The sequence below is a fragment of the Microcoleus sp. MON1_C5 genome, assembly GCF_036701875.1.
GTDB lineage: Bacteria > Cyanobacteriota > Cyanobacteriia > Cyanobacteriales > Microcoleaceae > Microcoleus.
Genome location: NZ_JAUBRN010000039.1, coordinates 1 through 57,671, shown reverse-complemented (window position 1 = coordinate 57,671; position 57,671 = coordinate 1). Strand labels below are relative to the sequence as shown.

Sequence of the window (57,671 nt, the reverse complement as noted above, 5' to 3'; positions counted from 1 at the left end):
ATTAGCTCCTTGAAAATTAGTGTGTAGAATTTTTGCGCCACCTAACTCCGCACGACTTAATTCTGCCTTAGTGAAACTTGCCCCAGTCAAATTTGCATCAGTCAGATTTGCGAGGCTCAGGTTTGTCTCAATCAAAGAAGCTAAAGTTAGATTAGCAGAAGCTAGATTTGCTCCCCTCAAGTTTGCTTTATTTAGATTGGCATTAGTTAAATTGGCATTAATTAAGTATGCTCCACTTAAATCAGCACCACTGAGGTCGGCCCAAGATAGATTTTGTGAACTAGATGTGGCATTGGTCAAATTCGCACTTTTTAATGATGCCCTGCTAAGGTTTGTCTTGTGAAGGTTAGCCTTAATCAGGATTGCTTCACTCAATTCTGCCCTAGACAAATTGGCATCCTCTAAATCAATCCCGCTTAAGTCTGCACCTTGAAGGTCTACCCCACTTAGCTGTGCAGTCCGAAATTTTCGTTCGCCTTTAGCGTATCTTTCTAAAAGTTCTTCAGCTTTCATAAATAACCTCGATCGCCCTTCCGCTAAACCCCACTTTCCCAGCCTACCACCAAAACCGAAAGCGCGATCTAACATCTGCGTCAATCCGCGTCAATCCATTTTCATCTGCGGTTAAGAAATTCCCTTTTTCAACCGCAGATATAGGCAGATAAACACAGATTAACGCAGATGAATTAGAAATTATCTGCGTTAATCCGCGTTAATCCATTTTCATCTGCGGTTAAGAAATTACCTTTTTCAACAGCAGATAAATGCAGATTTACACATTACACAGCAACCGGAGCACCAACAACCTCACCTTTCAACATCCGAGAAGCAGCATCAAGCAATTGCTCCTCCAAATAAGGCTTAGTGAAATAGCCTTTGGCGCCCAAACTGTAAGCCATTTGGCGGTGTCTGTCAGCACCGCGAGAAGTTAGCATCGCGATCGGCAATTCACACAAAACGGCATCCTTCTGCATCCGAGAAAGTAGTTCCAAACCGTCCATTCTCGGCATTTCAATATCGCAGAAAACGATATCGCAAGGCAGACCAGATTTCATCTTTTCCCAAGCTTCCTTACCGTCGCGAGCTTCTTCCACACGATAGCCAGACTTCTCGAAAGTAATCGACAAGAGCGATCGCACCGTAATCGAGTCATCCACAATCAGCACAGTCGGCTCAGTCTTCTCGATTTCCGCCTCCTTAGTAGCCTTCTCGCTCTCATCCCAAAGCGTACCGCCAGTGTCCTTACGCAGCCTTCCGGTAGCCAAATCGATCAGTTCCAGAACGTCCGCAATTGCCACGATCCGACCGTCCCCGAGCACCGTGGCCCCAGCAATCCCGATCGGCTTCGGCACCGGCCCTTCCAACGGCTTGATCACAATTTCCTGTTCCGTCGAAACCTGATCCACCTGCACCGCCAAGAAATTGCCAGCAGACCGCAGCACGATCACCGAAATCATGTCATCGTCAGTATTAAACCCGTAAACACTGCCCCGGCCCAAATGGCGGTTGTAAGCCAGCAAATCCCGCAGCGGCCGGAACGGCAAGCTTTGACCCCGCCACTCAATGCAAGGCAAACCGTCGGCCCCCGTCGTCACCTGATCGCGAGGCACATCGATCATATCCTCCACCCCATCCATCGGGAAAGCAATGCGAGCTCGATCGCTAATGCAAGTCAGAGCCTTAGAAATGCTCAACACCAGAGGTAAACGGATGGTAAACACAGTCCCCTTGCCGATGGTTGAATCGATCGACACAGTACCCCGAATCTCCTGCAACGAAGTCTGCACCACATTCATACCGACTCCCCGGCCGGCATACTCTGTAGCCTGTTCCTGAGTGCTGAAACCCGGCATAAACAGCAAATCGTAAACTTCCGAGCGAGACATCCTCTGAGCCTGAGCCGCCGTCAGCATACCCTGCTTAATCGCCTTCGCCTTCACCCTTTGCGGGTCAATTCCCGCCCCGTCGTCAGAAACCGAAACCACGGTTTGGTTCCCTTGGTGGAAAGCGCGAATGGTAATCCTGCCGACTGCTGGCTTCCCAGCCGCCAGACGCACTTCGGGCGGTTCGATCCCGTGAGTAATCGCATTGTTCACCAAATGAGTCATCGGGTCATATAGCTGATCCACAATCATCTTGTCGATCTGAATATCCTTACCCTCAACCTGCAACTGAGCCTGCTTCCCGCACTTAATCGCAATTTCCCGCACCGCCCGGAACAGCCTGTCCGTCGTCTCCGCAAACGGCTTCATCCGGGCGCGAGTCAAACCTTCTTGCAGTTGAGTAGTAACTTGCCGCAGTTGGCGAGTCACCTGATCGGCCTCATCCACCAAAAACTCAATGTCCGCCGCCGACTCCCGCACCCGCACGATCAGCTCAATAATCTCCTGAGCCAAACTGTGGAAAGGAGTAAACCTGTCCATTTCCTCCGGTCTCCAGGCACTTTCCCGAGTGTGGGCCGAATCCTCAGAGCGCCAGGCCGATCGGTGTCCCTGGCGGTTTGCCAGCAAAGCAATCTCCAAAAGACTCCGCTCGTAGAAATCCTGAGTCCGCTGGCTCACATCGCTCAGCAGCGCTACCTGGTGCAGCAAATTGTCCAAAAACTGCCGCATCCGTTCTTGGTCTTGCTCCAAACTGTTGCGGTTCACCACCAGTTCCCCCATCAAATTGCTGAGGTTATCCAGTTGCTTGATCGGCACCCGCATCGTCTGGTCGCCGAACCCGCCCGCGCGGGCATTCCGCCTGGGTCTGTTGATCGCCGACGGCCCCATATTGGCTTCCCCTTGGCGGCCGCTTTCCTTGGGATCTTCCAACAGTTTTTCCAAATCGCCAAATTCGTCGTCGCTCTCCTCGGCGGCAGCGCGCGAAGCTTTACTAGCAGTTGTCGTCGGTGCAGGAATTTCCGGCATAGTTGCGCTCTCGCTGAGGAGCTCTTCGAGATCCGAGAAAACTTCTGTATTTACCGGACTCTGATTTGTACTCCCAGAAGCTGCTATGACAGCTCCAGCACCCCCTGCAATTAACAGTGCTTCTAAATCGTCAAAATTGCCTTCGTCATCCTCAGCGCCTGATTCGTCCTCGCCAAAAAAGTCTGCCAGCGACCCCTCTTCCAACTCTGAGGAATCGGCCTGGGCCGACTCGTCCTCAGCGTCCCAAAAGCCCGTCGTCAGTTCCGAAGTCACCAGAACCTCAGCATCGATGGAATCCAACAAATCGTCAAAACCCTCCAACTCTTCGTTGTTGAGAGTAGCCCCGGTTTCCATCGCCGAGAGCAAGTCAGCATCGCCCTCAAACATACCATCAAGAGATTCTGTCGGCAGCGCCTCTAAATCCGCACTCGAAAAATCTGTTTCCAGGGCATCAAACAAATCATCTTCGCCCTCAGACTCCCCGGCGCCATCTGTTTCGGCTCGATCGAACAAATCCGCACCCACCTCGTCGGACAAACCATCGGGAAGTTGGGCAGACAATTCCTCAACATCAAGAGCCGCGTCCTCATCTGGCGCCGATCCAGCATCGCCGTCCTGCACCATGCCTTCCCCAAACATATCCTCCAACAAATCGAAAACTGCGCCCTCATCAGATTCGACATTTGAAATTTCCGACTCAGGACGATCGTCGGACAAAGCCCCAAGTTTAACCGCTGCCGAATTTGCCAAGCCTTTGTCGGAAACAGTCGCACCATTGTGGTCGAACAAACTCCCGAAGTCGCCCTCATCAACTCCGACACCGGCACTGAGCAATTGTGAATCCCCATCATTCAGCCAACCCCCACGGGCTTGCCCCGAAGCTTCTCCGTCATACTCAGTACCCGTAGGTACAGAACCGAACAGCTCAGCCAAATCTGCCGCTTCTCGGGATGTAGTCGCTCCTTGCCGATCCCGCACAGTCTGTTCATCCTCAGAAATCGAACCCGAGGTCATATCCCCAAACAGCGCATCTAAATCCGTATCGTCCAGCTCCAGGTTGAGCGATTGCACAGACTCGTCTTCCAGGCCGAAAGCATCTTCTAGCCAGTTTTCATCCGCAGAGATATCTAAATCAGAATTTGATGTCATGTTAAGAACGTTGCCCATTTCCTCATTTTGTGGGATGCCAGCAGCTCGATCTCGATCGCCCCCGTTCTCCGTACCTTCGTCTTCTGAAGAAAGGAAATTAGAAGTAATCCCTAACAGCTCGCTCAAATCCGAGTCCTCGCCAACCTCAGAGAACAACTCGAAATCATCCATTTCAGGGAGACCAAGCGCTTCGGCATCCGCTGAATCATTATTGCCCCCTGCTGCAGGCTCCTTCGATTCTCCGTCTAAAGCCTCCGACTTCAGGGAATACTCCGAAGAAACTGCCGGCACATCCGTTGCCTCAGATAAGCCTAAATCGCCGAACAAGTTATCGAAATCAGTATTGTCTGTAACACCAGCAGAAGTTTGGGCGGCCACTTCGTCCAAAAGCGTACCGAGAGCATCTTCGTCCGCTTGTCCCCTGGCTGGGGCTACCGTCTCCTCTCGCCGCTCCAAACCGCCCTTACCGTTACCCGTTTTAAGCTGTTTGCGAGTTAACCGCTGGCTCGAACCCCCATTTTTCTGACCGGCAGCTACTGCCGACCCCTCTGCCTCCTCTCCAAACAGCAAATCCTCCCCAAACAAACTCGTCAGGTCATCAATCGGAGGCTTCGTGTTCGTTTCGGAACTTTCCGAATCGTATTCGTCAAACAACAAATCAGTAAAATCGCCGGAATTGTCATCGTCTGACCCCAGCATTCCCGCCGCCGATATCCCAGAAGACTGTGCATAGTCGAGGTCTTCTTCTTCTTCCCAAGTGCCGTCGAGATCCGGCGACTCGCCGTCAAACAAGTCAGCTAAAGTGTTGAGTTCTGCCGCGCCCACTTCCGGGCCCGTGCGGGTCGAGCCTCTAAAAGCACCCGTCTCCATATCCGATTCTGCGAAGGCGGAATCGTCGAACTGGGCGGATCGAAGGCCACTGTCATCGTTGCTGTCGCCGCTGTCGAGTTGGTCGAACAGCTCGTCTATGCTCAGCCCAGAAATAGTTGGCAGCAACTTGTTCAATCCATCCGGGGCATCGCCAGAGCCCACCATATCCCAGGCCTCATCCTCAACAGAAACCCCATTTGTCCCCGATTTACTCGGTTGAGCGAATGCCAGCAAATCTTCAAAATCCGTTTCTGGAACCAGAACAGCCGGCTGCAGCGCCAGAAGTTTTGCGCTTGGTGCGATCGACGATTCTAGACCAGAAATTACAAGTTCTTGCGCTTGTTTGATGTCTTTGATCACCGTTGGGGCTAAGGTGCGGTAGGTATTTTCTGGGTTGGCGATCGCCTTGGATACAGCTTGAATCAATTCAATCCAGCAAGGCAGTCCAAATTCTTCCCCCGCCCTGAGCAAATTCCGACAAATGTTCTTGAGTTGCCGCCTGCTTTCTGGCCCCTCGGGCTGTTTGAACTCTTGCAGGAGTTCCCGCATCCTCGCCGGCACGTCTGAGTCAAATACTAGCTGCAGCGCGCTGTCTTCTGTTGCTCTGGCATCAGGTGCATAAACTGACCGCGAATCCGGAATACTCCTTGATGAGGCTAACGCCCCGACTCCCATCCCCGCCATAACTGGTTCGGGTACTGGCATCGCGTAGGTCTCGTCTGCATGGTGTTCTCCGTGTCCGACGAGTCCCCCCAAGTGCCCGTTGAGCTCTTCAAATACTGGTTCTAATTCTCGAACCATCTGTTCTCCCAATTCCTCTGTCAGTCCAAAAGGCCCCGACAGTTGCTCTAAGAGCCCTTGCAATGTGTCAAAAATTCGCAGAAAAAGGGACTCTAGCTGTTGGTCTACTTTAACGCTGCACTCTTTTAAAACTTTAAAACTATCTTCTAGTCGGTGAGCTGTTTGTTGAATGCTGGTCAGCCCCAGCATTGCTGCTCCTCCTTTGACAGAGTGAGCGGCCCTAAATACTTCGTTGACCAGTTCTGGGTCTTCGATCGTGGTTTGCAGATTCAGCAAGCCTTGTTCGATCGTATTGAGGTGGTCTTTTGCCTCCTCAATAAAGTAGCCCATTATCCTCTGTTGTTGCTCCGGCAGCATAGTTTTATTCCTGATTTTAAGCGTTATTGTATTGGGTCTATGTTAGTAGTTCTAGAGAAGCTCTCTGTATATCTCGCCCCTTGCCAAGAGAATAATCTGACTGCGAGATATCGCAAATGTCCTGGCTATTTTTGTTTTCGATATCCCCTCACTTAAAAGATAGCGAATCTCCCGCACTTGTTCGGGTTGGAGTTGGCGGTTAGGGCATATCTAGCCGGGAACGCAAGGAAAGCGGTTTTTTTCGCTCGGCATCGCGGGAGTTATCGGCGGGGGTTCCTTTCCACAAATGGTCGGGATTGATACAATCGCGATCGTAGCAATTGTGACCCGCAAAATAACCGGGTTTGACAGGCATTCCCAGTTTGTGTTCCCGTACAAGTCTGTGAGCGTAGAAACTTTTTGTTTTGCCCTTAATTTTAGTACCTTTAATGGCGTAACCATCACTTCTTTTAGCCCAGGTACAAATCATGCAGCCGTTCGGCTGTATTTGGACTCGAATAGCGGGAATTATTTCTTGGCCTCGCAGTTGTTTTTGACGTTTCCACGCAGATGTACTTCGGGCCTCTTTAATACGTTCTTTTTTCCACCGATATTGAGAATTTTTCCGCCGATAAACTTCCCACAAATGGTTAGGATTAATGTACGTGCGAACCTCGCAAGTATGGCAAGCAAAGTATTCTGGTCTGAGCGGCAGCTCTAATGAATGTTCTAATAGTAAACGATGGACAGTAAACGTTTTCCCTTCACCGTTAATGCGAAGTCTTTTATTGGCATAGCCCCTGCTATTTTTTGCGAGGCTAGAGATAATACAGCTACTCGGCTGAATCTCGCCAAATATGCCGTAAATTACCTCTGCTATGTTATCCTCCATCTGTGCAACTCCTACTTTATTTAGGTGTTGAATTAGCACCCTCGCAGCGGTTTCAAGACTGCGAGGTTGCTTTTTGTCTGCCATCCTTGCCCGCTCAACGTGCTTGTAAACCCGCCCGGAAAACAAGCATTAGACACTTAGTTATTGTCTTTCTGCTGTTTCTACTCGGAATCGTTCCACCGATGTCAAAAGGTCACGAGCAACGCCTACCAAGTTTTGCAAAGCACCGGAAACTCGCTGCGCTTCTTGTGACGTTTCCTGAGCTGTCAACTCGACAGCCTGCATGACAGAAGCTACCGCGCGAGCTGTTTCGTTTTGCTCTACAGTGTCGGCAGTAATCGATCGCACTAGCACGTCAATTCGGTTAGTGACTTGAATGATATCTTCAAGCGATCTCTTCGCCTGTTCTGCCAATCTTGTCCCCTCAATAACCTGCTGCGTCCCTTCTTCCATCGCCGTCATTACCGCGCCGGTTTCGCTTTGAATTTGCATCACGATCTGTTCGATTTCTTTCAAAGACTTAGCCGATCGGTCTGCCAATTGTCGCACCTCGTCTGCCACGATCGCGAAACCCCTGCCCGCTTCCCCAGCTCTCGCCGCCTCAATACTGGCGTTGAGGGCCAACAAATTCGTCCGGGAGGCGATCGTCGCAATTAAAGCCACAATCTTAGAAATTTCTTGAGAAGCTTCCGCCAAACGCTTGACTTTTCTCGTGGTTTCTGCTACTGTTTCTCGAATTTCTAAAATCCCGGCCACCGTCCGCTCCACAGCCTCGCCCCCTTTCAGAGCCGTTGCCGCCGCGCCCCGTGCCACTTCTTCCGCCTCTCTAGCGCTCTCTGCGACCCGCTGAATCGCGTCGGTGAGGACTTGCACGGAATTCAGCGTTGCTGCCAGTTCCTCAGCTTGCCGCAGCGCGTCGGAAGACAAATCGCCCGCAAACTTAGCACTATCCGTAGCGCCTTTGCTGACCTCCCGAGCCGCCTGCTTCACCTGATGGACAATTTCGCGCAGATTTTGAATTGTCAAGTTAAACGAGTCAGCAACAGCACCCAAAACGTCTGCGGTCACTTCCGCAGTCACCGTCAAGTCACCCCGGGCCGCTCCTTCCACGTCGTCTAGCAAGCGAATCACTTGGCGCTGCAAGTCTTCTTTTGCCTGTTCCTGCTCGTCAGACTTGCGCCTGGTATCGCTAATCGTCGTTTGGATGACCTTCGCCATGTGGTTGAATTTAGCAGCCATTTTGCCAAATTCATCTTCCGAGTAAACCGTAGCTCGAGCATCCAAAGTTCCTTGAGATACGGCATCGAACTGAGCTTGCAAATTATCCGACGACTTGCGTACCTGCTTGGCGATCAACTGGCCGATGCCCCAAGAAGTTAAAAAGCTCGTAAAGCCGGCGGCTGCGGTCATTACCCAGCCTGTTTGGCGCAAGTAAACGATCGCCTCGGGTTTGTCTTGCCGCAGAGCTTGATAGGAGGCAATGTTGGTGACGAAAGCCACAGCTACCAGAGAAACCAGTCCCGCCCCAATTGCCGTGTACAACTGTTTTGTAAACAAAGGGGCATTTTCCAAGAAAGCCAGTCCCCCCTGTTCTACCGTAACCGAAGTATCGACCGCTTCTGTTTCTGTGGAAGCAAAACTCGGCACAGACGCATCAGCCGGGCCGTTTATGCTAAATATCTCGTCATCCCGAATTGCTGAGCCATCGCTGTTGTCAAAGTCCAGGCTGCTGCCAGTCGTTCCCATCATGCCGCTGGTCGAGTTGCCGAAATTGGTGTTACCTCTAGTCAAGATCGAACTGCTGGCATCTTCTGAGATATCAAAGTCCGGCAAATTGCCCAAATCGTCAAATTCGTCAAATTCGTCTAAAAAGTCGCTGTGTTCTTGAACGTTCCCAGCTTTTGACGACCAGCCGCTGTTGTTCTTGTCGGACGCTCCAAAAGCTGTCGCTTGTTCGTTTTCGTCGAAAGAGAAAGAATCGCTAAAAGCATCATCATCAAAAGCATCTAACTCGAAGTTGTCTCTAGAGCCAAATGCCGGGGGCTCCGAGTCGCTGTAACCGTTGCTGTTGGCGGAAGATCGATCGACTGAATTAAATTGTCCCCGGCTCGACCTTTGACTTTGAGAGTTAGGGACAGCACCTCCCATCAACAGCGTTTCGTCTTCCGCCAGCGAATAGTTTGATGAGTAGTCCGACCCGTTATTCGGCTGCTTGTTTTGAGGTCGAGAAGACCCGAAACCCGACGAGGGCATCGCCTCGGCAAAGGGGTCTTCCTCTTCGGCCAGAGGTGCGTTATGACCGTAATTTTGGCCGCTCTGGGGCGGGGATTGGTAGTCGTAGTCGGAGTTATCGTCGAATTCGTCTGGCAAATCGAGCCCAGCAAAAGGTTCGCCAAAATTGTCCGAGGGCCCGATGGGGGAGTCTACTTGGTTTGAGTCGAAGGAATTCCCGGTTTCTGAAGAGGCAAAACTTTGACCGTTGAGCATCTGAGTCGGAGCTTCTGAAAACGAATCTCCTGAGTAAGGTGCGCTTTTCCCAGACACTTTGCTGCTAGACACGTCAGCAGCATCAAACCCTCCATCATCTAAGGCAAAAGGGTCTCCAAAGTCCGAGTCGGCAAACTCGTCTATGTCTAGCGAGTCGGAGGTCTCAGCATAAGCTGCCATTCCGCCGCTGTCGCCAGCAAACGGGTTAGAATGTGAGGTTAAATCTGAGACAGGGCCGGCGCGATCGTCGTCTTCTGCTTCCCACCCCAAGCCACTCATGCCCAAGTCGGCCAAGTCCTCGTTTTCCATGTCGTCTGAGGATTGACTTCTATAGGAAAGGGATGGGGAATTTCCTTGGAAAAGTCCTAAATCCGGGTCTTCTAACCCTTCATCAAGAGATAAGTCTGGGTAGAATTCTAATTCAGTTTCAGCAGACAAAGCCTCGAAATTTTCCGTTTGCAGCTCTCCAGATAAAAATTGGTCTGTGTAGGTAATTCCGTTGTGAGCGTGTTCCACCAAACTCGGGTCGTCACTCAGGCCTAGCACAACCGTGTACTGTTCCCGCGCCACCTCATACTGTTGCAGCCCGTAGCAGTAAATGTGTCCGCACAGCAGGCGAGCGCTGGGGTCTTCGGGAAAATCTTCTACTAATTGATAAACTAGGGCTGCGGCTTCTGAATAATTGCCATCCATGTAGGCCGCTTCTGCCCGTTGGTAGTCCTGCTGAAAGTTGGTACTTGTTGCCATTTGCCGCCCTCTTTGGATTTTAGATTTTAGATTTGAGATTTTTGATTTTTATTATCTTGAATTGAATGTTTAGATGCGCGCCTCAAGTCGTGTGACTGTTGATGGTTAGACCCCAATCGAAAATCGCAAATCGCAAATCTAAAATCGATTTCACGCTGCCCACCGCGCCGAGCGCAGAATTTTCACTTGATCTAGCAGTCGGAGCACTTTCTGAGCTTGTGCACCTAACATCCATTCTCCCCTCAGAAATGGAATCATGCCGTCTGGTGCATTGTTCTGAGAGTGCAGTTGCTCTACGTCGAGCCAGTCCATCCCCACAATTCGATCGACTGCCAGCCCCAAAATCGTGTCTTGGTCTTCCACAGCCACGATCGGGATTTCGGGTCTATCTGTATTCAGAGGTGTTTGGTCTCCCAGAAATTGGCCGAGGTCTGCCACCCAAATCACTCGTCCTCTCATATTTAGCGTACCTAAAAGCAAAGAGGAAACGTTGGGGATCGGTGTCATGCGGTCTGGGGACGGGGAGAGTACCTCTCTAATCCCTGTCGCTGGCAGTGCGAACTCGTTCCCCGAAGGAACGTAGAACCGCAGGTGCAGCTCACCTTCGGGAGTTTCTAGTTCTTGGAATTCCGGAGCCGGATCTACCCCTAGTCCTGGTAATATAAAGTCTGGGCTACCGCTAATCATAATTCTGACACCTGCATTTCTAGCAAATTGTTGAGGTTTCCGGCCAAGAAGAACCCGATCGAAACTTCGATGGTCAAAACTTGACACAGCCAAGCTTGACACAGCCAAGGGGTGAATCGCGCGACTGCCGGAGGTGCTTGGCAATAAATTTGCTCCGTCCATAATTGACTGCAATCAATAATTCGCGCGACCTTTGCTTACAAATTAGCTCACATCGACTACGAACAATTAATTGGGAACCCCTAAAACTTCACTTTGTACTCCCACCGCCGTCTCAAGTGGTAAAACTCTGGGTAATTTTTGCGATACAATGCTAAACCGATACTCGGATTAGCGAGGAGTTGTTGACATGGCTAGTGTCGCGACAATCCTGAACGGAGTCACTTAAGACTGAGAATGCACTCTCTGACTTTGTACAGAAATACCTAGCAATGAGTAGCTCTGTGCATCAGTTTTTCGGAGCGGCTGCAAGTGGAGAACAAGTATATTATATTTGCACTTTGAGCGTGTTAGACCCACTTGGGTCGAGAAATTGAACAGAGTTTTACCGACGCCCTCATGCCAGCGCCCGGATTTATACATTCTAGTTTATGGTGCGATCGCCAATCCTGTCCCCAAGCTTTCTCCTTGTGGTGGCCAAGACTCGATCTAACTGCAGGTACAAGAAAGCTCCAATAATGCCATCGGTGCGAAATTTATTTTTCTTCTAATTGGTCTTCTAGAGAGCGGTCTAATAATCTTTCCGAGAGATTCACCCGAGGGTAGCCCGGGCCCACATATTTTTCTACCAGCATCAATAACTCGCTTTCACCAAAAGGTTTGGTGTAAAAGTCTGTAGCTCCTGCCATGCGGGCTTTAACGCGGTCGATAAATCCGTCGATGCCCGTCAGCATAACGATCGGCGTCTGCCGGAAAGCGCTAGAACTACGCAGCATAGCGCAAATTTCGTAGCCGTCGAGTTCCGGCATGGCGATGTCACACAGAATTAAATCGGGTTTGAGTGGAAACACCAAACTCAATGCTTGGAGGGGATTGCCGATCGTAGTAGCTTCGTAACCGTGTTCATTTAAAATTGACTCAACTGTTTTGCGAATAGTATTGTCGTCGTCAATACAGACAACTCTGGGAGCCTTGGTTTCTGGGGACGACCATTCTTTTTTGTTGTTGGTGGGGGCAACAGAGGGTTCGTAAAATACTTGCACCAATCCCTGCTGCACAAAGGGGTAAATCGCCTTAGCAACAGTGAGCACGTCTCGGTTGAGGTAGCGCGCCATTTGGCGGATCGAAGTGTGCCCGTCGGCCCAGCGTCTGAGAGTATTAAAGGTATTGACAGGCAGCGCGACTCGCAGCTCGGAGGGGTCTGAAATCACCGGGCATTGGTTGGGCGACTGAATGTGAGGGTGAAACTGCTTCCACTGCTGCACCTGTTTGACAATCTTGGCCAGCAGCGAACTAATTTCTAAGCTGGTCAGTTGAGGAGCCAAAGCTGGGCCCATTTCAAAAGTGAAGGAACCCTGGTGGAGACTCAGCAAGTCAAATAGGGTTTCGTGGATCATGCTCTGGATGATGTTGCGCCCTTGAGCTGGGGTGAGGATGTGGTTTTCTAGCAGGGCCCATAGGTAGCCGTATTCTGGGGCATTGGTAGATGCCATATAGGGAACTTGGATTTTGTCGAGGGCGGTATCTGCTTTGTAGCGGCGCAGGTAGTCGCGCAACCGAAACAAACTGCCCGCACTCTGGGTAGCGTAAATAATCTGACCGTTGAAGCAGAAGACATACCAGGATTGTCCTGCAAGGGAGCGCTGGGTAGGTTGAGTACCCGTGCTGCTGCCGGTGGAGGTGTAGGCCTCTACGAACAGTTCTCCGGTTCGCTGACCTAACTCAATCAATTGCAGGATGCTGCGGATGTCTATTTCACTCAAATTTCCCTGCATGCAGCTAAAGTGTCCTCCTTAAAACCGTTGGCGTCTGAGCTCGGAAAGACTGTGTGCGGGCGAAAAGATTGACTTTAGTTTCCGTCAATAATTTACGCGCTGATGCCGATCTCACAATTGGGAATTGACGAAAGGGCGATACTTGCTGCTGCTCCTCGGCCGCGCTACCAGTCCACAAGCTGAAACCGCGAAACTCGCGGCATTCTCTAAGTGTAGAGTTTCACCTTGTATTCCCACTGTTGCCTAAACTCGTAGAATCCACGCCGCACGATTGCACGGGTTCTTCGAGTGTGCAACGCGGGCATTCCCGACTGGTTCAAGTCTTCGATGGCTAAAGTTTTGAAGTTTTTGGCTGAGTATGCCGTCAGTTTATCCAACACCTCTTGGCGTAGGTCAACTTCAAAATACCGAGGATTCTCTGGTTTTACCGCTGCTACCAGCAGCAAGTGCCGATCGATGCCCGATGGGAACTTGAGGCTAGTCTGTTGGGTTGGATGAGTTGCGATCGAGGTTTTTTTTGGGTTTGCCACAGCCCTAAAATCAGGTGCAGTCAAAATGAACCTTTGTTGGCAATTGTCAGGAAAACCCTCAGTGCCGATCGACCTTTTTGCTCGCCCGCGGCGAGCGTCATAGGCTCGCGTCATTACCTTATTCTAAGGCAGCGCGGTTCAAATCCCTAGTCCGCCGGAGCAGGGCGCAGGCTTGGGGGCTGCAACGGCTTTTCTCACGATCGACCCATAACTAAAGCGTTGTAAAATCAATAGAAAGTTTTTGATAGAAACCCCAGAGGCAAGCCCTGGGCTAACGACATGGGGATTTAGACCTGGGGATCAGTCGCTAGGGACTTTTAAGTCTCGTGAAACGATTGTGTTGCTAAAACCAGAGTGGTATAATTGGCCCAGAGCGATTCGCCAGAGTAAGAATAACTTTCAACCCATTGAAATATCCTAGACGGCGAGCAACCCCGGCAACGCACTAATCTGATTAATTCGGAATAGTTAAAGGGCAAATAATTGCAGCATAGGTCACGTTCAACCTTAAAAATATGAAGAACTCAGCAAGTCTGCGCTTTGGGAGAAGTAAAGTTCTTTGAGTGAATAGAGGGATATTTGAATGTCCCGTTGTCGCCTTGAAGGTGGGCAAGAATCCCCCGGCTTTAGACGTGGGGAGGTTCAAGGACTGACCTTTTTCAGGTTTGGGCTATGGCAGTCTCCGCAGTGAGAGCTAGTCTTTAATCAAGCGGCATTGGTACTGCTCTCTCATTCCTCCAGACAACTGGCGACGGCCGTACTTTCTGGAAGTTCTCCCGTGAGGCTCTGCTATGCCTGAGTGCTGCTAAAGTTAGAAAAAAATGCTATCCCCCGATTGGGCAAACGATACCAAAAAGTAAGACTTAAGTGGCAAAAAGTTATGCTTACTTGCCTATACTTGTTTACTTTAGGTAAGTTGACTAAAGATCGCACGCAGTGTTATGTTTAGTCAAGAACCTTTGGCTTAAGGGGGATAGCCTACTTATGTTGGGATTAGCCGTCTACCCAACAGCGTAGGAAGTAAACACCACTTATCTTTTAGGCCTTTAAGTAACTTAAAGTAAGTTGGGATAGGTTTTACGAAGCAGAGGACTATTAGTGTGCTGTATCTAGCGGAAGTACAAAAACAGAGAAGCGGCTTTGGTCTCGGTGGCGGTAAGGCTGAGCTGAAACTGCTAGCTTGTCAGCGGGGCGAACATAACTGGAGCGCCGTACCAGGCGATGACGCGATCCCAGTTGAGGAAGCTAATAAGTTTAACGACGGCACGCTGGTGCTGGTTGAGTTGAGCGCTAGCAAGCAAGTGCAGCGAATTCAGGAGGCGGCCCGCCAGTTGGTGAGCATTCTGCAAAATTTCTCGCGATTGCAGGACAAGTTTAAGGATAAGGAAGAGGAAATTGAACAGTGGAAGGCTTCTCTGACGTTTTCGAGTCAGGAACTCAATCGCCGGGAAATGGAAATGCAAGCCCGCGAAGAGCAGTTGGCTCAAATGGAAGAGGAGTTGGAGCGGCTGGAGGCTCAGCGCTCGGAAATTGAAAATACTCGAGATGAAGCTAACCGACTGCGAGAAGAAGCCGAGCGCAGTCGCGTGGAAATTGAGACGGCTTGGGAACAGTTGCGGGGCGAGCAGCAACGGGTGGCCCAGCAGCAGTCTGAGGTTCCCCAGGGGGCAGTAGTTGATGAGCAGCAGACCCAGAGGATTCAGGAGTTGATGCAGAAGCTGGGAGGGGCAATTGCTTCGGCCCAAGGGGTGCGGGAACAACTGAATCAGTCTTTTGGTGCCGTGGGTGCTCAGCAGGCAATTCTGGATCAGCACTGGCAGCAGTTGGAGCAGAAACAAAGCATAGCTCAACAGCAACAAGAAGAGGTCGATCGACAAAATCAGACCCTCCAAAACCGCTGGCAAGAGTGGTACCAATCTCAAGAAGCTTTGGCGCAAGCTCGGGCGGAGCTTAAAGGCCAGCAAAGTACCCTCAGCGCTAAGCAGAACCAGGCTCAGTCCGTGTCTTTGCAGGTGCGGGCTGTTGAGGAGCTTTACCAGCAAGTTTCCAGGCTCGCATCTGCTTCGGGTGCTGCGGGTACGCAGCAAAAAGTAGATGTGTCAGCTTTGGAGAAGATGCCTGTTGATGAGTTACAGGGGCTGGTGCAACACCTGCAAGAGGATTTGGAAAAGGTGTTCCGGTTTGTTAACGATCAAGAGGAGGAGTTGACTCTGCAGCGGGAGACAATCGAGGAGCTGCAAGGGAAAATTCAAGCTGCTAGCGAGTACGATCGCATGGCTTTGGAAAATGAAATGGCAGATGAACTCGAAAGTTATCAGATGTTAAACGAAACTCTGGTAGGACAGCGCCTCCGGTTGCAGGAACGGGAAGATGTTTTAAAGCAGCATCAGGCGGTTCTGTGGCGGCGACTGGGTACTGCTAATGCTCCAAAACAAGAGCGAGGAGATATTGATTTGGGGCCGATTGTCGCACAGCTAAATACTCAGCGGCAGCAGCAAAGCCAAGAATTGCAAAGACTGGAAAACGAAATTCAGCAGGTGCGGGAAGCCGTATCCCAAATTGAGGCAAATGTCAACCGCCAAAATGGGGAAAGTGAGGCGAAACGCTACGAACTCAAGCAGTTAGAGCAGAATTTGTTCAACCAGAAAGGTGCAGTGGCGCAACTCTGGGGCAGAGTGAATGTTTATCAAGAAATGTTGCAGCCGGTGCAGGACAATTTGACTGGGCTACGCCAAAAGCTCGAAGCGGTGGCGGGGGAACTCGATCGGGTGCAGCAGACTGGAGAGGAGCAAGATCGGGTAGTTTCCGATTTGCGGCAAGTCCTTTCCGGTTTGATAACAGGTTAAAATTTAAGATCTAAAATTATCGAAGGGTGTTCGACTCGACAGATCGCTCCTCCAGGAAATGGATCGGTTTGCGATCGGTTGGGCGCTACGATTAAGCTGGTTAGTTTTTCTACGCTTTCAAAACTCGGCGCCGAGGGCAATATTTGTTGCAGTAGTTGCCGCATTGCCCGTCGCTGCAAGGCCAGGGGTGCTTCCCGCAAAATCGGGCGATTTAACTTAACGGGAAGTTGAAAATTCACCTGCGGGCTGTCTGCAATTGGAGACATTGCTCGCTGTAGCAAGTCGCTGGCTGCAAGTTCGAGATATTCTACGTCGGCGCGGAGGAGTTCGGCTGTTTGAGCTAGCGCTTGTTGGGCTTTTGGGTTGAAATGAGTTTCCAAATAAGGCAATAATTCCGCTCGAATCCGGTTGCGACTATATTGCAAGTCTTGATTTGTGGAATCTTCCCAAATTGGTAGTTTTTGCTCCTGACAAAATTGACCTGTTTGCAATCGAGTTATTTCGAGCAAGGGACGAACTAAATAGATTTTAGATTTTAGATTGTGGATTTTCGATTGGGAATTTTCCTGCTGATTTTCCAATCCAAAATCGGCAGATGTTTGGGAGTTGGGATTTTCGCCGGCATTCCCCAATCTAAAATCTAAAATCGGCAATTGAAAATCGAGCAGGGGCCGCCTCCAGGTGAGGGCAGAAAGTCCGTCGGCGCCGCTGCCGCGAATCAGGTTGTAGAGAAGTGTTTCGGCGCGATCGCTGGCTGTGTGGCCTGTAACAATGTAGGGGTAGTTTTGGGCGATCGCAATTTCGGTTAAAGCTTGATATCGCCACTTTCTGGCGGCAGCTTCTGTTTTGGGGATGTCGGAGGCTGTTTCCAAATAGTAGGATATTCCCCAGTTTTTAGCTAATTGTTCTACATGATTGGCCGACGCTTGCGAGTCAGAACGCCAACGATGATCGCAGTGAACAATCGCTAGGTTCCACCCCCATTTTTGCTGCAAATCTAGCAGTAATTTAATTAAACACAGAGAATCTTGTCCGCCGGATACTGCTACTAGCAAGCGCTGATTTGATGGCAATATTTGTCTGTACAGCAGCGTCCTGTGAACTTGAGCGTGCAGGTGCGTCCAATTGGAAGATTCAGCCATGAGAGCAGTTTTTCATTAAGCAAAAATAAGGAAGTCAGACAACGAGCAGTGTACGGGATTTAACCGATGGATTTTGAGCAAAGAAGGGGAAGCATCCCCCTCTCCCCATCTCTCAGTCTTTGCCTTCCTAGCTCCACATTCCTATACTTTGGGGGTCGCGATCTGGATACCTAGAAATAGGAAAGTGATTACTTATTTCTGTTGAGTCACATTGATTTAATGACTCATCTATATCGGTTTGAGGTGAGCTATCTACGGCGTAGTTTTGCACGGTGTCCGATCTTTCGGCAGCGGCAGGAAGGGCTTTTTGTTCTTTGATTTCAGGTTCGAGCGGAATGAACTCCAGACGCATTCTAAGTTTTCCTTTAGTCCAGTCTTTACCAGCACTTAATAGCTCGCAATCGAGACCGTCTGAAAATAATTTTTCGTCTACCAATTTTGACTGCATAATGGCCATAAATTCGCTGACTTTGAATGTACATTGATACATCAAAGCGCTGGTAGGGGCAGACACAACATCGTCGTCTTGGGGAAATATTTTCGATTCGTCCATATTAATTGTCCTTATTTTAATGAATGAAGGAAGAAGGAAGAAGGAAGAAGGAAGAAGGAAGAGGGAAGAGGGAAGAAGGCCCTTCGAGTTCGCGATCGGGTAAAAAAAGGGAAGAGGGAACAGGGAAGAAGGAAGAAGGAAGAAGGAAGAGGGAAGAATGCCTTTCGACTTCGCGATCGGGTAAAAAAAGGGAAGAAGGAAGAGGGAGTTAATTATTAGAATCTCGCTGGTTGAGTAAGGTGGGAATTGCCCACCCTACAACCGGAGATGATATTAATCCCGATTCTTTGACTTATCCTGTTCTTCTGTGGCTGATTGGTGGATCAGGAATTAGAAAAACCAACCGTAGGAATGTAAACCTTTGCCTAACAGATTAACGCCTAGATAGCAAATCCAAACTACCACAAAACCTGTGGCTGCTAAAATTGCTGGGCGTCTTCCCTGCCAGCCACGAGTAATGCGGGCGTGCAAGTAGGCAGCAAATACCAACCAAGTAATTAGCGCCCAAGTTTCTTTCGGGTCCCAACTCCAGTAAGATCCCCAAGCTTCGTTAGCCCAAACCGCACCGGCAATAATGCCAACTGTCAGTAAGGGGAATCCTAAACCGATGATGCGATAGCTAATGTTATCAAGAGTTTCTGCTAGATTCAATCGCTGGGGCGAGAGAAGTTCTGCGGTTTGAGTTGGGGCGGTTGATGGGGTTTGAACCGTTGCTAATTCGAGCACTGCGGTGGTGCCCAAACCGTTATTGTTGGAGTTGAAAGACGGTTCGCTGAAAACTAATGCGCTGTCGGCGCTGGTTTCTGCAATTTGGGGTTCGGAGTTTTGAGGGCGTTGGAGGCGGTAGTTGCTGTTGCGGTTGCTGTTGGTGCCGAAGGAACTACCGGTGAGTTCGATTTTTTGGCCGCGGGTGACGATTAAAAAGGCGATCGCCAGTAGCGCTCCTACCATTAAAGTTGAGTAACTGAGCATCATGACGCTAACGTGCATCATCAGCCAGTTTGATTTGAGGGCGGGTACTAGGGGCTCTGCAGATTGCATGGTTGCGGGCAGAGTCAGGGCTGCAAAGGCGGATATTGCCATTGCTACGGGGGATGTGGCTACTCCTACTAAGCGGGAACGGCTCATGTTTTCCGCGACTAAGTGGATGGCGGTGATTCCCCACACGAGGAAAAATAGGGATTCGTAGAGATTGCTTAAGGGGAAGTAGCCGGCTTCTATCCATCGAGAACCTAGTAAAGCGGCGATGGATAGGTTGGCGACGGCCATTCCTGCGGTGCCTAGGGCCCCCAGGTAGGGAATGCCGGGGAATGCTGCGCCAACCCAGTAAATGAGCATTGTGGAGAACAAAACGGCGAAGGAGATGTTGTCCAGCCAGTTCTGGAGTACGACCAGATCCATAAAAATTACTCCGGTAGTGTTTTTACTTATTTTTGCTAACTAGATCGATCGTACTGGGGTTGGGCAGTTTTGGGTTTGGGATTTTGAATTTTTGTGGCAATTATGAGTGGTTGGCGGTTGTTTATGTGCGAGTGGGCGATCGACTCACCAAGGATTGCCAATCATTCTAAAAGCAGACCAATAATAAGGATGAGAGAAATTCTGACTCCCCACCTTTGCCAATTCCGGAGGTAGCGGCAGATTGCCACCAGAAGTGTGCAGCATCCCCCCTTCAATTCGCACCTCTTGGCGCAACATCGCTAATTGCGCTTGCCGCAGCGCTTCTGCTTTAATCGGAGCAGTTTTTAACTGCGCGTAAAACTCCGACATCAATCCCAAACTGCCCTCGTCGCTGACATACCAGAGAGTCGCCATAGCCGATTTAACCCCTGCTTGCACGGCTAACCCGCCAAAGCCCAACTCGGCTTCTCGATCGCCCACAGCAGTCCTGCAAGCACTCAAAACTAACATTTCAACTTGCGGGCTGTGCCATCCCATTTGCCGCAACTGATCCAAACGCAGTTTAGTATCCCACAACTGAATAAAGGATTCACTGGGATCTCCCGATCGAAATTCGGCGTGAGTAGCCAAGTGAATCATCCCAAAAGGCTGCTGCTGGCGCTGCGATTTCAAATTGGCCAGGGTGAAAGCTTCATTCAAGAAAGACTTACCCGGCCACTGCTGCGGCGTGATTGTCGATACTTCTATTTCCACCGCAGGTAAAGGACTCATATCTGGAAATTGCGACGCCCCCATTGCCAGAACTTGGGTATTTTTGAAATTGGCGGGGCTGCTATCTGTCAAACTCAGACTCGGCATCGAGCCAACACTGTAACGCTCTACCAGAAAGCCTTTGCCGTCGTGTAGGGCGCCCATCGGTATCGATCGCAACCCCCTATCAGAGATAAAAGATAAATTCTCAATGCCTTTGGCTTGCAGTTCTGCTTCGAGCGGCGCTACCATCCACTGATAGAGCTGCTGAGCCAAGGGCAAATAACTTTTAGTGTTGCGCTTTACCGGATTAGTCAGTTCATCGCGAAATTTCCGAACAGCTTCCATTACCTGGGCGCGAGAGGTTCCAGGGATGCGCTGGCGAACGGGCACACCTTCCGGGGTGATCACCATCATTTCCAATTCGTCAGAGGCTTGAATTTGCTGTTCTACGCGCAAGATGGACGAACTGCTGTAAGGCCGAGCGACTGTAGATCCCCGGGGTACAAAGCTGATATAAATGAGAGCTGGTTTGATGCCTGTGGCTTGTTGGACACTGCGAAGGGTATCTTGGGCATCTTCTAGGGTGGCGATCGCAGTTGTTGATGGCAAATTTAGGTAATCGACAAACTCACTGGTAAATCTCTCCTCGACGGGAAAAATAACGGCGCCGACGTTGGTGGGCAAATTGGAAGCCTCAATATCCCGGGACGCGGGAGGTGAAATGCGCTGTTGCAAGGAATTAGATATCTGGTTTTGCTGTTGCAAGCTGGGGGAAAATAAAGGATTTGTGCTGGGCGGCTGGTTGGCTGCGATCTCCGGTGTCGCTATCGGTGCGAGATTTATTGGCGCAGCAGCAGGCGCAACCGCTGGATTTTGAGAAATTGTCGGTGCGATCGGCAAATTTGATACCGGCGCTGGTGGTGGCGCTGGTGCTGGCGCTGGTGGTGGTGCGGGTGCTGGTGCTGGTGCTGGTGCTGGTGCTGGTGCTGGCGCTGGTGCTGGTGCTGGTGCTGGTGCTGGTGCTGGTGCTGGTGCTGGTGCTGGTGTCGGCGCTGGCGCTGGCGCTGGTGCTGGTGCTGGCGCTGGCGCTGGCGCTGGTGCTGGTGCTGGCGCTGGTGCTGGTGCTGGTGCTGGTGCTGGCGCTGGTGCTGGTGCTGGTGCCGGCGCTGGTGCAGGCGTTAGTGTTTGTAAAGGCGCGGGCGCTGGTGCTGGTGCTGGTTCCGGTGCTGGCGCTGGTGCTGGCGCTGGTGCTGGTGCTGGCGTTGGTGCTGGCGCTGGTTCCGGTGCCGGCGCTGGTGCTGGCGCTGGTTCCGGTGCTGGTGCTGGTGCTGGTGCTGGTGCTGGTGCTGGTGCTGGTGCCGGCGCTGGTGCTGGTGCTGGTGCTGGTGCTGGTGCTGGTGCCGGCGCTGGTGCTGGCGTTAGTGTTTGTAAAGGTGCGGGTGTCGGCGCTGGTTCCGGTGCGGGTGCGGGTGCGGGTGCTGGTGCGGGTGCTGGTGCGGGTGCTGGTGCTGGTGTCGGCGGGGGTACAGGTGCAAATATAGGTGCTGGTGCGGGTGCGGGTGCGGGTGCGGGTGCTGGCGCTGGCGCTGGTGCGGGTGCTGGCGCTGGTGCGGGTGCTGGTGCTGGTGCTGGTGCTGGTGCTGGTGCGGGTGTCGGCGCTGGCGCTGGCGCTGGTGCTGGTGCGGGTGTCGGCGCTGGCGCTGGTGCTGGCGCTGGTGGTGGTGCTGGCGCTGGTGCTGGCGCTGGTGCTGGCGCTGGTGCGGGTGCTGGCGCTGGTGCTGGTGCTGGCGCTGGTGCGGGTGCTGGCGCTGGTGCGGGTGCTGGTGCGGGTGCGGGTGCTGGTGCGGGTGCGGGTGCTGGTGTCGGTGCTGGTGCTGGTGTTGGTGTGGGTGCTGGTGCTGGTGTTGGTGCGGGTGTCGGTGCTGGTGTTGGTGCTGGTGTTGGTGCTGGTGTCGGTGCTGGCGATACTGAAGAAGCCGTAATGCTAATTTGCGTCGGCTGTACTATCTGAGGGTCGGGGCTGAAATAACTTCCCTGTGTAATCACATTTTCTTTCTTTGGACCCCCAGTGGCAATGCTGCCAGCAGTACCGTTGAGTCTGTTATAGTCTGGCCCGACGCCGAAAGAAGTGTTCGAGGCTTTGCCACCGTGGCGAAAGGTGATATCTCCACCATTAGCGCTACCAGTAGTGGATGCGGAAATGCTGCAAGCTTGCGACAAGCAGTGGTTATCGTTGGTGAAAGTGCCTGTAGCTCGGAAATTACCGCCGGCTGTAATGTCAATATCTCCTCCGCCTGTTCGGCCTTCGGTGTTGATATGGGTTACTTCGATGTCGTTGCGGGCGTTGAGGGTGACTTCGCCACCTTGTTTTTCTTCGGAGTTGGCGTCTATGAACCCTGTTTGAATGCTGCTTGAGGGTGCTGCAATACTAACGTCTCCGGCGTTTCTGTTGTTGTCGATCGACCTTGCGTTGATATTGCCTGTTTCTACTTTTCCTGTACGGCTGGTGACGGTGATGTTGCCGCCTGCGGTGGTGTCGGAGTGGGAATCTAGATCGACAGTGCGAATGTCCCCACTAGCTTCTAGGGCGATCGCACCGCCTTGGGAACTTGTCAGGTTTCCGCTGACTGCAATGCTGTTAGCGGCTTGAATTTCGATCGCCCGAGCGTTTGCATCTTTTAGTGCAACGTCCCCCGCAGCTACTACTCGGTTAGACGCTGTGAGTACCACTTGACCGCTGGCATTGACGCTGATGCCTGTAGCGTTTGTTTCACCGATGCCTGTGAGCAGTTCGGGCAAGGATGCGATCGGCAATGCCGAAGCTGTTACCGTTGTTCCAGTGCTGCTCGTCGCTGAGGGCGGCTCGATTTCCAAACTCAGCAAATTGTCTCCCTGGCTGACGCGCACTAATTTTGTCCCGGAGACTGATGCTACGGTAAGTTGACCGCCTGGGGCAGAAAGGCTGCCGGTGCTGACAACTGTGCCGCCGAGCAAGGTTAAGTTCTGCCCTGACTTGACTGCTAAGTCGGCCGTGCTGATAATTGCCCCTGCTTGAGCGGCCCCAAAAGCGAAGGAACTGGGCGCGCCTGTCAGAGATGTGTAAGTGCTACTACCGTTGGCGTTAAAAGAGTTTGAACCAAATCCAATACCGGTGGCGGTGGTTGCTGTGAAAGAAGCCGGCACGTTTAAACTAGCACTGTTGCCAAATATGATGCCGGATGGATTCATCAGAAACAAGTTAGAATTGCCGCCCGTTACTTGAATTAAGCCGTTAATAATCGAGGGGTTGCCGCCACCTATGCCCGCTAAAATGTTGCGAATGTTGGGGTTTGATATAAAGTTGGCAATCTGATTTTCCGACAAGCCGAATTCTTTAAAGCTGTGGAATAGATTTTGTTGATCGCTCGATAATTTTCCGCCTTGAATATCGAAGCGACTTGGCTGCCCAGGAGTTCCGTTTTGGGCTGCGGGAGTGACGGTAGTGCCTGTTGCGTCCGCCGCTGGAACAATTGTTTGACCTTCGGCTTTTGCTTGCAGAAAGTAAATATTTATTAAGACTATTTGCAGAGCAAGTGTCAGTTTGCTTATTCTTGCTTTTGAGAGGAATTTAGACTTTTTTTGAATATTTTTGGCGGTTTTCATGGGTTTTTAATGGGTAAAATAAATATAAATCACAGAAATTAGGTACAGAAACCGACTTTGTAGAAAAAAGTTGGTTGACGGCTGTGTCACTAAATATCTGCACCTGTGCTGTGTCGGGTCAATTTGCGTAGAAGATTGGAAATCTACCCCTCTTTTTTACAGGGGGTATTTGTGAGGTATTCTGGTAGTCTTATTGCTAAGTAAGGTTTGCGTCGTCAATGTTCACGTTCCCTTGTTAGGAAAGCGATACGCTTAGCTATAAACCTGTCCACTCGTTCCTTAATCGCCTTCGACAGTGCATAATGCTGACGTTTAGATCACCGTGTCATCGATGAACGTAGTCAGTTAAGACGCTTGACTGCACGTTCCGATGTTGTACAGGTGTTGACTAGGAATGCCAAGATCTGCATAGCTTGTTCGGAACGGTTGAAGACGCTATATTTAGGAAGCAACCGGGTTTCTGACTGCCAGTGCATTCAGGAGTCAATGGGTAGAATTTGCCTCTGCTTTTGCAATTTTTTCAGCGTAGCTTTTCCACAATCTAAATATAACTCGCAAGGCCTAGGAGCTGTATCTTCCGCATGACATATTATTAAAAAAAACAAAAACGACCTTCCTAGAGGCACTTCCACCCCAAGAAACCGGGTTTTTTAACTATTATTGAGAGTATGAAGGAAGTATCGGGCTTCAAAAACTAGGTTTCTGCGTCCACGACTGACCCGGAAACATCCCAAAATATTTTATACAAAACAAAAAATACTATACACTTGCCAAAAATTAAAATTATGAAAAGAAGAAATGAGAAGGAGTCAGAAGACAGAATTCCGAATTCAGAATACCTCATGCCTGAAGTGAGGGTTAACGGTCACGGAAATATTTTTTGTGACCAACGATTAAATTAGGGGCTTTTAAACCTCGATTCTCCATCCTTTCGGACATAATTCCTTCGGGATTCTGGCTCCTGAATTCTGAATTATTCTTCAGTAATTTAAATTGTTAGGGTGTTCAGAAACCCGGTTTGTTTAAATAAAAAACCGGGTTTTTGGTTTCTTTTGTCTGAGATTTTGTGAAGTAAAGCTACTTAAATCCGGCTCTCTTTCCCTCTTATAGTCAAGTCCACTATTGCCGATTTCGAGCGGCTGCTTTTCGATTTTAATCGATCGCCCTGTTGGTATTTAAGGGGGTGTGCAGGCGGATTTGTGGAAGGATTTAAGAGTTAATTGGGTGAAGTTTGGACAGTGGGCGAGGGACTGGGTGAAGCAGGGCGCGGTGAAGCAGAACTGGGTGAAGCAAGACTGCGTGAAGGATTTGCAGAAGGAGTGGATTGGGTGGATTTTTTGAGACCGACAAAAGCGTCGTAACGGGTGGTACGATCGCCAATGACGGCCGCTGTAACGCCGATCGACCGCGTGGCATCTATCCACATTTTTTGGTTGGGAGGAAACTCCGGCAAAGCTAGGTTTTTCGGGTTAAACGCACTCTCGATGTCGATGAAGAAATTGCCGTTGTGGGGTTTAAGTTGCGATCGTACAGTTTTCTGGAACAGTTCGCTGCTTAAAAGCGGACTTTTCGGTGCCGGAACGATCGCATCAACTATGGGAGCTCCTACTGTCATAAACGCTACATCGTTCATCCAACCGCGAGTTACCGTAATCCCTCCAAACGGCGATGTCCATTTAATCGCAGGTTTGCCGCCGACTTGAATTTCCTCCACTCTAAACCCTTTCATTTTCATCGTTTCATCAAGCTGTTTCAGGGATTTGTTGGCAGCGCCCCGGTTGTTTGTTTCCACCATAAATACAAATCCGGCCGCAAATTTGTCTCTGGGATTCTGGGCGGGCGCTGGTATTAATGATAGAGAAAATTCTCCCGCCATCCAGTTCATCAAGTCTTTATCTAAATCCAGGCCGGTAGTGGATTTTAAACCTGTGCGTAAAACTTGGGGATTAATCGGGGAAATCGGGTTTGCCTCGGCTCCCAATACGTAGTCTTGCCACAAACGCTGCAAGTTGCCACCGGATACCATCATTATTGTATTGTTTGGCAGGCGGTTAACCATTTTTAGAGCATTGTTTTCAACTGCTATCCTTCTGGTAGAATCTGGTTTTAGCCAAGAGACTGATTTGAATCCAATTCCTTCTGGCTCCAGCGTCGCTGTGGTGGCAAATCCCTGATTTTGTTGCAGTTTTTCGAGGTTTTCTGGCGAAATTTCACGGGCTGAGTTGGCGGCGGCATAGGCGGCGGCAACGGGCATATTGACGTAGATTTGACCGAAGGCGCCCGGACTTTTTATTTTGTCTATGGCGCCTGAATAGCCAGGGGTTTTTGCTAGGGAAGGTTCGCCTCTGTAGGTGTCGATTATTCTGTCTGTAGCGCTAGGATCTGTGGTGACTGCTAGATAGCTGGTGCCGAGTACCGCGACGGAGAAATTGCGATCGGGTACGCCTTGAGTTTCTGTGACTTGCACGCCTTTATAATTACGCTCAACTATTTTTCCTTGGGTGAGAGGCCTGGGTTTTGCTAATAATTCTTTGGCTTTGAGCGGGTTGGCAATTGGCAGGATAATTGCCACTGACTGTTGAATTGGCGGAGATGGAGGCGTATTGGGTGGGGGCGGGGGGGCTGGTATAGCTATTTTGTTGCGGAGAAAAGCCACCATTGCTGTGTTACCCACCCAGGGTTGAATGTCTTGCTGGTACGCGTAGCCGTTGCTTGTGAGAATGCGATCGCGCATTTCGCTTAAAAACCTCTCAAACGAAGCTTTTGACTCGGGCGTGCCAAACTCTCGCAGTCTATTCCACTGCGATTGATCGGTGCTGATGGATAGGGCCATCATCGTATCTTGCGGGACAACGGTTGCCCCCGCCGGCAAATCTTTGGCGGGCCCACGGGAGATGACGAGGTAGTAGGTGACAAAGCCTAAACCGATCAGAAGTGTGGCGGCTCCGATCGTAAACAGCAGGGAAGATTTATCTTTCTTAAACATTATTCGTAAGGTTCGGGTGCTCGCAACATGATAGATTATTTTCTTGGCTCATGTAACAGATACATTAGCAGATACATATAACCGGGCCAATCTAGGAAAGTTGACTGTTGACTGTTGACTGTTGACTGTGAGCCGAAAAACAAATGATGGTTGACTGCTGACTGTTGACTGTTGACTGTGAGCCGAAAAACAGAAAATTGTCTTTATATTTGCTGGCAGATTGAAGGAGACTTTACCTGAACGATCCTACCGGATTTGATATAAACCCGTGGAACGAAACCCCACAGAAAAAATGTAGCAAGACTTTTGTGAAATCGTATTAACTGAATCAGTTTCTGGCCTTAAAGTCTTTAAAGATAGTTTGAAACGAGTACATCAGCCGGTGAACATCGTTTGTGGCTCTAGGAAAAATGTGTAGTTCCCATTTTTTGCGAGCGGTAGTTAGCAGTTTGGCTACGGGTTGGGAGTAACTGTTAGAAATGAAATAGCTGCCGCCTTCGTAGCGAATATCTGACGCTAAGCCGATAAAAGAACCAGCCATTTCTAGTTTAAGTTCTGAGGTGCTGTGTTCCGATTTTACTGCTAAAATTACCTGCGAGTGCCGGGGTTCGCGGTTGAGCAAGCGACAGATAGTCGCTTCTTTTTGGTACAAAATTAAAACGTTGCAGTTGTGGAGAACTCCGGCTCTACCTTGGACTTTTACTCCTAGGTGAACTTCCAGGGCGGGTTTGTCGGGAAATTCCACAACAGCATGAGTGTATGGATGTGCAGTTCCGTGAATTTTTCCCGCCGTTTTTCTAAATGTTAAATATTTGGGTGTTTCGTCGTCTAAAACATTGTTGTAATAAATAGTACCGCCTTCATTAGCAACTGCTTTTAGCAGAATAGTGAATAGGTAAGTGTCAAAAATTCTGGCTTGTTCTGCCGCTGTGTTAAAATCGGGATCGATCGAGCTTTTTAATTTGCTTTTAATTTCGGAATTTATGGCGTAGTTGCTGGGCCCGGAGGGCAGTTTTTCGAGCAAGTGCTTGAGGGCGATCGCCTGTTTGTGGCGGGGGGCTGTGACGCTGGAGGTAAACTCAATTGTTTTGGCAGTTTCGGCACCTGAATTGGCAAAGGTAATTTTTGTGCCGAGGGGAGAGGTTTCTGATTCTACTTTCAAGAAATAAGCAATTTCGTCTTCCATTTCGGAAGTGTTGACCGTCGCTTGTTCGACAGCATTAATTAACAGCAAAAGTTGTTCTTTTGCGGTATAATCTTCTATCTTGAGCAGAGGTGTTTTTCTTTTGAGCGATCGCTCTTCAATTACTTTGCCTATCTCTACAGTATCCGCTACTTGTTGAACTACCCAACCCAAATTAAATTCATTCAGAATTGCCGCCAGTTCTTGATAGAGTTTGGCGTACTCGATCTCATCCATAATTGCTTCTGCGCTGCACACTATTCTGATTATACAAGCAGATTTGATTTTTTGGTCAATGGCTGGTGAGCAACTAGGCAGATTGACTGTAATGGCGGATTGGCGGAGTGTTCGAGTGTCCGAGTGGGGAAAATTTTTCTCTTCCGTGAACATCCATCCGTTACATCCGTTAAATCCCGTACACTGCTGGTTGCCGAACTTGCTGCTGCTGGAGAGAGACAATTGGGAGTAAGCTATTCTACGACATTTGTAGCGATCGAACTATGGCAACTATCAACGACAACTACCTCAAACTCAAAGCCGGCTACCTGTTTCCCGAGATTGGGCGCCGGGTGAAAGCCTTTGCAGAGGCGAATCCCGAAGCGCCCATCATTCGGCTGGGGATTGGCGACGTGACTGAACCACTACCGGAAGCTTGTCGGGAGGCGATGGTGAAGGCGGTGGAAGACATGGGCTCGCGGGATACCTTTAAAGGATACGGCCCGGAACAAGGTTATGAGTGGCTGCGGGAGAAAATTGCCGAGCACGATTTCAAGTCGCGGGGATGCGATGTTGATGCTTCGGAAATCTTTATTTCGGATGGTTCTAAGTGCGATTGTGGCAATATTCTCGATATTTTTGGCAACAATAATACGATCGCAGTTACAGATCCAGTTTATCCGGTGTATGTAGACACTAACGTGATGGCCGGACACACGGGAGATGCGAACGAAAATGGCGAATACGGCGGCTTAGTTTACCTGCCAATTACAGCGGAAAACAATTTTACTGCCCAAATTCCCACCGACAAAAAAGTCGATTTAATTTACTTGTGTTTTCCGAATAACCCGACGGGGGCAACTACAACCAAGGAACACTTGCAAGCTTGGGTAAATTATGCTAAAGCTAACGGTTCGATTATTTTCTTCGATGCGGCTTACGAAGCGTATATTACCGATCCGAGTTTACCGCATTCTATCTACGAAATTGAAGGGGCGCGTGATTGTGCGATCGAATTTCGTTCTTTTTCCAAAAATGCTGGTTTTACGGGTACTCGCTGTGCGTTAACAGTTGTACCGAAGACTTTGACTGGAAAAGCAGCAGATGGTTCCGATGTCGAAATTTGGAAGTTGTGGAACCGCCGCCAATCTACTAAATTTAACGGAGTTTCTTACATTGTGCAGCGCGGTGCTGAGGCGGTTTATTCTGAGGCAGGCAAGGCACAAATTCAGGCTTTAGTCAATTTTTACATGGAAAATGCTGCGATTATTCGCGAGAAATTGACAGCGGCGGGAATCGAGGTTTTTGGTGGCGAAAATGCACCTTATGTGTGGGTGAAAACGCCTCACGGTTTGTCGAGTTGGGATTTCTTTCAGAAGTTGCTGGAAACTTGCAATGTGGTGGGAACTCCGGGTTCTGGTTTTGGTGCGGCGGGTGAGGGTTATTTCCGCATTTCGGCGTTTAATAGTCGGGAGAATGTGGAAGAAGCGATGAGACGGATTGTGGAGAAGTTTAAGGTGTAAAAAGGCGCGAGATAAGTCTTTTTGGGGCGGGCAAGATGCCCACCCCACAAGAAATTGATATGTTGTGGAACAGGCATCTTGCCTGTTTCTTTGGGTGGGGGCACAGACTCTGCCTGACATCTCAAATAAAAACGCTATATCGCACGATCGAAAATTGAATCCAATCAATTAACCGCGCCTCTCCCTACCGTAAATCCGCTCCGCATTTTGAAACAGAATCCAAGAAGTTAAAATGTATTTATTTTCTGTCTGCGGTATGTTACCTTTGTGCGCGTGGGTAAAACCCGCCGGCGCAATTAATAGCCTTCCCTGTTGCGGTTTTACTTTCAGATTTTGATAAAAAAACTCTGTTTCGCCACCTTCACCAAGCGTGTTCAAATAATACTGAAAAAATAGCACCCGGTGCAAGGACTCCTCCCCGGCACTGTCCGGGTCTGGGAAAATTTCCGAATGCCAGTGGTGATAGCCACCAGTTCCTTTTAAATACTTTTGCACCTTGATAAAATCTCGCCTGTAAATATGTTTGATTACGTCATCCATAAACACTGACTCAAATTGGTCAAAATTTTCGGGAGTCAGGGTTATAGTTTGATTTGTTTTTGGGTCAAATAGCCCAGGCGAAATCGCGCCAACGAGGGCAAATAGATACTTGCGAAAATATTTTTTTAGATATCCGAAAGTGGTACTTAATACCCGGCTTTCAATGTCTAGCCATTCGGGAAGGCCAGTAATTTTGAGGTCGTAGCTGTCTTTTTTGGCTAAATCAACGCCGTGTCCAGTAAGACCGCGGTGAATTTGGTCGCTAGTTTCAAATTTTTGGATAATCTCGTCGCAGGTAGCAGCATCCAAAGCATTGTCGTAAATTTCGATAAAATCAACTGTCATAAAATATGCAGATATCGGGTAGGGACACGGCAGTGCCGTGTTCCTACTGCTTTTTTCTGGCCTGAAGAATTGGTATGATTGAACCGCGAAGACGCGAAGGACATGAAGGAAGAATCAGGAAGAACCTGATGCTACACAGGAATTCCTGTAATTCCTATCGGATTTGCGGTTTGAATCAGGATTTGCTCGAGTTGACCCGGAGACAAATTAGGATTGGCTTGCAGCATCAATGCCATCACCCCGGCAACGTGGGGTGCCGCCATTGAAGTGCCATTCATGGGCTTATAAGTATTGTCGGGTGTGGCTGACAATACGCCCACTCCCGGTGCGGAAACAAAGTTGATCGGGTCAACGCCAGCGGGGTTGGAAAAGTCAGCAAACTGCAAATTTTTACTGTCTAATGCCCCGACAGCAATCGCCAAATTGTTCTGGGACAAGCGAGATGGCTGCGCTGGCCGAGTGACCTGACCTTTTGCAAATTTATTTCTGTTATTCCCAGCAGCGATCGCGACAACGTGAACTCCTGCTTGTCTCGCTCTCTCAAGGGCGGCTCTTGTGTCTGGCTGATCTTTCGGCTGGTTGGCATCAGACTCACGATTGGCTAGGCTCATGTTAATCACCTTCGCCCCGTTAGCCACCGCATAATCAATACCCGCTGCGACTGGGCTGGCGAACCTCCCGGCACCGCGTTGGCCGACCAACACCCGGACTGCCATAATCTGAGCATCGTAGGCAACGCCGGTGATATCGTAGAGATCGCCGTTAACGTCAGCAATCGCCCCATTTTTTTTGCCCGCAATGGTGCCGGCAACGTGAGTACCGTGGCCGAATGCGTTCTCACCGGGAACTTCTGACGGATCGGAAGTATTGTCTGAAAAGTTATATCCGTTCACGTCATCGATAAATCCGTTGTTGTCGTCGTCCACTCCGTTGTCAGGAATTTCCCCCGAGTTGACCCAAATATTACTAGCTAAGTCAGGGTGTTTCACGTCAACGCCAGTATCCAAAACGGCGACTATTACGCCTTTGCCTGTAATTCCTTGATTCCACACTTCAGGTGCATTGATGCTATTGAGATCGCTCACATTGTTGTTAGGAACAGCACCTGTAATATTGGGAACATCTGGAAATGGCGATCGCCCACCAGCCCTACTCACAGCAGCAGCAGCATCAATATTGCCGTAACCAAAATAGGTGTTATACTCTGGTGTGGTCGATGGCGGTATGGGTGTTGCGGGAGTGATGTCCGGTGTCGCCGATGCTTCCAATGTGTAATTTGTACTGCCGGAACTGGTCTCGATTTGCTCAACTAAAACAATGTATTCACCTGCTTCTAAAGCATTGAGGGAAATTTCTTCAAGATTGCTACCTGGGTTTTCAGAAGCGTCAATTATTTCATCGCTGTCTATCTCACCGTCGCCGTTGCTGTCTCGGGCAAGGAACAAATCAACATCAGCATTCTCAGTGGCATTGGCAAAGCTTAATTTGAGGTTGACATCGCTTTGAGAAGTCACATTAATCCGGTAATAGTCATCGGAGTCAATGTCGCTTACGGAGCCGCTGAAGGTTTGGGGAGCAGAAGTAAGGGTGACATTTCTGGCGGTAGCTACTGTATTGTCATTCGGGGGGATGGGAGCGTTTACCGGCGTCCCCGACAGGCTGAGGTTGTAGTTAGTATTTCCCTCGAATTGATTGACTAGGAGAAAGTAATTTCCCGGCAGTAAATCTTGACTAATTGTTTCTTGCTGAGTGGCCTCGTTTTCTGATGATTCGAGGATGTCTTGGGCATCAACTTTGTTGTTGCCGTTAATATCTTGAATTAGAGAGAAATCGGCATCACTTCTGAGTCCTGTGAGGTTAGCAGTAATTTTTGTAGGTGCTGTTAAGCTGAAGCGATAGAAGTTTGCTGGGTTGCCATCTCCTACGAAGTCGCTGACGGTTTGGGGTGTTGGTGCGATCGCCCCTAGGTTGCGCGCTGTGGCTAAATTGTTGTTGTCATCGGTGCCGATCGCTGGTGGCAATGGTGTGATATTTGCGGTAAAGTCGCTAGAAGAGAGGCTGCTGCTGTCAACTCCCTGCAGAATTGCTAAGACTTGACCGTTTTGGCGGTCGGAAATGATGGTGCTGCCGGTATTGTTGCCGCTACCGGGTGCGATATTAAAGTCGTTAAAATTTAAGCTGTTTGTCAGACCGATCGCATCTTGTCCCTTTACAAAATCAGTAATAATATCTGAACCTCGACTGAGTACAAAAATGTCCCTGTCATTGCCACCTGTCAGGGTATCTATGCCGTCGTCGCCGTAGAGGATATCACTGCCGCGATCGCCAAAAATCTGGTCATTGCCTATGTCGCCACGCGCGATGTCGTTGCCTTTCCCTCCCCACAGCGTATCGTTATCTTCGTTGCCCAACAATTGGTCGTTTGCTCCCAAGCCGTAGAGGGTATCGTTCCCCGTCAAGCCGCTGATAATGTCCGATTCGGCCGTGCCACGTTGCAAATCAGGACCCGGGGTACCGTTGATTGTTGCCATTCTTATTTTTTTTTATCATAAACAAACTGTCTTTTAAGATAGTATAGTGTGTGAGTGATGCTGTCAAGTGTGCCGGAACAGGTGAAAATAGACAAAGCAGTTGTGGCCTATTCAAATTGAGTCAAAATTGCGATCGCGAATCTCTTCTCGTTGCCCGTACTAAACTCAATAGATATCTTGTCTTCTTATCAAAAACAGGCAATATGCCTGTTCCACAAATAATAAATTTTCTTGTGTGGTAGGCATCCTGCCTGCCCTTGGCAAAAACTTAACAACTAGCTCGCAATTCAGCTTATGATTGTTATCACCCCCATCCTCAAACCTGTTAGCCAGATCGAGCTTGCTCCCGGCAGTGTCGTAACTATTTCCAATATAATTTGGCTGGAATTTGAGTCAATTTTGGAAGAATTGGGAGAAAAGCGAAGAACCAGAATTGCCTACAGCAACAGTACCTTAGAAATTATGGTTCCCTTACTAGATCGCGAAATTCCGAAAGATTTAATTGCCGATATTGTAAAAATTTTACTCAAGTCTGCGGGCAGAAGATACGAACCCTTTGGTTCTACTACTTTCAAACGGGAAGGTGCAGCAGGAGTTGAACCTGATGCTTGCTTTTATATTCTAAATTATCAACGGATGATTGGCCGCCGCCGACTTTTACCGGACGATCCGCCGCCCGATTTAGCAATTGAGACGGATGTTACTTCTAAAACTACGATCGATGCCTATAAAATTATTGGAGTTCCAGAAGTATGGGTTTATGACAGCGGCAGACTTCGCATTTATTTGCTGCAAGATGGAGAGTATGTAGAATCGGATATTAGCCCGAATTTTCCAGAAATCGCGATCGCCCAACTGATTCCGGCTACAGTGGAACGTGCTTGGCAGGTTGGAAATTTGCAAGCGCTAGAAGAATTTGAAAGTGCGATCGGCTAAACTCGTAGGATACGTTACGCACTTCGCACTCCGCCTCCGAAAATCTACACAATTCCTGCCAAATTGTAAACTCCTAAAGGTCGATAAATTGTATCTCTTTGCTGATAATCCCGCCCCAAAGAACGAATCGCATTTTGCAAATCTTCGACAGATTGACAACTGCCGCCAACCGCACCGGCCATTGTAGTAATGTGCTCTTCCATCAATGTACCGCCGATGTCGTTGCAGCCCCATTTCAGCGCTTCTGTAGCTCCATCTAAACCTAATTTTACCCAACTCGGTTGGTGATTGGGAATCCAATTTCCCAAGAAGATTCTGGATACTGCGGTGAGTAACAATGTATCTGCTAAAACTGGTTGATCGCGGCCGACTCGACTCCGCAAAGGTGCCGGTGCTTCTTGCCCGACAAAGGGTAGTAAAATAAATTCTGTAATGCGTGCTGGATAGTCTTGGTCGATCGCAGTTTGTTGGAGCGATCGCACTTTTTCTAAATGCAAAACCTGCTGTTGGGCCGTCTCAATATGGCCGCAAAGCATCGTACTCGTTGTCGGCAAACCCAGACTGTGAGCAGTTCCCACAATTTCCAGCCAAGTTGCCGAATTTAGTTTTTCCGGGCAAATCACCCGTCGCACAGCATCGTCGAGAACTTCCGCCGCGGTTCCCGGCATCGAACCGACTCCTGCATCCCGCAAAGCCGAAATTACATAGCTGAAACTCAGATTATCTTCTCGGGCAATAAATTCTATCTCTTGAGGTGAAAAAGCGTGCAAGTGCAACTGAGGAAACTTATCCTTAATAGTTTTCACCAATTGCAGATAATAAGGTAAAAATGCGCCGTTGAGCTTAGCTTGAAGATTTAAGCCGCCCTGCATACAAATTTCCGTCGCACCCCGCTGCACTGCATCAGTTGCCTTTTCCTGAATTTGAGCTGCATCTAACCAAAAAGCGCCCTCATCTCCCTCGTCGCGGCGGAATGCACAGAAACTGCAATGCTGCTCGCAAATGTTAGTAAAATTAATATTCCGATTGATAACGTAGGTGACAGTATCCCCTGATTGTCGGCGGCGGAGCAAATCAGCGGTTGTTTGAATAGAAGCTCGCGCATCTGGATCTCTTTGCTGCAAAAGTACCAAGGCTTCTGCGGAAGAGATGTTATAACCTTGTAAAGCTCGATCGAGAATTGCATCCACAGTTTTTTTGTTAGCTAAGCTACAGAATGGCTGCCTAGAATTAAGGCGTTTTTATATTTTAACTAATCAATTATGGAGGAACGATATTTTACAATCTTAAGTCTTACAAAACCATCCTTTATTTTCTGGACACTGAAATTATGGGGATCAATGAAGCAAATCAGCTATTGCCAGTGCCGTCTGGGCCTTTGCAAATTCCTGCTGTAGAGACTTTCAATTCAACTTTTACAGACGCAGGCACACCGCCAATTTATTTTTCCCTGGTAATTCCCACCTACAACGAGTGCAAGAATGTCAAGAGTATTGTGGAAAAATTGAGCCAATTGCTCGATGGTATCCTTCCCGGCAACTACGAATTAATTGTAGTCGATGACGACAGCCCCGATCGCACCTGGGAAGTCGCCCTGTCCCTGACACCGGAATATCCGCAATTGCGGGTAATGCGCCGGGAAGAGGAGCGGGGACTTTCCACAGCGGTAATTCGCGGCTGGCAAGCCGCTCAGGGTGAGGTTTTGGGCGTCATCGATGCCGACTTGCAGCATCCCCCGGAGACGCTATTGCAGCTTTTAGCAGAAATTCAGCGGGGAGCCGATTTAGCTGCTGCGAGTCGTCACGTTGCCGAGGGCGGGGTGAGCGACTGGAGCGTTGTCAGGCGATTTTTATCGCGGGGCGCTCAAACCGTGGGGTTGGTGATCCTACCGGGAGTCGTGGGCCGAGTTTCCGATCCGATGAGCGGCTATTTTATGGTGCGTCGCACTTGCATTGCGGGCAAAACCATGAATCCTGCTGGTTACAAAATATTGATTGAAGTGCTCGGCAGGGGGGATATCCGCTGGATTGGAGAAGTGGGTTACGTGTTTCAGGAGCGGCAAGAAGGCGAGAGCAAAGTTACTGGGAAACAGTATATTGAGTATTTGCGACATTTGCTTCGGTTGCGGTTTGCCCGCTGGCCGATGGGCAAGTTTCTGCGGTTTGGCATTGTGGGTTTCAGCGGCGTGTTTGTGAATATGGGGGTTTTGTACGTGCTGCGGGATATCCTCAATTGGGAGCTGACTCGCAGTCTGATCGTTGCTGCTGAATTGGCAATTATCAGTAACTTTTTGTGGAATGATTTGTGGACTTTTGGGGATATTTCTAAGCGGCAGCCAGGAAAGCGCCAGCGATTGAAACGGCTGTTGAAATTTAATACCATTTGCTTGATGGGTTTGATTTTGAATGTGCTGCTGGTGAATGTGCTGTTTAATGTTTTTGGGATGAATGAATATTTGGCTAATTTAATTGCGATCGCAACTGTGACTCTGTGGAATTTCTGGATCAACATGAAGCTGAGTTGGCGGGTGACGGATGTGAAGTAGGTAATGGGAAATGGGCAATGGACAGTGGGTAATTAGTAATTGGTGATTGGTGATTGGTAATTGATAATGGATAAAATGACTCATGGCTAATGACGAATGGCTGTTCTGCCCTATGCCTTTGAATGACTGAATTAATGATTAAGAACAAACAACTGTTGTTGCTATTTCTGTGGACTGCGATCGCCTTTATTTTGCGCTTTGCCAATTTGGACTCGAAACCGCTGTGGACGGATGAGTTTTCCACTCTAGTGTTTAGTTTGGGCAACAGTTTTCGAGGGGTGCCGATCGATCGCGCGATCGACCTTTCTACATTATTAGAACCGCTGCAATTCCGTGTCGGTGCTGGCATTGCAGATGTCCTCAACCATTTGCTGCTAGAAAGCAATCATCCACCAGTGTATTTTATGCTCGCCCACTGGTGGATGCGACTGTTTGGGCCGACCGAGGATAGTTTAGTTTGGATTGGGCGAGCTCTTCCTGCATTATTGGGCGTGATTTCAGTTCCAGCTATCTACTTGTTGGGGAAATTTGCTTTTAGTTCTCGTTTAGTCGGTCAATGTGCGGCCACGATGATGGCAGTTTCTCCCTACGGCATTTATCTCGCTCAAGAAGCTCGCCATTACACTTTAGGAATTTTATTAGTTATTGCCTCTCTTTTTTGCCTCGCCTTAGCTGCAAAAAAGCTGCAACAGCGCGCTCCCCTGCCTATTTGGGCGGTGCTGCTTTGGGTAGTTGTTAACTGTTTGGGAATTGCTGTTCACTACTTTTTTGCACTGACTTTGTGTGCGGAAGCAATAGCATTAATTGCTGTAATCTGGCAGCAGTTTAATGGAAAGTTGCCAATTGACAACAGCCAGCAGCCTAATATTTGGCAATTTCAAATCTTCTGGCGGCTTTTCGCAGTAGCGATCGGCACTTTGGCTGGCGGTTTAGTTTGGCTGCCAGTATTTTTGTCAAATAAATACGGCAGCGAACTAACTAATTGGATTGTCAGCGGCGATCGCACATTCTTAGATTGGATCGCGCCGATTTTTCAAGCTTTAGCTGGATGGATCACTGTCATGTCTCTGCTGCCGGTGGAATCGCCCAATTTGGCAGTAGTAGTTGCATCGGTCATCGTAATGACAATATTTTTTATATTGGTGCTTCCCCTCCTGTTTAGCGCCCTTAAAAAGTCCTTAACAACGCCCGATACTCGTTTGGGTACTGTTATTTTCGGCGGATTTGTGATAGGCTCAATTTTCCTATTTTTCAGCTTTGCATATATTTTAGGGATTGACCTAACTCGCGGGGCTCGATACAATTTCGTCTACTTTCCAGGGGTGATATTGCTTTTAGGAGCAACCTTGGCGGTTATTTTTAACACACCTACAGTAAAAAGTCAATGGTTTAATTTACGGGCGCTCGAAGTTCCGGGCAAAAAAGCAGTGGTGCTAATTTTAGCAATGGGTTTTTTTAGCGGTGTCACAGTAAATTCCAATCTCGGCTATCGCAAATATTACAAACCCGACCTTTTAATTCCGATTATCAGCCAAGTATCGAAAGTTCCCGTGTTAATTGCCACTACTCAAAAGACTCATGTAGAAATAGGAGAGTTGATGGGGATAGGGTGGGAATGGGAAAGAAGTTCGGCAACGGATTTTGTAGGGGATGTAACGGATGTAACGGCTGTTAGGAAGAAAGAAGAAGTTAAAGCCTTTGATTCTCCGCTGTTTCTTTTGGCTAATCAGAGAAGGGATGGGCCGGAAATAGCGGCAGGGACACTTGACAAAACACTCAGTCAATTAGAACGTCCGCTGGATTTGTGGCTGGTTAATTTTCGCGCACCTGTCAATCTAGAAGCACATAACTGTCAGGTTGAATCGCGCGATTTGCCTGCGGTGGATGGGTATGAATATCAAGTTTATCATTGTTCCTGAGTTGGCGATCGCGCGCAACTACAAACCTAACTCACAAATATGATACAATCAACAACGGACTACGCGGACTTAAACAAAAAATTAATGTTAATGGAACTTAGATATTTTCTAGCCCCTTTAGGGGCTGAAAACGTTTTTTGGCAAAGAAAAGAGGTGGATGGCGTAATATCAAATCCGTTAGCATCGGAATAGTAAATTCGAGTTCACTGTTGACGGTTGACGGTTGACTGTTCACGGCGTCAACAGTCAACAGTCAACCGTCAACCGTCAACATCATTCCGGTGTAACCGGAAATGATATAAAAACGGCTCTAATCCCCTGTCCCCAGTTCAAACAAAACTGAAAGCAGCGTTTGCCAAGCTCAAAGGCCCTTCTCCTTGAACAACGGCAATTAGTTCGGTTGCCAAGTTGGAGCTACGGAAAATGGCGGTTCCCGTCGGCAAACCAGTAGGAGAAGCTTTAAGCACATACTCGCTCTCAAAACCTGACAGCACGATCAAGTCTTCGCTCGCTTTGAAGTCAACAATTAGTGCGTAGTCGCCTAAGCCTTGATTGGCTGAGTTGCCACTATCGTAGAACGGCTGGTTTGCCTCACCCAGTACGAATATGTCATAGCCCGCTCCTCCAGTCAGGGTGTCCACCTCGCCACGCCCCGGATTGTCAGCAAGCGCTTCAGCGCCAATTAGCGAGTCAGACCCCTCCTCGCCAAACAGCTTGTCGCTGCCCATACCGCCAATCAAGCTGTCGGAGCCGCTGTCGCCCACCACTAAATCATTGCCGCGACCGCCTGTGGTTGAGTCGTCGCCCGCACCACCAGTGAGACTGTCATTGTCCGCACCGCCAGCCAGCGAGTCACTTCCTTCGCCACCAGAGAGAAAGTCATTGCCCTCGCCACCGTTGAGAGCGTCAAAGTCACCCTCGCCAAAGAGCGAGTCATTTCCAGTTCCTCCAGACACCTCATCGTCGCCCTCGTTACCATAAAGACTATCCTCACCGACGTCACCTTTAATAATGTCTGCCCCAGCTTGACCAAATGCTAAGTCATTGCCAGTTCCACTATCTAGCCAGTCATTACCTTGACCGCTGGTGAGGGTGTCGTTGCCATCTCCTCCAGAGAGGCTATCGTCGCCAAGTTCGCCTAACAGCGTGTCATCCCCTTCACCGCCGTCCACTAGATCATTCTCCTTACCGCCGTAGAGAGCATCGCTATCGCTGCCCCCTGTCAAAGTATCATCGCCCGTATTCCCGAGGGCGAAGTCGCTGCCTGAGTCGCTGTTTGCCGCATCGCTACCGCTGCCACCTGAGAGAGTGTCATTGCCAGCGCCACCTGAAAGGGTGTCATCTCCAGAACCGCCTGCTAGAGTATCATCGCCAGTGCTGCTTGTGATGAAATCGTTGTCTTTATCACCGTTGAGGAAGCTATTACCAGGGCCGCTAACCAACGTATCATCGCCCCCACTGCCTTGAAGAGTGCGTTGGTTGGCTGCTGTCAGATTATCATCCTTTTCAGCTAGTAGCTCGTAACTCAGTACCTCGGTTTGCCCGTAGTAATCTGTTGACTCAATGCGAATCTTGTACCATCCAGAGGCGTTTTCTGGGACTTGCCAGGTCAATTTGCCATCGGCATCTAAGGTCGCCCCCGGAGGCGATTCCAGTAGGGTTAAGGTGTCATCTTCGTTTTCTTTGATAATTTGAGCGGTGTAGGTCTTTCCAGGTTCTGCCTTTTCTTCCCATTCTCCTTCAGCCAGCTCGACGGTTGGTTCGCTGCCAACAGTGGCAATCTCCGCCTCGCTTTCTTTGCTGTTATTTTCATCCTGATCGACGGCTTCGACAGTGAAGCGGTAGGTTTCGCCAAAAGTTAAGTTCGGGATGACAACTGTGCTAGTAGGGCCGTTCGTGGTCACAACTTCTGTTTCTTCTGACCCTGCCGCGTCGCTGGTGTACTTGATGGCGTAGTAGGCGACATCAGGATCTTTGACCGGCTCCCATTCGAGTTCTATCTCCGTACCCGAAGTCCACTTGGCTTCTAAGCCTTTGACTTGCTCTGGAGCGCCTGCTTCTTCAATTTCGATTGGCTGCTGTACATATTCGTAAATAGGAGGGTTTTCGCCATCTTCGATGACAGCGTAGATGTAGTAAGTCCCAGTAGCCAGGCTGCTAACATCCCAAGTGTAGTTGCCAGAGCCGTCAGTTTCATTGAGGTTGTCAGCAATGAGTATGCCATCTGTACCGCTGCCATCTGTGTCGTAGAAGAGGCTGATTTTGGCTTCTGAGTCTGGGTCAAAAGCACCGTAGTTGATGGTGACGCTGGAGTTTTTGGCTTGGGAGGCTGATGTTTGCGGTGATTGGCCCTGAGTTTCAGGGCTGGCAAGCTGTAAGCTATCTGTTGATTGACCAGAGCGACTACTGTCGAATTCAACTTGAATTTGGTCAATTGTCGGGTCTTGGGTCAATTTAATGAAGGAGGTTCTGGGCGTTACGGTTTTCTCTTGCCCGTCGTCGGTTTTTACAACAACTTTGCTGGCATACAAGCTCTTGGTAATCTCTGAAATTTTGTCTGCATCCTGTAATATGAGCGTTTTTGACGTATCTGAAGATAATTCGGGAACAACTTGAACCAGTCCTTTAAACTCATTAACTTTGCTAGTAAGCGTTGTTGGCAACACTCCTCCACCGCCCGTGACCCCAGGTAGAACCCCTGGCACTTCCGTGAGCGTAGTCCCCTCTGATTTAGCAGCTCCTGTTTCATCCAATTCATAGGACTGGTTTGCAAACGTCCCGTTTGTTTCTCCTGTAAGAAACACACTTGATGTAGTCTTTTTATTGGGAAAGGGATTGTCCCACTCTGCTGTTAGCAGGATATATTTAGCTGGCGTTTGACCTGGGAGAGAGCTACTGCTAATGGTTGAGATATCTTTAGCTGACCTTTGACCTTGGGATGAGCTACTGGTAATTGTTGAGATAGCTTTGTTCAGGTCATTGGAAACATCGTCTATTTCTTGACCGCCTAAAGATTTGTTTTCGCCCTGGAAAGGAATTTTGTAGCCGAACCGCTTTTTTATAGACGTAAACACAAGAGGAATGTTAATCTCACCCCAGGCTGCAACGTAGTCATTAGAATAGTTTTTGTCGTTCGTGAATTTAATCCCACCATTTCCTGAGCCTAATGTCTTACCCTTAATAATAGGTACAAAGTCGGGAACCTTGAGGGTTGCGCCTGCGATCGCTGCAAAATCGAAGTTGCTGTTAGCCCCAAATTTAGTCTTAGTGGTTATAGTACCGTTGAGGATGTTCATGTCACTCTCTACTTTGAGAGTTCCATTTTCCCAATTGAGATCAACTTCAGACCTGCCTTCAGCAATGCCAGCTAAAAATTTAGCGTTTCCCTTGTAATTGAGGCGTTCTGCATTAATATCAGTTGTTCCCTCTGCTTTTAAAATAAAACCTTCTTTTTTTCCAAACAAGGGCAGATTGATTGTAAACTGTTCTAGACTAGCAAGCCCGATAGTGCCACTAATATTAGCTCGCTCCTTGGAGTCGGCTGCCAAGTTGCTGAGCGTCGCTCCTATTTTCTGTAATTTGACGCCTGCACTCGGAATTTTTATATCTAAGTTATCAGCTTGAAGACCAATTGAATCGAGCTGCTTATTTTTGATTTTTAGTTCTCCGTCTAGCTCAATGTCTTTGGGAATCTTTACCTTAGCCTTTGCCCCAAAATCTCCTTTCTGAGTGTCTATTTCTAGTTCAGCACTTTTAACAGTTACAACCTTCGGTACAATGACCGCATCCTTGACAGTAAGCTTGCCCTTTACATCCAAGCCTGTCTTGCTAAATTGAATAAAGTTAGGGTCAGCTAAATCGAGATTAGCCTTAAAGCTTTTGGTAAGAGAAGCATCAATTTTTCCTTGAAGTTTGACGATGGTTTCAGGGTTTGTTTGCAATTCTGCGGAGAGTTGAGTTGGTTTGAGGTCGATTCCTTTTAATTTGAACTCTAGTTTTTTTTCCAGCTCTGTAGGAAGGTTAATTTTTCCTCCGGTTATGCTCGCGCCGGCAGGATTTAAAGTGAGGGTTATAGTGTCTTGTTCACCGGCTAGCCTTTGGCCAGCTAAGTTACTCGGCAAGTAGAATTTGTCGATGTTCTTAGGCAGTTTAAATTGGGTTTTCAGGTTGAGATCGCTGCTGCTCGTAAAATTTAATTCTTTGACATCAATATCTAGCCCGGCGAACTTGTACTCGGTGTCATCATTTTTGCCCTCATCTTGCACAGTGGCTTCTATTGTTCCCTCTTTTGCTTTAGCAATATCGATCTTGAAAGTTCCTGTGAATAGCGAACCTTCAACTTTGCTGCTTGTGGAAGAAACTTGTCCTTTGACGACTATTTCTTCATCGTTGTAGGACACTGTACCGTTTACGAGTAGGGGTTGTTTCCCTTTGAAGCCAATTTGGACTTTGCCAGAAGTCTTGTAGAGGTCGTCGTCTTTATCTTTCTGGAAAGGAGTCTCTGGCGACAGTTCGATGATGCCTAGTGCAGGTGAACTTTCGGGGGCGGGCGTCGCTGTTGGCGTTTCTTTGTCGTCGTCTTCATCTTTCTGCAAAGGAGTCTCTGGCGACGGTTCGATGCTGCCTAGTGCAGGTGAACTTTTGGGGTCGGGCGTCGGTTTTGGCGTTTCTTTGTCGCCGTCTTCCTCTTTCTGCACAGGAGTCTCTGGCGACGGTTCGATGCTGCCTAGTGCAGGTGAACTTTCGGGGGCGGGCGTCGCTGTTGGCGTTACTTGTTGACTTTTCCTGAGATTGATGTCGAGCGAGTTTTCGGAGGGAATGATTTCTGGAATAATATTTTTTTTAAGTAAAGAAGCGTTGTCTAACAGTTGAGTTTCTGTCATAAAATTACCCGGTCTGAAAATTCATACCTTACCCTCGTAAATTATCACGTACTATTTAGTGATGTCAATATAGCAATCCTAAATTAGTTTCAATAACTGGTTAACTGGTTTCCATGCTCTGCCTGGGAACCGATGTCACTCTTGCTCTGCCTCGGCTGCGACAATGGAGGCAAAGCCTCCGGATATGCGTTACCAGGCTCTGCCTGGTAACGAGTATAATCATTTAGGATTGCTATAGCACGAATAACTTTCTGGCGTAGTCGTAACTGTAGGGTTTGGCGATAGGGTTTTGCGATGCTCGTGAGATTGCCGACAACTTCTCGTCTATGTGTTAACGCCTTGACGGTTACTATAGCACTCCTCAATCAATTGTAAACACATTGGGCTTCACCAATCCTGATTAAGTTGGTATTAATTAAGATAAATTTTTGTGACTCATTTAGGATTGCTATATAGAAGGAGATGAAATTTCCGAAGGTACAGTCAATATTATCATGCTACCTCCTCTACTTGATGTCATGGATTTGTGCGATTTGCCATTTTGAATTAGAGGCGCGAAATCTCGGAAAATTGAGATATTCGGAGAAGATGAAGTTCGGGTTTTACAAGGGCGTATGGAGGACTAAGGCATCCAAACTTAATTTTTGATAGTGTTAATTGAAAGTAAAGAAGATGGTTTCAGCGTTTCGCAGGCTGTTCCGCAGAATTTAGCAGAAGTGATGGGGAATCCTCACGCTGAAAACCCAACTTTTGGGATGATAACTAACGGCGAAGAATATATTTTCTTGAAGCTGAGTCGCGGGGAAATAAATCAATACGTGCTGTCAGATTTATGTAGCACTTCAAATAGCCGCGGTATGGTTAAATGAAGCTATGCGGGTGCTAAAGCGACTTGTGGGTTTGTCTTGTCTGTACACAGATGAATGGTACGATCGCGCTCAGGGTACAGGTGCGTTGGTACTCGCGATGTAATTAAAATAAGTTCCTTGGCATTTAAGTTGATTTCAATCTTGCCTGATACTATCGGGCACCCCCACCGCCGAAATACCCGATATCGCCTTTAAGTTTTGACACCGAATCAACTCATTAAAATCCAAACTGCGCCCTTCAATTTGCGCCACAGCCTCGATCGCCCCAAGCAAATGTCCGGCAGCTTCCGCTTCGTTGTAACCGCGCCTTCCCGCTACTCTAATCGCCCCTTCATCAGCATCTAACTCTACTTGGGAACTGCGGTTGTCGCGCCAAATTCGAGTCATGGCGAGTCCCGTCAAACCGCCCGCGATCGCAGTGCCGATCGCATCTCCCTGCAACAATTCTACAACAGTCCCGACAATTCCCGCCAGAGCCGCACCTTGATAAATATCCGGTTTAAACCACTTAACATTGCACAGAAAACTGACATTCCGCAATAGCAGTAAATCCCGCTGCGGCTTAGATAGCAGCCGCCACAAATCAAAATTAATATAAATCGGGCGAGATTGATTCCAAGGTAAAGGAAAATCGCAGTCAATTACTGTTGATTGTTGGGGCTTATTAATGATTTTACACGTCATGCGGCCGGAAGCGGGCATCACATCTAACAGGCGGCGAATTTCTGGATCGGGATTCATAAATTTTGGGGTAATTAGTAATTGGTAATTGCATCTAGATAAAAAAACAATAATATTGGTCAGTACCTCGTAGCGGCGGGTTTTACCGACAATAATTGCCTAAAACCTACAATCTCGTAAACCCGCGCCCACCCAAGAGCTGATGCCATCGAAATCAAAGTTGATGTAGGTTATTGGTTCTGTGGGGGCGGGTTTCTGTAGATTTTTGACCCTAGTTAAATATTGTTCGTAAAACCCGCCCCTACAAGTCCATAGAAGATAATTAAGGGTTTTTCTTGGATGCGGGAGAGGGAGATTCTTGAACTCGGGGAGACGCTTTTTGGGTATTAGCCGAAGGCTTCGGACTGACAATTGCTGGGGCAACTGACGGCTTTGAATTAGCGGCTGGGGATGGCAGTGGTTTTGGAGAATCAGGGGCTGTTAGCGGGGCAGCAGGGGCTGTCTTAGCGCCTAAAATGCTGGCGTCTCCGGTGTCGAAGGTGCCCGCGATGCAAGCGATCATCATTGTCGCTAAAGTGCCGACAAATAATGCTTTCCAACCGAGTTCGGAAATGTCTTTGCGGCGGGATGGAATTAGGGCGATCGTGCCGCCGACAAATATGCCGACGGAGGCTAAGTGGGCGAAGCCGGAAAGGGCGTAACTGACAATTAAAACGGTACGATCGCTCACCAGTTTGTTTGCCGATGCTTCTGCTAGAGTTTGATAGGGAGGAATCGCCGTTTCTAACAACCTGCGACCGATAATTACTGACGCTTGCCAAGAGTCCTCTAATGGAACTCCTGTTAATAGCGTCAGGGGATAAAATAAGACTCCCATAATGTTGGCTAAGGTGACAACTTTGAACAAGTCACCAATTGGGCCTGGCAAAATTGCCAGCCAGCCAAAGAATTGATTGATTAAGGAAACTAAGCCTAAGATTAAAATCAAAACAGCGGCAATTGCTACTGCCATTTTTACACCGTCCAATGCACCAATTATCGCTGCATCCAAAGGGCTAACTCGTTCGATTGGTTCTCCCCCAACAGTCTCTTGTTTGAATTCCTCGCGCTCCGTGTCCGAAATTTCTTCGCCCACAAACTCGCGGCCTTGAGGCTTCGGTTCTTCCTTGGGAATGCCGCCCATTGTCAGGGGTACGCCTGTTTCGGGTACTAAGATTTTGGAGAGGACAAAACAAGCGGGAATGGCGATAATTGAGGCTGAAACTAAATGCCCTAAAATATTGGGAAAAACTGGCTTTAGAAAACTAACGTAAATTGCTAAAGTTGAAGAAGCGGCCGTCCCAAAACAGCAAGAGAGGATTGCACAAAGTTCCGAACGAGTCATTTTCGGCAAATAAGGCTTGACGACAATTGCCGCTTCAATTCCTACGAAGATATTAGCAGCGCCGCTGAGGGCTTCTGCGCCGCTCAACCGCATTGTGGTATAAAAGATTTTGGCAAAAAGTTCGGTGATAATTTGAATCACGCCGATGTTGTATAGCAAGGCCATGAGGCCCGAAAAAAAGATGACTGTCGGTAAAGCTCTAAAGGCAAAAATATATCCTAAATTAACTGCCGGAGCTTTACCAGGTATCGGTACAACATTGCTCCCGAATACAAATCTCGCTCCAGCGTCAGCAGCGGTGAATACTCCATCCAGTAAGCCAGTAAACCACTCTAGGGCGATGCGAGTTGGGGGGAACAGGAATACTAAAAATCCTAAGACTAATTGCAGTCCAATGCCCCAGATGATGACGCGCCATGGAATATACTTGGACTGTCGGTTTTCTGAAAAAATCCAGGCGATCGCACATAAGCCAAAAATTCCCAGAAACGAGATAAGATTGTAGATTGACATGAGCCTAGTCCTTGAAATACTTAAGAATGCCGATCGACGGCTGGCACCACATCAGTTATACTATTCATCTGACGGCAAATGCTAAAAAAAAATAACGGGCCGATAAATTACGCACTCAACAGCGTACTGATGTCATTGCTTAGGTCATTCCGAACTCTGCGGATCTTTAGCAAGCCTTGATTTGCCGTAATTACCAGCAGTTTAGATAGAAACTCTAACACATGGAAGCTTTTGCTCCACATCCTCCTGAATGGACTGCGACGGCGGTTCACGCTAATGAGTTTTGCTGTCCCAAGTGCGGTGCAAGCTGCACTGATGCCGCTGAGGTCTGGATTAATCGCCGATCGCCAGTATACACCGAGTTCAACCGCCGCAAGTGGCAAGAATTTTACCGCTGCCAGTGCGATGGCGTTTGGTGGGCTTGGAGTAACGATAGGCCTCCTTCTGAACTTGTGCGTCGCGATCAGAGTTCGGATGACAGCCCGGATGACGGCCCGGATGATGATTTTTAGAACGGTGACAGAATTTTCGCTTTTCGATTTTCGATTTTATTTAAAATTAGGCTAAGGTGCGCCTCGGCGCACCCTACATTTAGATATGTTAGCGCCAGTTATCAACTAATTCATCACGTCAAGTATTCCCTTGACTACGCCTTCCATCACTTTTTCAATTAAGCTCAATTCATTTTCGCCGATCGACTCATTTAAGAGCATTGACTGAATTCGCTGTCTGTCATCCCGAGTCAGTTCGCCTGACGAAAATATCCGCTCTACTATTTGTTCAGTTAGAAATGGGAAAGCTGGGGTTTGCATGGTTGGTCTCTAAAAGCATCAATATTTTGTTTTTAACTTTATTAGAGGAGCCAGTTATGGTGTGGGTTTTTGCTGTCCCACCAAATCAGTGCTCCAATCTTAGGACTCTGGGGGGATTTTGTCAATACACTGGCGAGAGATAAATACAAAATTTGCCTTAAATTTCCGACATTCTGGCAACGGGTGGTTTGGGAGTGCGATCGACCCCCGGCGGTGGCGGTGTTCGATCGACCTTTTTAAATTTATTGGCACTTTGGCGGAACATTACAGCTCAAAAAAAATCAAAACGAGAAGAGATTAGAATTGGTAATGGAGAATTGGTAATCGGGAATTGGGAATTGGTAATGGGAAAGTGGCTTTTCCTTGTTTCCTGGGACTCATGACTAATGACTAAGTAGGTGATTACACATAAACATTACATGGGACGGTGGGTGAGTGCAGCAATAAACTGCTTACAAGTAAAGATACTGGCTCCACCCGCCCCGCCAAGATATTATTGCTTTTTTGTGCCGATCTACTTAATGACTAATGAATAATGACTAATGACTAATAGCTTCCTCCAATGACCTATTTTCGTTCTGCTCTAATTTTGACATTAGGTTTTGGGCTGCTACCGCTAGCAGTGCGATCGCAACCTGTAGTTCCTGCTACTGACGGCACGAATACTGTTGTTAAGTCCGAGCAAAATCGCACAGACATTAGCGGCGGGCAACTGTCAGGAAACGGCGCAAATCTTTTTCACAGCTTCAGCCAATTTAATCTCAGCGAAGGTCAAATAGCTAATTTTCTAACTAATCCGAATATTCAAAATATTTTAGGGCGGATTTCCGGCGACAATGTTTCCGTAATTAACGGTCTGATTTCTGTAAGCGGTGGCAACTCGAATTTATTCTTAATGAATCCTGCCGGAATTGTCTTCGGTCAAAATGCTAGATTAAACGTGCCGGGGTCGTTTTTGGCGACAACTGCTACAGGTATTGGTTTCGGCGATAGCTGGTTCAATTCGGCAGGAATTAATGATTACAAAGCTTTACTGGGGAATCCCAATCAATTTAATTTTAATAATTCACAAGTGGGTGCAATTGTCAATGCGGGGAACTTGGCAGTTGGCAGCGGGCAAAATTTAACTTTGCTCGGTGGCACAGTTATTAACACAGGACAATTATCCGCTCCCAACGGTCAAATTACTGTGGCTGCTGTTCAGGGAAAAAATGCAGTCCGTATCAGTCAATTTGGCAATTTATTAAGTTTAGAAATTACTCCGTCTTTGCAGTCTGAAAAATCGGCGATCGCCCCGGTTTCTTTGCCTCAGTTGCTGACGGGCCCCGGCGTAGCATCAGCCACAGGTTTAACGACTAACGAACAAGGTCAAGTGGTACTGACTGGCGGCCAAACAGTGGCGGCAGTTGCCGGAAGTGCGATCGTCTCGGGTTCTTTAAATGTATTTGCTCCTTCTGGGAATGCTGGCGGCACAGTCAATATTTTAGGGGAAAAAGTTGGACTCTTCGGCGCAAATATCTATGCTTCCGGGACGAACGGCGGAGGTACAGTGCGCGTCGGAGGCGGTTTCCGGGGGATGGAACCAGTGCCGAACGCACAGGTAACTTATGTTAGTCCTGATTCTACGATCGCAGCCAACGCGATCGACCGCGGCAATGGCGGCACTGCGGTAATTTGGTCAGACAATACAACTCGCTTCTTCGGCAATATTAGTGCTCGCGGGGGTCTCGCCGCAGGTAACGGCGGCACAGTCGAAGTTTCCGGCAAAAATGCTTTAACTTTCCAAGGACAAATCGATACCCGCGCGACTAACGGTGCGATCGGCAATTTGTTGCTCGATCCGGCAAATATTACGATCGTCAGCGGTAACGGCGACACCAGCGCGCAATCAACCGCTGGCGGACTCGAAGCGGCACCAGAACCTAATGAAACATCGATCTCAGAAGTGCAGTTGGAACAGATGGCGGCCGGCAGCAACGTGGTTCTAGAAACCCCGGGCTACATCACCGTCCAAGACTTGCCCGATAACAAACTTTCGCTGCAAGCGATCGCGGGAGACACCGTAACCTTTAGATCGGGCGGAGTGTTTTTTGTCAATGACCCCAAGGATTTAATCGAGACTCAAGGTGGCAACATCAACATTTTCGCCAGCAGCATCTCTCTGGGCGGACTTAATGCTAACGGTGGCAATATCGCTCTCACTGCTAACGGCATTGACTTGAGGGGCGGCAGCAATTCTGTCAGCAGTGCGGGGGGAACAATTCGCTTGCAACCCAACGATAGCCGAGCAATTCGGATCGGTGGCACCGGCGATATTTTGGGCATTTTAGACTTGACGGCAAGGGATCTCGGCGCTTTGGCGGGGGGTTTCGGCTCGATCGCGATCGGGCGCGAAAACGGTAGCAGCTCCTCGATCGCGATCGTCGCACCCATTACCTTCAACAGCCCGCTGACACTTCAAGGCAGCTCGATCGCGATCGACAATCCCCTGAGAACAAGTGGCAGCGCTAGCTTGACTCTCGACGCGCCCAAAACCGATCTCAACGCCAACATTGCGACATCCGGCGGCGATCTCACTTTTACAGGAAACGCATCCCTCAATGCTGACGTGGCTTTGAGCACTGAAGCTAGGGGCAACATTCTGTTCTCCGGTAGCCTTGACGGATCTCGCGCCCTGAGACTTGACGCTCAGCGAGTGCTGTTCGGCGCTACAGTCGGTCAAGCTGCACCGCTGGCTAGTTTGTACGTCCACGCCGACAGTACCCAGGTTTCGGGCAATATTGCGACATCTGGCGACATGACTTTCAATAGTAACGTCACAGTCTATCGCACCGCCACCCTAGCCGCCACTACCGGCAATATTGCTTTTGCCAATACCCTCGACAGCACGCCGGGCCGCGCAAATAATTTGACGCTGCGGGCTGGCGGCAACATTACTTTTGACGGCAGAGTCGGTCAAACTCAGAGGTTGGGCCGGCTCTCGGCTGATGCTGCTAGCGTGACGGCGACTTCCACAATTGCAGCCCGCAGTTTGAGCGTTAACGCGCGAGATTCTGTTACCTTCGGAGGGGACAGCAGGGCCGCTTTGGGAGCCGATATCAAGGCAGCAAATGTCCTCTTAGAGGGTAATTTAAGGACGGATGGCGGCAGCGTGAACCTGCAAGCAAGCGGCGAGGTTCGGACTGGCAATATTACCTCGAACGGTGGGAGGATTCGAGTTGAGGGGAATACTGTTGCTGCGGGTGCGATCGACTCGTCATCGGCGGGCACAGGAGGCGCGATCGCTCTCCAAAGCAATGCCGGCCCTTTAACTGCGGGAGCTTTGAACGCTTCGGGGGCGATCGGCGGAAATATTGCTGTCACCTCTTCATCGGGCATTTCGGCTCTCGATCTCAACTCCAGCAGCACTTCAAACGGCAACGGCGGAGGCGTTTCCCTGAGCGCGACTGATAACATTCAGTTGGGCTTTATCAACGCTCAAGGCGGCACTGGTGGCACTGGCGGCAGCGTTGATGTGACAACCCTCGGTTTGTTTAGCTCGAACAGTGTTTTCAACGATATATCGGGCAATTTTTCCAGTATTTCTACTGCCGGAGGTGCGCGGGCGGGAGCAGTCGCAATTCGCCACGGAGGCGGTATCGATCGACCGTTTGTAGTTGGCGGCGCGATCGATAATGGAACCCGGGGAAGCATTAATGCTGGTGGGGGAAACGCCATTTTGCCCACTTTTTCTTTTGGACAAACTTACACGCAAGGAAGTTTACCAAATCAGATTTCCCTAGTTACCCCGGGCCCCCCCTCTGCTCCGGCACCAATTCCGGCACCAATTCCGGCACCAATTCCGGCACCAATTCCGGCACCAATTCCGGCACCAATTCCGGCACCAATTGCCCCACCGCCTGTAGTGCCAGTAGTCCCCGTAAATCCCGAGCCTGCGCTGTCACTTCCTGCATCTATGGAAGTAGAATTGCGATCGCCAAGTAGATACAAACATTCCCCAACTAGCCCGGATATTTTCGCTCCTTCTCGCAGATTAGATGCGGCAGGTTCGGGAGTTTTAGAATTTGAACAAACCTTTACTCGCGAGTACGAAAAATATCTGGACTTGCCCGCAAGAAGACCGATTAGTAATATGTCGGTTATTTACGAAACTCTTCGTAAAAATGAACAAACTACCGGGATAAAATCTGCCATTATTTATATGAATTGGGTCAGCATAGCGGATGCAGGGGCCGCCAAAGAAAATGATTCTGTAGTGGTGGCAAGCCAGGATTTATCTAATGTATTGCCTGTGAGAACAAACCTCGCCTCCCAGCCCCCTCATCCCTTAGAAAATAAGTTGACCCAGAGGTTGCAGCCGGATGGCAAAGAAGTTTCCGATGTTCCTAACGGGGAGCATTTAGAATTAGTGTTAGTAACAGCTAACGCTCAACCCCAGCGCGTTTTAATTCCGGCGACAACGCGCTGGCAGGTGTTGCAACTAGCTGACGCCCTGCAAAGCGAAATAACTAATCCCCGAAAAAGAAGCAGCATTAGTTATTTGGATACGGCGCAAAAACTTTATCGGTGGTTAATTGCACCAGTTGCCCCAGAATTGGCAGCTTTAAAGATTGACAATTTAATTGTAATTCCGGCAGCAGGTTTGCGGAGCGTACCGTTTGCGGCCCTTCACGACGGCAAAGGCTTTTTAGTTGAGAAATACAGCATTAGCGTGATGCCGAGTCTGAGTTTAACTGATATTCGCTACGACAATATTGCGGATGATGAAATTTTGGCGATGGGGGCGTCGGTATTTGAAGATAAAGCGCCATTACCGGCGGTACCGGTGGAGTTAGAGTCGATCGCGCCGCCCGATCGCGGAAAATCATTTTTGAATCAAGATTTTACTCTCGGAAATTTGCAAGCTCAGCGGGCAAATCGGCCTTTTGGCATCATTCACTTAGCAACTCACAGCGAATTCCAGCCTGGGGAACCGAAAAATTCTTACATTCAGTTGTGGGATACTAAATTGCGCCTCGATCAAATGCCACAGTTGCGGTGGAATGAACCGCCGGTGAATCTGTTAGTTTTAAGCGCGTGCAGTACTGCTTTGGGCGACGAAGAGGCGGAGTTGGGGTTTGCGGGTTTGGCGGTAGCTAGCGGTGCTAAATCGGCTTTGGCGAGTTTGTGGGAAGTCAGTGATGAGGGGACTTTGGGGCTGATGACGGAGTTTTACCGGCAGTTGCGGGCCCCCAGACGCGGTGGCAATTTGATGATTAAAGCGGAGGCTTTGCGACGCGCGCAATTGGAGATGCTGCAGGGGCGCGTGCGGATTCAAGACGGGATGCTGCGAGTCGAAGGGCTTTCTATGAGTCTAACTTTGCCTCCGGAAATTGCGGCGCGGGGCGATCGAGTGCTTTTGCATCCTTATTATTGGGCCGCCTTTACAATGATTGGCAATCCTTGGTAATGGAGATGTTGAAGGAAGAAGGAAAAAGAGGCGTTGCTTAATCAAGGTATCAATAGTGCAGTAACTGGAACATCCTGAAATTTTAGGTAATTTATTTAGGACTTATATCGTTTCCGATGCAACCGGAAACGCTATCAAATGTCTCGGAACGATGATATCCTAATACCCATTCTAAAATTCCTGAACCAAAGTGGTCAACGGCTGTCCACGGCCAGATTTGGTGTGTTTTTTTTACATAAGTCTGTAATTCATCGAGCTCATCGACTTCTGAAATGACCTCGGGGTGATAAGCATCGGCTCGGAGTTTTCCGACAAGTCTTACTCAAGTTATTAGGGTGATGTGATGAGCTCCCTTGATTCGTTAATAGTCCGAAAATTCCTACCATTGACATACATTTTTATACCTTGGGGTTTCACAGTATCACTGTAACCAGGCGTGGGATTCATAATCAGCGATAAATTGACAACCAGATTTGACACAAATGTGCTTCGGTTTTCCTTTTTTATTACGGTTTTTACGGCTGTCGGTTGATTTTCACTGGCTTTCATTGCATGGTGATTCCACCTATTCATACTATAATTATGCAACGCCAAAATCTCTGAGGAAGCTCAACGGCGAGATCCCTTCACTCTGTTCTGCCTGCTTTTGGAGGAAACTGTGGAGCGAGCTCCCTCCTAACATAAATCTTTATTTGTATTTTTTTTAAGAAATGTAAAAATTAATATTTTTTTATTGAAAATTTAAATTTTGCTTAAAGTGCAGGCTAGTCTTTATATTAGAGGGTACATCTACTTAGAAATTGATAATTGCTAAAAAAATGTGTATTTCTTATTTAAATAGGCTCCAAAGATGATTAACTTAGCTGGCTACGAGATTACCAACCAAATACATGAAACTAACAATTCTTTAGTTTACCGAGGACTGAGAAAGCAAGACAACCAACCAGTCATTCTCAAATTTCTCAAGCAAGATTATCCGATGCCAGCTTCGTTAGTCAGATACAAGCAGGAATACGAAATAACACGCAATCTCAACCTAGAAACTGTACCGAAAACCTACAGCTTAGAAAGATATCAAAACAGTTTAGTTATTATTTTTGAGGATAGTGGTGGAGAATCATTAAAGCTGTGGTTTGCTTCTCAACAACTTACCTTAGAAGAGTTTTTGTCAACAGCTATTAAAATAACCAGAGCTTTAGGTCAAATTCATCAATATAACATTATTCATAAAGATATCAACCCGAGCAATATTATTATTAATTCGACAACAGGGCTAGTCCAAATCATAGATTTTGGCATCTCTACTGTTTTAACTCGTGAGAATCCTACCCTAAAAAATCCTACTGTTTTAGAAGGCACTCTGAGCTATATATCGCCGGAACAAACAGGTAGAATGAACCGAGCGATCGACTACCGCACGGATTTTTACTCATTAGGAGTCACTTTTTACGAACTGCTAACGGGGCAACTGCCATGGGATTACGACGATGCAATGGAATTAGTCCACTGTCATATTGCTAAACAAGCAGTGCCGCCCCATGAAATCAATCCAGAAATAGGAATTCCTAAAGCAGTTTCCGATCTCGTAATGAAGCTGTTAGAAAAAACGGCTGAAAAAAGATACCAAAGTGCTTGGGGAATCATCGCAGATTTAGAAGAATGCCTGGAACAACTACAGGCGAAAGGAACGATTGCAGATTTTGATATCGCCCAAAAAGATATTACAGATAAGTTTCAAATACCCCAAAAACTCTATGGGAGAGAACGAGAACTAGAAACCTTATTAGCAGCCTTCGAGCGCGTCAGCAATGGCACAACAGAAATTATGTTAGTGTCTGGTTACTCGGGCATTGGCAAATCAGCCTTAGTGCAAGAAGTTTATAAACCGATTACTAAGGCAAACGGTTATTTTATTGCCGGCAAATTCGACCAATTTCAACGCAATGTTCCTTACTCAGCTATTGTTAAAGCTTTTGGATCCTTAGTCAAGCAACTATTAACTGAAAGCGAAATGCAACTGGGCGCCTGGAAAGAAAAACTTTTAGCAGCGTTTGGTGATAACGGTCAAATCATTATAGATGTCATTCCGGAGGTAGAACTGATTGTTGGCAAACAGCCACCCGTCCAAGAGTTAGGTGCTACAGAATCGCAAAACCGTTTTAATTTAGTCTTCCAAAAATTTATCCGGGTGTTTTGTTGTGTCGATCACCCCTTAGTCATTTTTCTAGACGATTTGCAATGGGCTGACTCTGCTACTCTGAAACTGCTGGAAATAATGATGGCGGATGAGGAAACAAAATACTTATTTCTAATGGGTGCTTATCGAGATAACGAAGTGAGCCCCACGCATCCCTTAATCATGACTCTGGAGGGGCTGCAAAATCAAGGCGCGACTATTAACCACATTACCTTAACTCCCTTAGATATCGAACATATTACTAACTTGATAGCTGATACTGTGCGTAGGGATAGAGAATCAGTCATCCTCCTAGCTGAGTTAGTCGTCGGTAAAACTCAAGGCAATCCTTTTTTTGTCAATCAGTTTCTCAGAACTCTCTATGAAGAAAACCTCCTGATTTTTAATTCGGAGCAAAGAAACTGGGATTGGAATATTTCAGAAATAGAAGCCGTAGGGATTACCGATAACGTCGTTGAGTTGATGGTCGGTAAATTGAGAAAAATGCCAGATTCAACTCAGCAGGCTTTACGGTTAGCTGCTTGTGTGGGCAATAGTTTTGACTTAAATACTCTCTCCATAGTTAACGAAAAATCTACCGCCGAAACTTTTCAAGAGCTATTGCCCGCGATCCAAGATGGATTAATTTTAGCCACTTCTGAACTCGGGGTAACAGAAGAAGAAATTGTTCAGTCTCATCTAATCATTACTACTTATAAGTTTTTGCACGATCGCGTGCAACAAGCAGCTTATGCTTTGATTGATGAAAGTTCTAAAAAATCAGTTCATTTGCAAATAGGTCGCTTGCTTTGGCAAAACACCTCGCCTGAGAAACGAGCGGAAGAAGTATTTGCGATCGTCGATCATTTCAATCTGGGAATTGAACTGATTAGCGACGAATCTGAACGAATTGCAATCGCTAGACTGAATTTAATGGCAGGACAAAAAGCTAAAGCCGCAACAGCTCATACTGCGGCTACCGAATATTTACAAGCAGGTTTGAGACTGTTAGTAGATTCTAGCTGGGATACGCAGTACAACCTAACATTAGACCTGCATACCGAAGCAGCAGAAGCGGCATATCTGAGCGGCGATTTTGAAGGGATGCAAACATTGACTAATAGCTTGTTGCAACAACCTATATCGCTTCTGGACAAAGTGAAGGTGTACGAAATCCAGATGCAAGCTTATGCGGCGCAGCAAAAATCCCCAGAAGCGATCTCTACAGGGCTGCAAGTTTTGAAGCAGTTGGGGGTAGAATTTCCCCAAGAGCCAAACTTATCTGATATTGGTCAAGCATTCTCCGAAACCGCGTCAATTTTGAGCGGCAAGCGAACTGAGGACTTAATCGAACTTCCTCAAATGACAGATCCTCATCAACTAGCAATTATTAGGATACTGTTAAGTATATGGTCTTCTGCCTACATAGCGTTGCCGTCGCTAGTGCCTTTAACAGTGACTAAACAGGTCAATTTATCTGTTCAACATGGTAATGCGGCTGTGTCTCCCTTTGTTTATAGTCTATATGGTTGTCTTCTGTCTGGGGTTGTGGGAGATATCGAGCAAGGCTATCAGTTCGGTCAATTAGCCATAAATCTGCTGTCAAAGTTGAATACTAAAGAAATCAGTGCTAAGACCAAGAGTACAGTAAATGCTTTTATCAAACCTTGGAAAGAACACGTAAGGAATGTCATCGAAGGTTTTCGAGCCAATTTCTCTAACGCGTTGGAAACTGGAGATTTAGAATTTGCAGGCTATATTGCAATGCAATACTGCGTTCACTCATATTGGGTAGGTAAGCAACTAACTGTTGTTGAACAAGAAATGGTTTCCTACGGGGATGGTGTTAGTAAACTCAAACAAGAAACTTCACTTCATTATCTCGAAATTGTTTGGCAAACGGTTTTAAACATGATGGGAAAGGCTAAAAATCCCTGCATTTTAATGGGCAAAGCCTACGACGAGCATCATATGCTCCCCTTACACTTGCAAAGCAACGACCAATTAGCAATTTTTTATTTATACCTCTACAAGCTTCAGCTTTGCTATTGCTTTGAGAATTACTCCCAAGCAATTGAAATTATCACTATTGGCGAAAATTATTTTGGTTCAAGTGTAGGGATGATACTTGTTGCTATCTTCCATTTCTATGATTCTCTAGCACGGTTGGCGGTATATCTCGATACTGAAAAATCTAGGCAGCAAGGTATTATTGAAAAAGTCGAAGCTAATCAAGAGAAAATGAAAAAATGGGCAGATCATGCCCCCATGAATTTCTTGCACAAATTTTATCTCGTCGAGGCAGAACGGCATCGAGTTTTAGGGGAAAAAGTAGAGGCAATGGAAATGTACGATAAAGCTATTGCTCTAGCTAAAGAAAACGAATATATCAACGAAGAAGCACTCGCTCACGAACTCGCCGCAAAATTCTACCTGTCATGGGGTAAAGAAACGATCGCCCAAGTTTATATGCAAAACGCTCATTATAGCTACCAAGTTTG

At 48.2% G+C, this 57,671-nt stretch carries 32 protein-coding genes (1 of these 32 running past the window's edge); 11 read left to right on the top strand and 21 right to left on the bottom strand.

Translation table 11 applies throughout. The features are described 5' to 3' along the window. The 8 genes from QUA71_RS18975 to QUA71_RS18945 all read right to left on the bottom strand — a co-directional run. On the bottom strand, nt 1-588 hold the beginning of the coding sequence (locus QUA71_RS18975) for a Rid family detoxifying hydrolase (protein ID WP_333287307.1). 858 nt of this gene lie to the left of the window's left edge; the window shows 588 of its 1,446 coding nt (coding positions 1-588); the start codon lies at nt 586-588; the stop codon falls past the left edge of the window. A 191-nt stretch (nt 589-779) separates the two neighbouring features. Then, complete coding sequence (locus QUA71_RS18970; protein WP_445243802.1) at nt 780-6,086, bottom strand: response regulator; 5,307 nt, start codon at nt 6,084-6,086, stop codon at nt 780-782. Nucleotides 6,087-6,137: 51 nt separating this feature from the next. After that, a complete protein-coding gene (locus QUA71_RS29310; RefSeq protein WP_190661818.1) occupies nt 6,138-6,263 on the bottom strand; it encodes a helix-turn-helix domain-containing protein in 126 nt (41 codons plus the stop codon). A 22-nt stretch (nt 6,264-6,285) separates the two neighbouring features. Beyond that, nucleotides 6,286-7,041: an HNH endonuclease gene (locus QUA71_RS18965; protein WP_333287304.1), complete on the bottom strand. Its 756-nt coding sequence runs from the start codon at nt 7,039-7,041 to the stop codon at nt 6,286-6,288. Nucleotides 7,042-7,098: 57 nt separating this feature from the next. Continuing rightward, entirely contained in the window at nt 7,099-10,191 is a 3,093-nt protein-coding gene (locus tag QUA71_RS18960) for a methyl-accepting chemotaxis protein (protein WP_333287302.1), read from the bottom strand. A 150-nt stretch (nt 10,192-10,341) separates the two neighbouring features. Continuing rightward, nucleotides 10,342-10,875, bottom strand: coding sequence for a chemotaxis protein CheW (locus QUA71_RS18955; RefSeq protein ID WP_190661936.1), 534 nt, complete (start codon nt 10,873-10,875; stop codon nt 10,342-10,344). Nucleotides 10,876-11,573: 698 nt separating this feature from the next. Then, on the bottom strand, nt 11,574-12,812 hold the full coding sequence (locus tag QUA71_RS18950; RefSeq protein WP_190661814.1) for a response regulator: 1,239 nt from the start codon (nt 12,810-12,812) through the stop codon (nt 11,574-11,576). A gap of 206 nt (nt 12,813-13,018) precedes the next feature. Beyond that, nucleotides 13,019-13,456, bottom strand: a complete 438-nt coding sequence (locus QUA71_RS18945) for a hypothetical protein (protein WP_333287300.1) — start codon at nt 13,454-13,456, stop codon at nt 13,019-13,021. A 986-nt stretch (nt 13,457-14,442) separates the two neighbouring features. Between QUA71_RS18945 and hmpF the strand changes: the two genes are divergently transcribed. Further along, nucleotides 14,443-16,188 (top strand): pilus motility taxis protein HmpF, encoded by a 1,746-nt coding sequence (gene hmpF / locus QUA71_RS18940; protein WP_333287298.1) that lies wholly within the window; start codon nt 14,443-14,445, stop codon nt 16,186-16,188. On the opposite strand, the gene tilS is transcribed toward hmpF, so the two are convergent. Then, nucleotides 16,185-17,330 (bottom strand): tRNA lysidine(34) synthetase TilS, encoded by a 1,146-nt coding sequence (gene tilS, locus QUA71_RS18935; RefSeq protein WP_333287296.1) that lies wholly within the window; start codon nt 17,328-17,330, stop codon nt 16,185-16,187. The two genes, hmpF and tilS, sit on opposite strands and share 4 nt — an antisense overlap. A 127-nt stretch (nt 17,331-17,457) precedes the next feature. Further along, entirely contained in the window at nt 17,458-17,883 is a 426-nt protein-coding gene (locus QUA71_RS18930; protein WP_190661800.1) for a KGK domain-containing protein, read from the bottom strand. Nucleotides 17,884-17,906: 23 nt separating this feature from the next. Between QUA71_RS18930 and QUA71_RS18925 the strand changes: the two genes are divergently transcribed. Then, complete coding sequence (locus tag QUA71_RS18925; protein WP_333287292.1) at nt 17,907-18,095, top strand: hypothetical protein; 189 nt, start codon at nt 17,907-17,909, stop codon at nt 18,093-18,095. 118 nt (nt 18,096-18,213) lie between these two features. Here the strand turns inward: QUA71_RS18925 and ccsB are convergent, their stop codons facing one another. The 4 genes from ccsB to QUA71_RS18875 form a co-directional block, all read right to left on the bottom strand. Beyond that, a complete protein-coding gene (gene ccsB / locus QUA71_RS18920) occupies nt 18,214-19,284 on the bottom strand; it encodes a c-type cytochrome biogenesis protein CcsB (RefSeq protein ID WP_333287291.1) in 1,071 nt (356 codons plus the stop codon). A 144-nt stretch (nt 19,285-19,428) separates the two neighbouring features. Beyond that, nucleotides 19,429-23,679, bottom strand: coding sequence for a CHAT domain-containing protein (locus QUA71_RS29305; protein ID WP_445243801.1), 4,251 nt, complete (start codon nt 23,677-23,679; stop codon nt 19,429-19,431). A 1,216-nt stretch (nt 23,680-24,895) separates the two neighbouring features. Further along, the gene (locus QUA71_RS18880; RefSeq protein WP_333287289.1) at nt 24,896-26,665 is read right to left on the bottom strand and encodes a DUF3352 domain-containing protein; all 1,770 of its coding nucleotides are present in this window, start codon (nt 26,663-26,665) and stop codon (nt 24,896-24,898) included. A 328-nt stretch (nt 26,666-26,993) separates the two neighbouring features. Further along, on the bottom strand, nt 26,994-28,085 hold the full coding sequence (locus QUA71_RS18875; protein WP_333287287.1) for a hypothetical protein: 1,092 nt from the start codon (nt 28,083-28,085) through the stop codon (nt 26,994-26,996). 58 nt (nt 28,086-28,143) lie between these two features. Between QUA71_RS18875 and QUA71_RS18870 the strand changes: the two genes are divergently transcribed. Further along, a complete protein-coding gene (locus QUA71_RS18870; protein WP_333287285.1) occupies nt 28,144-28,317 on the top strand; it encodes a hypothetical protein in 174 nt (57 codons plus the stop codon). 31 nt (nt 28,318-28,348) lie between these two features. Next, nucleotides 28,349-29,587, top strand: a complete 1,239-nt coding sequence (locus QUA71_RS18865; protein WP_333287284.1) for an LL-diaminopimelate aminotransferase — start codon at nt 28,349-28,351, stop codon at nt 29,585-29,587. 168 nt (nt 29,588-29,755) lie between these two features. Here QUA71_RS18865 and QUA71_RS18860 read toward each other — a convergent pair whose 3' ends face one another. After that, nucleotides 29,756-30,472 (bottom strand): 2OG-Fe(II) oxygenase, encoded by a 717-nt coding sequence (locus QUA71_RS18860; RefSeq protein WP_333287282.1) that lies wholly within the window; start codon nt 30,470-30,472, stop codon nt 29,756-29,758. Between the two features lie 131 nt (nt 30,473-30,603). Further along, nucleotides 30,604-33,003, bottom strand: a complete 2,400-nt coding sequence (locus QUA71_RS18855; RefSeq protein ID WP_333287280.1) for a S8 family serine peptidase — start codon at nt 33,001-33,003, stop codon at nt 30,604-30,606. A 294-nt stretch (nt 33,004-33,297) separates the two neighbouring features. On the opposite strand from QUA71_RS18855, the gene QUA71_RS18850 reads away from it, so the two are divergent. Continuing rightward, nucleotides 33,298-33,939, top strand: a complete 642-nt coding sequence (locus tag QUA71_RS18850; RefSeq protein WP_333287278.1) for a Uma2 family endonuclease — start codon at nt 33,298-33,300, stop codon at nt 33,937-33,939. Between the two features lie 44 nt (nt 33,940-33,983). Here QUA71_RS18850 and cofH read toward each other — a convergent pair whose 3' ends face one another. After that, a complete protein-coding gene (cofH, locus tag QUA71_RS18845) occupies nt 33,984-35,129 on the bottom strand; it encodes a 7,8-didemethyl-8-hydroxy-5-deazariboflavin synthase subunit CofH (RefSeq protein WP_333287276.1) in 1,146 nt (381 codons plus the stop codon). A gap of 140 nt (nt 35,130-35,269) precedes the next feature. Between cofH and QUA71_RS18840 the strand changes: the two genes are divergently transcribed. Further along, on the top strand, nt 35,270-36,484 hold the full coding sequence (locus QUA71_RS18840) for a glycosyltransferase (RefSeq protein WP_333287274.1): 1,215 nt from the start codon (nt 35,270-35,272) through the stop codon (nt 36,482-36,484). A 134-nt stretch (nt 36,485-36,618) separates the two neighbouring features. After that, nucleotides 36,619-38,403, top strand: coding sequence for a glycosyltransferase family 39 protein (locus tag QUA71_RS18835; protein ID WP_333287272.1), 1,785 nt, complete (start codon nt 36,619-36,621; stop codon nt 38,401-38,403). A 329-nt stretch (nt 38,404-38,732) separates the two neighbouring features. Here the strand turns inward: QUA71_RS18835 and QUA71_RS18830 are convergent, their stop codons facing one another. Next, on the bottom strand, nt 38,733-43,286 hold the full coding sequence (locus QUA71_RS18830) for a fibronectin type III domain-containing protein (protein WP_333287271.1): 4,554 nt from the start codon (nt 43,284-43,286) through the stop codon (nt 38,733-38,735). Between the two features lie 644 nt (nt 43,287-43,930). Here QUA71_RS18830 and QUA71_RS18825 point away from each other — a divergent pair. Continuing rightward, a complete protein-coding gene (locus QUA71_RS18825) occupies nt 43,931-44,155 on the top strand; it encodes a hypothetical protein (RefSeq protein ID WP_333287269.1) in 225 nt (74 codons plus the stop codon). Between the two features lie 135 nt (nt 44,156-44,290). On the opposite strand, the gene QUA71_RS18820 is transcribed toward QUA71_RS18825, so the two are convergent. Together QUA71_RS18820 and QUA71_RS18815 are read right to left on the bottom strand one after the other, a co-directional pair. After that, nucleotides 44,291-44,896 (bottom strand): DUF3318 domain-containing protein, encoded by a 606-nt coding sequence (locus QUA71_RS18820; RefSeq protein ID WP_333287267.1) that lies wholly within the window; start codon nt 44,894-44,896, stop codon nt 44,291-44,293. A 262-nt stretch (nt 44,897-45,158) separates the two neighbouring features. After that, the gene (locus tag QUA71_RS18815; protein ID WP_190661772.1) at nt 45,159-46,733 is read right to left on the bottom strand and encodes a nucleoside transporter C-terminal domain-containing protein; all 1,575 of its coding nucleotides are present in this window, start codon (nt 46,731-46,733) and stop codon (nt 45,159-45,161) included. 221 nt (nt 46,734-46,954) lie between these two features. Here QUA71_RS18815 and QUA71_RS18810 point away from each other — a divergent pair, with 221 nt between their 5' ends. After that, nucleotides 46,955-47,245, top strand: a complete 291-nt coding sequence (locus QUA71_RS18810; protein WP_190661770.1) for a hypothetical protein — start codon at nt 46,955-46,957, stop codon at nt 47,243-47,245. A 105-nt stretch (nt 47,246-47,350) separates the two neighbouring features. Here QUA71_RS18810 and QUA71_RS18805 read toward each other — a convergent pair whose 3' ends face one another. After that, nucleotides 47,351-47,545, bottom strand: a complete 195-nt coding sequence (locus tag QUA71_RS18805) for a hypothetical protein (protein WP_190661768.1) — start codon at nt 47,543-47,545, stop codon at nt 47,351-47,353. Nucleotides 47,546-48,107: 562 nt separating this feature from the next. Between QUA71_RS18805 and QUA71_RS18800 the strand changes: the two genes are divergently transcribed. Both QUA71_RS18800 and QUA71_RS18795 read left to right on the top strand, forming a co-directional pair. Continuing rightward, nucleotides 48,108-52,994, top strand: coding sequence for a CHAT domain-containing protein (locus QUA71_RS18800; RefSeq protein ID WP_333287265.1), 4,887 nt, complete (start codon nt 48,108-48,110; stop codon nt 52,992-52,994). A gap of 850 nt (nt 52,995-53,844) precedes the next feature. After that, nucleotides 53,845-57,671: serine/threonine-protein kinase PknK (locus tag QUA71_RS18795; RefSeq protein WP_333287263.1), on the top strand; the 3,827-nt coding region annotated here is incomplete at its 3' end.

Excerpts from the sequence above, each read along its gene's own strand:
- QUA71_RS18970 (WP_445243802.1), bottom strand. The coding sequence starts at position 6,086 with ATGCTGCCGGAGCAACAACAGAGGATAATGGGCTACTTTATTGAGGAG.
- QUA71_RS18965 (WP_333287304.1), bottom strand. The coding sequence starts at position 7,041 with ATGGCAGACAAAAAGCAACCTCGCAGTCTTGAAACCGCTGCGAGGGTG.
- QUA71_RS18960 (WP_333287302.1), bottom strand. The coding sequence starts at position 10,191 with ATGGCAACAAGTACCAACTTTCAGCAGGACTACCAACGGGCAGAAGCG.
- QUA71_RS18950 (WP_190661814.1), bottom strand. The coding sequence starts at position 12,812 with ATGCAGGGAAATTTGAGTGAAATAGACATCCGCAGCATCCTGCAATTG.
- QUA71_RS18945 (WP_333287300.1), bottom strand. The coding sequence starts at position 13,456 with ATGACGCGAGCCTATGACGCTCGCCGCGGGCGAGCAAAAAGGTCGATC.
- tilS (WP_333287296.1), bottom strand. The coding sequence starts at position 17,330 with ATGGCTGAATCTTCCAATTGGACGCACCTGCACGCTCAAGTTCACAGG.
- QUA71_RS18930 (WP_190661800.1), bottom strand. The coding sequence starts at position 17,883 with ATGGACGAATCGAAAATATTTCCCCAAGACGACGATGTTGTGTCTGCC.
- QUA71_RS18925 (WP_333287292.1), top strand. The coding sequence starts at position 17,907 with ATGAAGGAAGAAGGAAGAAGGAAGAAGGAAGAAGGAAGAGGGAAGAGG.
- ccsB (WP_333287291.1), bottom strand. The coding sequence starts at position 19,284 with ATGGATCTGGTCGTACTCCAGAACTGGCTGGACAACATCTCCTTCGCC.
- QUA71_RS29305 (WP_445243801.1), bottom strand. The coding sequence starts at position 23,679 with ATGAAAACCGCCAAAAATATTCAAAAAAAGTCTAAATTCCTCTCAAAA.
- QUA71_RS18880 (WP_333287289.1), bottom strand. The coding sequence starts at position 26,665 with ATGTTTAAGAAAGATAAATCTTCCCTGCTGTTTACGATCGGAGCCGCC.
- QUA71_RS18875 (WP_333287287.1), bottom strand. The coding sequence starts at position 28,085 with ATGGATGAGATCGAGTACGCCAAACTCTATCAAGAACTGGCGGCAATT.
- QUA71_RS18870 (WP_333287285.1), top strand. The coding sequence starts at position 28,144 with ATGGCTGGTGAGCAACTAGGCAGATTGACTGTAATGGCGGATTGGCGG.
- QUA71_RS18865 (WP_333287284.1), top strand. The coding sequence starts at position 28,349 with ATGGCAACTATCAACGACAACTACCTCAAACTCAAAGCCGGCTACCTG.
- QUA71_RS18860 (WP_333287282.1), bottom strand. The coding sequence starts at position 30,472 with ATGACAGTTGATTTTATCGAAATTTACGACAATGCTTTGGATGCTGCT.
- QUA71_RS18855 (WP_333287280.1), bottom strand. The coding sequence starts at position 33,003 with ATGGCAACAATCAACGGTACCCCGGGTCCTGATTTGCAACGTGGCACG.
- QUA71_RS18850 (WP_333287278.1), top strand. The coding sequence starts at position 33,298 with ATGATTGTTATCACCCCCATCCTCAAACCTGTTAGCCAGATCGAGCTT.
- QUA71_RS18840 (WP_333287274.1), top strand. The coding sequence starts at position 35,270 with ATGGGGATCAATGAAGCAAATCAGCTATTGCCAGTGCCGTCTGGGCCT.
- QUA71_RS18835 (WP_333287272.1), top strand. The coding sequence starts at position 36,619 with ATGATTAAGAACAAACAACTGTTGTTGCTATTTCTGTGGACTGCGATC.
- QUA71_RS18830 (WP_333287271.1), bottom strand. The coding sequence starts at position 43,286 with ATGACAGAAACTCAACTGTTAGACAACGCTTCTTTACTTAAAAAAAAT.
- QUA71_RS18820 (WP_333287267.1), bottom strand. The coding sequence starts at position 44,896 with ATGAATCCCGATCCAGAAATTCGCCGCCTGTTAGATGTGATGCCCGCT.
- QUA71_RS18815 (WP_190661772.1), bottom strand. The coding sequence starts at position 46,733 with ATGTCAATCTACAATCTTATCTCGTTTCTGGGAATTTTTGGCTTATGT.
- QUA71_RS18810 (WP_190661770.1), top strand. The coding sequence starts at position 46,955 with ATGGAAGCTTTTGCTCCACATCCTCCTGAATGGACTGCGACGGCGGTT.
- QUA71_RS18805 (WP_190661768.1), bottom strand. The coding sequence starts at position 47,545 with ATGCAAACCCCAGCTTTCCCATTTCTAACTGAACAAATAGTAGAGCGG.
- QUA71_RS18800 (WP_333287265.1), top strand. The coding sequence starts at position 48,108 with ATGACCTATTTTCGTTCTGCTCTAATTTTGACATTAGGTTTTGGGCTG.